Below are 57671 nucleotides of genomic sequence, written 5' to 3'. Positions count from 1 at the left end.
CGGCGGCGACGACACGGACCGGCTTCACGGGGACGAGGAGCGCGACAGCCGTGTCGAACGCGGCCGTCGCCAGCAGCGCGGCGGTGACGGCGTGGGCACCCCCGTCGGCCGCCGCCACCCACAGCAGCAGCGGCAGCTGGGCCGTGGCCAGCGCCGCCGGCAGAGGCAGCCGCAGCGGGAGCCGGACCCGGATGCCGGCCGGTCCCTCGCCGGCGCCCACGGGCTTCTCGCCCGGGGTGGTCACCGCCGAAGGTTCCGCCGGCAGGTGCAGCGTGCCCACGGCCAGACCGTACGCGGCCCACACCGCGGCCAGCACCGCCGACGTGACAGCGGCGTACCCGAGCCCGTCGGCGTCCGGGACGGCGACCTCGTACAGCGCGTAGGCGTCCAGCACCGTCAGCGCCAGACCGAGGCCCGCCACCGCCTCGGCCGTCGAGCGCAGCCCGCGCCGGAGCAGGAGCAGCGGTGCGCCGAGTGCGGTCAGGGTCAGCGCGGCGAGCACCAGCGCCCGGCCCGCGATCCCCAGGTGCCCCCAGCTGACGACCGTGAACGCGACGGCGGCCACGGTCAGCAGGACGCCGCCGAGCAGCAGGAGCACGTTCTGCACGCCGGGAGCCGTGGCCTCCGGCCGGTGCGCGGGGGCGGCGAACGGTCCGGAAGGGGCGGCCGACGGCGGTCCGGACGGCGCCGGAGCCGAACGGAGGGCGCTGATCAGCCAGGCACGGCGCGTCAGCAACAGAGCCCGGCGGGCGTCGAGTTGCCGCAGCTCGGCGTCCAGGAGCCGCAGCTCCTGTGCCGGGGGCGGGATCGAGGTCATGTCTGGGAGTGTGGTCCCGGTCACCCTTCACGGCATGAGTGCGCGTACTCACGACGTACTCAGATCCACGAGCGGGCACACTCCCCACATGGACTGGAGCCACTACCGCTTCCGCAGCGAGTGGGAGCTGCCCGCACCCCCCGCCGCCGTCTACGTCGTGCTGGAGCACGCCGAGAACTACCCGCGCTGGTGGCCCCAGGTGCGTGAGGTCACCCGCATCGACGACCGCAGCGGCGTCATCCGGGTCCGCTCGCTCCTCCCGTACGGCATGACCTTCACCGCGCGCGAGGTGCGCCGAGATCCGGCGGGCGGCGTCCTGGAGATCGCGCTGTCCGGCGACATGGAGGGCTGGGCGCGCTGGACGCTCACCGCGCACGGCACCGGCACGCTGGCCCGCTACGACCAGGAGGTCGACGTGCGCAAGCCGCTGCTGCGCCGGCTCGCGGTGCCCGGACGGCCGCTGTTCCGGGCCAACCACGCCCTGATGATGCGCGCCGGACGCCGGGGACTGACGGCTTGTCTCCAAGCGGTTTGAACCACACCCGCCGGGACCTGTATTGTTCAGTCCGTTCCCGGGCGATTAGCTCAGTGGGAGAGCGCTTCGTTCACACCGAAGAGGTCACTGGTTCGAACCCAGTATCGCCCACCGGGAGAAGGCCGGTCCGTCACAGACGGACCGGCCTTTCCGCTTCCCCGGTCCTTCTGTACCGCCTGTTCCCGGCAGGCGGTCCGTCCTCACGCCGCCGCGGGCAGCTCCGGACGCAGCGGCCACGCCGGGTCCACCGCCTCGTCCGAGCCGCTGCGAGCGAACCACGCCTGGAGCCCGCGGGCCTGTGCCGCGTGCCACACCGCCTGGAGCGTGTGCAGTTCGGTCGGCGAGAGCCGCTCCAGTCGCGCCGCGAAACGGCGCCCCACCGCCCGTACGACATCCAGCGCTGCCTGCGCGTCGGCCGCCGCGTCGTGCGCGCCCTCCAGCGCCACGCCGTAGTGCGCGCACAGATCGGTGAGGGTGCGGCGGCCCTTGCGGTAGCGGTCCAGATGCTTGTCCAGCACCCGGGGGTCGAGCACCGTCAGCGGCGTCGACCCGAACCACCGGTCCAGCGACGAGGCCCGGTGACGACGCAACTCCCGGTCCAGGAGCGTCAGATCGAACGGAGCGTTCATCACCACGAGCGGGCGACCGGCCGCGGCGTGTTCGCCCAGCTCCCGGGCTATCTCCTCCATCACCGGCGACGGCCAGCGGCCGTTGTGCTGAAGATGCTCGTCGGTGAGACCGTGCACCTCCGTCGCCCCCGCGGGCACCGGCACCCCCGGATTCACCAGCCACCGGGACACCCGCGGACGGGAACCCGGGGCGTCCTGGACCACGACGGCGGCCGACACGATCCGGTCGGTCTCGACGTCCACGCCCGTGGTCTCCGTGTCGAACGCGGCCAAAGGGCCCTCGTACCAGCACGTCATACGTACACAACTCCTCGTTCACCCACGGCAGCTGACGCACCGTCTTCTGCCCGTTTGGTGATACCCGGGCTGTTTGCGGCGTACGCCGGAAGGAGACAACAGAGGTACGGGTCTTTGCAGTTCAGCGGCCCGTCACGGGGAATCTCTTGGTCTGGAAGGCTGTTGGACTCATGGCACTCGCCCAGCCCGAACGGGGCGGGCTGCTGCCCCAGCGGACGGCACCCCATCGCGGCTCACTCGCCACCACCGCCTGCATGGAGACGTTGCAGGTCGGCTATCTGCACGCGGTCGCCGCGGCGGCGGGCTGCTCGCTGTCCCAGCCCTTCCCGGACAACGGCATCGACTGGCACGTCAGCCACAGCGCCCCCGGGCACACGGTCGACGACGAAGTCACCATCAAGGTGCAGCTCAAGTGCACCTACCAGATCGCGCCGAACCCGCCCGGGCCCGCCTTCTCCTTCACCCTCGACAACGAGCACCTGGCGAAGCTCGCCCGCACCCCGGTCTCGGTGCACAAGATCCTGGTCGTGATGCTCGTGCCGCGCTCCCAGGACGACTGGCTGCGCGCCAGCCACGACCGCCTCGACCTGCGCCACTGCTGCTACTGGATCAACCTCGCCGGGCACGCCGTCACCGGCCGCCGCAGGACCACCGTCCGCATACCGACGGCCCGCATCTTCGACGACCGGGCGCTCTGCGAGATCATGACCCGGGTCGGGACGGGAGGCAGACCATGACCCACCGCCCCCTCGACGAGTCGCTGCGACCGGTCAGGCCGCATCCCGTCGACGCCCTCTGGAACGACCCGCCGACCCCCGACCAGGTCGACCCGGCGGTCCTCAGCGCGCTGCTGCACCGGCACGGCTGGCAGCGGCGCGGCGGAGCCGCGGGACGGTACGGCCGGTGGACCCCACCCGGGCCCGGTGGCGGCGGCACCAGCCTGCTGGTGCCGGAGAGCCGGGCCTTTCCCGACAGCGACGACCTGCTCAGCGAAGCCCTGGTCGCGCTCTCCCGCAGCGGCTCCCCGTCCGCCCGTGACGTGCTGGTCGCGCTCGCCGTCCCCAGTGACGAGATCCGCTGGTGGCGCGACGTGCCGACCGGTCCCGTGGGCGCGGCGCCGTGGACCGTCGAGGAACAGCTGCGTGCCGCGGCCCGGCAGATGCTCCTCGCCGGCGCGCTCGCCACGCGCGCGCGTGCGGGCTACTACGGCGCCCGCCACCGCAGGTCCGCCGCGGCCTCCCTGGAGAACGTCCTGGTCGGTGCCGAACCGGGCGGACGCCGGCTCACCGCCTTCGTGCCCGTCACCACGGGCCGGCCGCTCGCCGTACGGCTGCACCAGGCGCTGTACGCCGCCCGCGAGGCCATCGACTACCAGCGGGCCACCGGAGGCATGGACGCCTTCGACGCCGCCGTCGAGGCGGGCGTCAGTCATGAGCTCATGGGGGCTCTGGTCGCCCTCGTCCGGGGCACCGAGGGCGCCAGGATCGCCGTCGAGTGGGCGCCCTCCGCAGGTGTCCCCGAGGGCGGTGCGGCCCCCGCCGAACCCGTCGAGTTCTCGCCCGGCGACCTGCCCGTGCTGCGTGAGGCCGGCGCGCGCTACCTGCGCGAGGAGCCGTCCGTACCGGTGCGCCTCACCGGTGCGGTGGTGCGGATGCGCCGCTCCGGACCGCGCGGGGAGGGCACCGTGCGGCTGCGCGTCCTCGCGGGCGCCGAGGTGCCGCACGTCCGTATGACGCTCGACGAGGAGGCCTATCGGATAGCGGGCCACGCCCATCTGGTGGGGCTGCCGGTGCGGGTGCACGGACGGCTGGAGAGCCGTGGCGGCTTCCGCAGGCTCACCGATGCCTCCGGGGTCGTGCCCGTGCAGGTCGACGAGGCCGAACGGGACCGGCTCATGAAGTCGCTCCAGGAGAACCTGGACTTCTTCGAGGAGGCGTGCAGCGCGGACTGACGGGGCGCGGGGGAGCGAGGACCCCGGCCGGCGCCGACACTTTCCCGGCGGCACCGACCGGAACCGTTTCGCGGAGGGCACCCCCGGCTCGGTACGATCGCCTGTATTGCGTGCGCGACCGACGATGCGCACGTCCCCTTCAGGCAGGAGAGTCCGGTGTCAGACGTCCGTGTGATCATCCAACGCGATTCCGAGCGGGAAGAGCGCGTGGTGACGACGGGCACTACGGCCGCCGACCTCTTCGCAGGCGAGCGCACCATCGTCGCGGCCCGCGTGGGCGGCGAGCTGAAGGACCTCGCGTACCAGGTGCGGGACGGCGAGGAGGTCGAGCCCGTCGAGATCTCCTCCGAGGACGGCCTCAACATCCTGCGCCACTCCACCGCGCACGTCATGGCCCAGGCCGTGCAGGAGCTCTTCCCCGAGGCCAAGCTCGGCATCGGCCCGCCGGTCAAGGACGGCTTCTACTACGACTTCGACGTGGAGCGCCCCTTCACGCCCGAGGATCTCAAGGCCGTCGAGAAGAAGATGCAGGAGATCCAGAAGCGCGGTCAGCGTTTCTCGCGCCGCGTCGTCACCGACGAGGCCGCCCGCGAGGAGCTCGCCGACGAGCCGTACAAGCTGGAGCTCATCGGCCTCAAGGGCTCCGCGTCCTCGGACGACGGCGCCGACGTCGAGGTGGGCGCGGGCGAGCTCACCATCTACGACAACCTGGACGCCAAGACCGGTGGCCTGTGCTGGAAGGACCTCTGCCGCGGTCCCCACCTGCCCACCACGCGCAACATCCCGGCGTTCAAGCTGATGCGCAACGCCGCCGCGTACTGGCGCGGCAGCGAGAAGAACCCCATGCTCCAGCGCATCTACGGCACCGCCTGGCCCTCGAAGGACGAGCTGAAGGCGCACCTCGACTTCCTCGCCGAGGCCGAGAAGCGCGACCACCGCAAGCTGGGCAACGAGCTGGACCTCTTCTCGATCCCGGACCAGATCGGCTCCGGCCTCGCCGTCTTCCACCCCAAGGGCGGCATCATCCGCCGGGTCATGGAGGACTACTCGCGGCGCCGCCACGAGGAAGAGGGCTACGAGTTCGTCTACACCCCGCACGCGACGAAGGGGAAGCTCTTCGAGACCTCGGGCCACCTGGACTGGTACGCCGACGGCATGTACCCGCCCATGCAGCTCGACGAGGGCGTGGACTACTACCTCAAGCCCATGAACTGCCCGATGCACAACCTGATCTTCGACGCGCGCGGGCGTTCCTACCGTGAGCTGCCGCTGCGCCTGTTCGAGTTCGGCACCGTGTACCGGTACGAGAAGTCCGGCGTCGTGCACGGTCTGACCCGTGCCCGCGGCTTCACCCAGGACGACGCGCACATCTACTGCACCAAGGAGCAGATGGCGGAGGAGCTCGACAAGACGCTCACCTTCGTCCTGAACCTGCTGCGCGACTACGGTCTGACCGACTTCTACCTGGAGCTGTCCACCAAGGACCCGGAGAAGTTCGTCGGCTCCGACGAGGTCTGGGAGGAGGCCACCGAGACGCTGCGGCAGGTCGCCGAGAAGCAGGGCCTCCCGCTGGTCCCGGACCCGGGCGGCGCCGCGTTCTACGGCCCGAAGATCTCCGTGCAGGCCAAGGACGCCATCGGCCGCACCTGGCAGATGTCGACGGTCCAGCTCGACTTCAACCTGCCCGAGCGCTTCGACCTGGAGTACACCGGCCCCGACGGCTCCAAGCAGCGCCCGGTCATGATCCACCGCGCCCTGTTCGGTTCCATCGAGCGCTTCTTCGCCGTGCTCCTGGAGCACTACGCGGGCGCCTTCCCGGCCTGGCTCGCCCCCGTCCAGGCGGTCGGCATCCCGATCGGCGACGCCCACGTGGACTACCTGCACACCTTCGCCGCCGAGGCGAAGAAGCGGGGCCTGCGCGTCGAGGTGGACTCCTCCTCGGACCGCATGCAGAAGAAGATCCGCAACGCCCAGAAGCAGAAGGTGCCCTTCATGGTCATCGCGGGCGACGAGGACATGGCCAACGGCGCGGTGTCCTTCCGCTACCGCGACGGCTCGCAGGAGAACGGCATCCCGGTCGACGAGGCGATCGCCAAGATCGCGAAGATCGTCGAGGAGCGGGCCCAGGTCTGATCCGGGACGCTGCGGACGCGCACGCCGCCGGGACGCTCAGCGTCCCGGCGGCTTCTCGTCGCCCTCCCGGGTGAAGGTCTGCAGCAGCCAGGACGAGAACGACCCCGTCACCGCGCCCAGCAGGGCCAGCCCGCCGGCCATCATCCCGGCCGCGATCGTCCTGCCGAGCGGGGTCACCGGGGTGATGTCGCCGTAGCCGACCGTGCTCAGGGTCGAGCAGGCCCACCAGACGGCGTCGCCGAAGGTCCGCATGGTCGCGCCGGGCGCTCCCCGTTCCTGCTGGTAGACCGCGAGGGAGCCGGCGAATCCGAGCAGCAGGGTGGACAGACCCGCGTAGGAGATCACGCGCGCGTACAGCGCCAGCCGGGGCTCGCCGCGCTTCTTCTGGAGGACCTCGTACAACGGCACCATCCGCAGCGGGCGCAGCAGGGGCAGGACGACCGAGACCGTGGTCACCACGTGGGTGAGGACGAACCGCCACCAGTGCTGTCCGCTGAGCCGCCAGCGCACCACGTAGTCCGCGGCGAACAGCAACCAGAGAGCCAGCAGCACCAGACCGCACAGGTCCCGCCAGACCGGCGGGAGACCGGTCGCCAGGACGCGCGTCGCGTACGTGGCCATGAACAGCAGCGACGCCGCGAAGAGCGCGACCTCGGTGCGTTCCGCCCAGCGGGCCTCAGGGCTGTCTTCGTGCACCGGCTCAGCTTGGCCGCTGAGCGCCCTCGTGCCGCCCCGCCGACACGCCGCGAACGGGCGAAGCCATATGCTGCACATCATGACGAGTGAGCCGGAGCAGCAGATCGGAGTGGGGACGCAGGACGCGTTCCAGCGCCTGTGGACACCCCACCGGATGGCCTACATCCAGGGCGAGAACAAGCCCACCGGTCCGGGGGCCGACGACGGCTGTCCGTTCTGCTCGATTCCGGCCAAGTCCGACGAGGACGGGCTGATCGTGAAGCGCGGCGAGCAGGTCTACGCCGTGCTCAATCTCTACCCGTACAACGGCGGCCACCTCATGGTGGTGCCCTACCGTCACGTCGCGGACTACACGGACCTGACCGGCCCGGAGACCGTCGAGCTCGGGGAGCTGACCAAGCAGGCCATGACCGCCCTGCGCGCCGCCTCGGGTGCCCACGGCTTCAACATCGGCATGAACCAGGGCACCGTCGCGGGCGCCGGCATCGCCGCCCACCTCCACCAGCACATCGTGCCCCGGTGGGGAGGCGACACGAACTTCATGCCGGTCGTGGGGCACACCAAGGTGCTGCCGCAGCTGCTCGCCGACACCCGCAAGATGCTGGCGGAGGCCTGGCCGACGGCCTGACGCCGCACGGGCCGCCCGGCTCCGCCACGGGCCGGCCCGTCGCCGTACCCCGCCCTGCCCCCACTCGGGGACCGATGCGCCGCCGGCCCGCCGGGCTCCGGAGCGGGGCCGGTCCGGGGGAGAGCGGCGCACCGCTCTCCCCGCCCTTCCGCCGCTACGCGTCGTACACATCCGCCTTCCGCGGCATCGGGTCCTGGACCGCCGTGCTGAGGAACGCCGAGCGGTTGCCGAACTTCTCCGTGTCGACGCCGTTCTCGTCGAGGACCTTGATCGCCGCCGCGTGCACCACGCGCAGCACGGGGGTCGCGGCGCGCAGGGCGTCGTCGGCCATGAACCGGTGCCGCCACGGCTGGTCGGCCCAGGCGTGCCGCAGGCCGAACGGCTCGGGCAGCGCCACGGTGCCGCCGAGCCAGTTCAGGAAGGGCGGGTACCAGGTGAAGGGGGCCCGCGCCGCGAGCCGTACGACCTCGTCCGTGGTGACCAGCGGCAGGTTCACCTTGCGGGTCTCCCAGAACTTCACCGCCTTGGCGACCTCCTTCGTGGGCGCCTCCGGCTTGGTGGTGAACAGCGGGTTCACCGGACCCAGGGCGTGCCCGGTGACCTCGATGCGCAGCGTCTCGTGCAGCACGGTCACCGTGATCAGCATCGTGATGATCAACTGGCCGTCCCAGAGCGTCCACTGGACCCCGAGGTAGTGCCGGTCACCGCTGCCGAACTGCTGCTTGTTGCAGATGTCCTGTATCGCGTGGGTCTTGATCGTGTACGCGTCCACGTCCGTCCCGGCCGGCCGGGACACCGCCTTCGCGTTCTCACCGATCGGCGTGACGATCCAGTGCTTGATCGAAGGGGCGGGGAAACCACCGGTGTTGAGCGGACCGCGCTCCAGCATGCGCAGCTGGTCGTGGATGGAGCGGATGACGTCCCAGCTGCGGAACGGGTGGATCTCCTTGTCCGCGTCGCGCGGTACCAGCTCCTCGGCGAGCTGCCAGCTGCCCCACCGGGTGCCCATGCCGAGTATGCCCTTGGGGCCCGCGTAGAAGACCGAGTTGGACTGCTGCTCGGCGCTGAGCCGGGCGAGGGACTGGCGCAGCCGCTCCGCCGCGGTCTCACCGGGGCTGCCGGGCACCGCCTCGGGGATCTTCGCGCCGATGCCGCCGCCGGACAGCAGCCCGTCCCAGCGGTCGCGCAGGTCCTTGGCCGTGCGCTCGCAGATCTGCCGGGCCCACAGCCAGCCGACGACCGGCAGGACGACCGAAGCGCGCGCGTACCAGGCCCAGAAGCCGGAGAAGGGCATACGGAGGAGGAAGAGCACCGCGAGGGCGCCGACGGCGACGAGGAGCGTGGTGCCGAGGGCGGAGGCGCGCTTGTCCTCGCGCTTGGCTATCTGGGTGCGGATCTGGAAGACGAGCAGCCAGACGACGAGTCCGGGCAGGAAGAGCAGCCCGCACAGCACCATCACGGCCGCCAGCCAGTTGTCCCGCTCGCGGCGGATGTTGTTCGCCGCCAGGCAGTGCTCCACCACGACCTGCGGCTCGGTGCCGAAGGACTGGATGAGCGGCTTGCGGCCGGCGCCCAGCATCCGGTCCACCACGGCCCGGGCGAAGGCCTCGCCCAGATTCGGCGCGAACAGCTTGACCTTGCCCGTCTTGACGGTGGACTTGTGCCATTCGTTGTCGGCCTTGAGGATCTCCTCGATGCCATTGTCCCGGTAGGCCGCGGAGGCCAGGGCGAAGGTCGCCGCCGTCTGGCCCGCGGAGCCCGTGAGCGGCACTTGCGCCCCGGGAGTGAAATCGAAACCGTCGAATGCCACTTCCGCCCCCATCGCCGCCGTCCGCTGCTGCGGCTTTTCCCGACTTCCGCCCCTCGCACACCTGTTGATCAGGTCATTGCCTTGATCAGGTTCTCAGAGTATCGGCCCCGACCGACATTCGTCGGCGGACGGCCGAAGCCGTCCGCCGACGTGTGACCCGGCGAACCCTCAGGTGTCGCGGGCCTGTTCGCGAATCCTCTCGGCGACCTGAGGCGGCATCGGCTCGTGCCGTGCGTAGCTGCGGTTGAAGCGCGCGGTGCCGTGCGACAGGGAGCGCAGATCGACGGCGTACCGCCCGATCTCGATCTCCGGGACCTCGGCCCGTACGAGGGTGCGCCCGCCGCCCGCCTGCTCGGTGCCCACGACCCGGCCGCGGCGGCCCGACAGGTCGCTCATGACGGACCCCACGTAGTCGTCGCCGACCAGGACGGTCACCTCGGCCACCGGTTCCAGCAGGTGGATCTTGGCGTCGGCCGCGGCCTCGCGCAGGGCGAGCGCGCCCGCGGTCTGGAACGCGGCGTCGGAGGAGTCCACGGAGTGCGCCTTGCCGTCGAGCAGCGTGACCCGCACGTCGATGAGCGGATAGCCGGCGGCCACACCCTTGGCGGCCTGGGCCCGCACGCCCTTCTCGACGGACGGGATGAACTGCCGCGGCACGGCGCCGCCGACGACCTTGTCCACGAACTCGATGCCCGAGCCGTTCGGCAGCGGCTCGACCTCGATCTCGCAGATCGCGTACTGGCCGTGCCCGCCGGACTGCTTCACATGGCGCCCGCGCCCGCCGGACCGGCCCGCGAACGTCTCCCGCAGCGACACCTTGTGCGGGACGACGTCGACCTGGACGCCGTACCGGCTGCGCAGCCGCTCCAGGGCGACGTCCGCGTGGGCCTCGCCCAGGCACCACAGGACGACCTGATGCGTGTGCTGGTTCTGCTCCAGGCGCATCGTGGGATCCTCGGCGACCAGCCTGGCGAGCCCCTGCGACAGCTTGTCCTCGTCGGCCTTGCTGTGCGCCTGGATGGCGAGCGGCAGCAGCGGGTCGGGCATCTGCCACGGCTCCATGAGCAGCGGATCGTCCTTGGCGGAGAGGGTGTCCCCGGTCTCCGCGCGGTTCAGTTTCGCCACACAGGCGAGATCGCCCGCGATGCAGTGCGACAGGACGCGCTGCTGCTTGCCGAACGGCGTGGACAGGGCGCCGATGCGTTCGTCGACGTCGTGGTCCTCGTGACCGCGGTCAGACAGCCCGTGCCCGGAGACGTGCACCGTCTCGTCGGGCCGCAGCGTGCCCGAGAAGACACGGACCAGGGAGACCCGGCCCACGTACGGATCGGACGCGGTCTTCACGACCTCCGCGACCAGCGGCCCGGTCGGGTCGCAGGCCGACACCTCGCGCGCCGCGCCGTCCGGTGTGGTCACCACGGGCGCCGCGCGTTCCAGCGGGGTGGGGAAGCCGCCCGTGACGAGTTCGAGCAGTTCGACCGTGCCGAGCCCCTGACGGGCGCCGTCGGCGGCCGGAGCCGCGGCCAGCACCGGGAAGAAGGTCCCACGGGCCACGGCCCGCTCCAGGTCCTCGATCAGGGTCTTGAGGTCGATCTCCTCGCCGCCGAGATAGCGGTCCATGAGGGTCTCGTCCTCGCTCTCGGCGATGATCCCCTCGATCAGCCGGTTGCGGGCCTCCTCGATCAGCGGCAGCTGCTCAGGACCGGGCTCCGCCTCCTTGCGCTCCCCGGACGCGTAGTCGAACAGCCGCTGGGTCAGCAGCCCGATCAGTCCGGTCACGGGCGCGTGCCCGTCGGGTGCCTCCGCGCCGCGCAGCGGCAGGTACAGGGGCAGGACGGCGTCGGGGTCGTCCGCGCCGAAGGCCTCCGCGCAGATCCGCGTCATCTCCTCGAAGTCGGCCCGCGCCGATTCGAGGTGGGTGACCACGATGGCCCGTGGCATCCCCACGGCCGCGCACTCCTCCCAGACCATGCGGGTCGAGCCGTCCACGCCGTCCGAGGCCGAGACGACGAAAAGGGCCGCGTCCGCAGCTCGCAGACCGGCCCGCAGCTCCCCGACGAAGTCGGCGTATCCGGGGGTGTCCAGAATGTTGATCTTGTACCCGTCCCATTCGACGGGGACCAGCGAGAGCTGCACCGAGCGTTGCTGCCGGTGCTCGATCTCGTCGTAGTCCGAGACGGTGCCGCCGTCCTCGACGCGGCCCGCCCGGTTCACTGCTCCCGCCGTCAGCGCGAGAGCTTCCACCAGAGTCGTCTTGCCCGATCCGCTGTGGCCGACCAGCACCACATTCCGTACGGACGCGGGGTGGTCGGCCGCCGTAGCCCTGCCGGCGGCTCCGGGGTGTGCATTCGCCTTGTCGCCCATGGCCTTGCCTCCCGTGCACGGTGAGGTCTCTGTGGGCGCGGGCGTGACGGATCCGCGTGCGGTGGCGGCTCCGATGACGCCCGCGGTGTCTTCGAGCTTTGCACTCGTGTCACGGTGCGTCCATACGGCGGACGCGATCCCGCCGTGCCACCGACGGCATCCCGTCATGACACAGGGCGTGCGGGTGCCCGACCGTCGCACACGCGCGCGCGTGGCTACGATGGGCCAGCCGGCGGCCAGCAGGGGCCGCCCGGCGACACCGACCCTCGGGAAGGCCATGCTGAACAAGTACGCGCGTGCATTCTTCACGCGTGTCCTCACACCGTTCGCCGCGTTTCTCATCCGCCGGGGGGTAAGCCCCGACACGGTGACCCTCCTGGGCACGGCAGGAGTCATGGCGGGCGCGCTGGTCTTCTACCCCCGCGGGGAGTTCTTCTGGGGCACGGTCGTCATCACGCTCTTCGTGTTCTCCGACCTCGTCGACGGCAACATGGCGCGCCAGCTCGGCCGCTCCAGCCGTTGGGGCGCCTTCCTGGACTCGACGCTCGACCGGGTGGCCGACGGCGCGATCTTCGGCGGCTTCGCCCTCTGGTACGCGGGCAACGGCGACGACAACATCCTGTGCGCCGTCTCGATCTTCTGCCTGGCCAGCGGCCAGGTGGTCTCGTACACCAAGGCGCGCGGCGAGTCGATCGGCCTGCCGGTGGCGGTCAACGGCCTGGTCGAGCGGGCGGAGCGGCTCGTGATCTCGCTGGTCGCGGCCGGTTTCGCGGGCCTGCACAAGTTCGGCGTGCCCGGTATCCAGGTGCTCCTGCCCGTCGCACTGTGGATCGTCGCCGTCGGCAGCCTCGTCACGCTGATCCAGCGCGTCGTCACGGTGCGCCGCGAGTCCGCCGAGGCGGACGCCGAGGCCGCGGCCCACAACAGCGAGGCCACCTCGTGACCAGGTTCCAGGACAGGCTGGTCGACGGCGCCTACGCACTCGGCTGGAGCACGGTCAAGAAGCTCCCCGAGCCGGTCGCCGAGCGGCTCGGCCGCACGATCGCCGACATCGCCTGGAAGCGCCGCGGCAAGGGCATACAGCGTCTGGAGAGCAACTACGCGCGCGTGGTGCCCGACGCGACGCCCGAGCGGCTGGCCGAGCTGTCCAAGGCCGGCATGCGCTCCTACCTGCGCTACTGGATGGAGTCCTTCCGGCTGCCCGCCTGGAGCGAGGAGCGGGTGAAGACGGGTTTCGACCCGAAGGATGTGCACCACCTCACCGACGCGCTCGCCTCCGACAAGGGCGTGATCCTCGCCCTGCCGCACATGGGCAACTGGGACCTCGCCGGAGCCTGGGTCACCACGAAGCTCCGTACGCCCTTCACGACGGTCGCCGAGCGCCTCAAGCCGGAATCGCTGTACGACCGATTCGTCGCCTACCGCGAGGGCCTGGGCATGGAGGTCCTGCCGCACAGCGGCGGCAGCGCCTTCGGCACGCTGGCCCGGCGACTCCGCGACGGCGGGCTGATCTGTCTGGTCGCCGAGCGCGACCTGTCCTCGTCCGGTGTCGAGGTGCAGTTCTTCGGCGAGGCCACCCGGATGCCCGCCGGACCTGCACTGCTCGCGCAGCAGACCGGCGCCCTGCTCCTGCCCGTGACACTCTGGTACGACGACTCGCCCGTGATGAAGGGCCGTGTGCATCCCCCCGTCGAGATTCCCGAGACAGGCACCCGCGCCGAAAAGACGTCTGTCATGACACAGGCGCTGGCCGACGCCTTCGCCTCGGGGATCGCCGACCACCCGGAGGACTGGCACATGCTGCAACGGCTGTGGCTGAAGGACCTGGATCCCGCCAAGGACCCCGCGGCGATCCGGAGCGACGGCGCAGGTCGGGATCCCGGGGAGGTGGCCCCGTGAGGATCGGCATCGTCTGCCCGTACTCCTGGGACGTCCCGGGCGGCGTCCAGTTCCACATCCGCGACCTCGCCGAGCACCTCATCGGCCTCGGGCACGAGGTCTCCGTCCTCGCCCCGGCGGACGACGAGACGCCCCTGCCGCCCTACGTCGTCTCGGCCGGCCGCGCGGTCCCGGTGCCCTACAACGGCTCCGTGGCCCGTCTGAACTTCGGCTTCCTGTCGGCGGCCCGGGTACGGCGCTGGCTGCACGACGGCACCTTCGACGTGATCCACATCCATGAGCCGGCCTCCCCGTCGCTGGGTCTGCTGGCGTGCTGGGCCGCGCAGGGCCCCATCGTCGCGACCTTCCACACCTCGAACCCGCGCTCCCGGGCGATGGTCGCCGCGTACTCCATCCTCCAGGCGGCACTGGAGAAGATCAGCGCGCGGATCGCGGTGAGCGAGTACGCGCGGCGCACCCTCGTCGAGCACCTGGGCGGCGACGCCGTCGTCATCCCGAACGGCGTCGACGTCGACTTCTTCGCACGGGCCAAGCCCAAGCCCGAGTGGCAGGGCGACACCCTCGGCTTCATCGGCCGCATCGACGAGCCCCGCAAGGGTCTGCCCGTCCTCATGAAGGCCCTCCCGAAGATCCTCGCCGAGCGTCCGCAGACCCGGTTGCTGGTCGCCGGCCGCGGCGACGAGGAGGAGGCCGTGGAGTCCCTGCCCGCCGAGATGCGCTCGCGCGTCGAGTTCCTCGGCATGGTCAGCGACGAGGACAAGGCCCGCTTCCTGCGCAGCGTCGACGTGTACGTCGCGCCCAACACCGGCGGCGAGAGCTTCGGGATCATCCTGGTCGAGGCGATGTCGGCGGGGGCACCGGTGCTCGCGTCGGACCTCGACGCGTTCGCCCAGGTCCTCGACCAGGGCGCCGCGGGCGAACTGTTCGCCAACGAGGACGCGGACGCCCTGGCCGCCACCGCGGTCCGGCTCCTGGGCGACCCCGCACGCCGCGCCGAACTGCGCGAGCGGGGGAGCAGCCACGTACGGCGCTTCGACTGGTCCACCGTCGGCGCGGACATCCTGTCCGTGTACGAGACCGTGACGGACGGGGCGGCGGCGGTGGCCGCCGACGAACGCACGGGACTCCGGGCGCGCTTCGGACTCGCCCGCGACTGAGCCGCGCCGGCCGCTTCCGGTGAGCATGCGGGACGGGTGCGTCGAGGGTGCCGCCGGTGTCCGGTGAGTGTGCCGACCGCGAGCGGTGACCTCGCTGCACCTGTCCGGTGGGCGTGCCGGACGGGAACGACGGAGTCGCCGCCGCGGGTGTCCGGTGAGCGTGCCGGACGGGACCGGTGAGCCTCTGCACCTGCCCGGTGAGCGTGCCGGACGGGACCGGTGAGCCTCTGCACCTGCCCGGTGATCCGGGACCGTCGGGAGCCGTCACCGCGCAGAGGTAGCCTTGCCGCCCGTGACCGCAACCCTGATCTGGATCGTCGTCGGCCTCGTCGCGATCGGCCTGTACCTGAGCTGGACGGCCGGCCGGCTCGACCGGCTGCACGCCCGCATCGACGCCGCCCGCGCGGCCCTCGACGCGCAGTTGCTGCGCCGCGCCTCCGTGGCCCAGGAACTGGCCACGTCCGGGGTGCTCGATCCGGCCGCCTCCATCGTGCTGTACGAGGCGGCCCACGAGGCCCGGCAGGCCGAGGAGGACCAGCGCGAGGTGGCCGAGAGCGAGCTGAGCCAGGCCCTGCGCGCCGTGTTCGGGGAGGCACAGCAGGTCGACGCGGTACGCGAGGCGCCGGGTGGCGAGGAGGCCGCCCACGAGCTGGCACAGGCGGTGCGCCGGGTGCCGATGGCCCGCCGGTTCCACAACGACGCCGTACGCGCCGCGAGGGCCCTGCGTCGTCACCGCAAGGTGCGCTGGTTCCGCCTCGCGGGCCACGCGCCGTTCCCGATGGCCTTCGAGATGGACGACGAGCCCCCGGCGGCACTGGCGGAGCGCCAGGCGGCCTGACCCGGACGGACCGCGACGGTCCGGCCACCAAGTGGCACGGGCGAAAAAAATCCACCGCCTCTCCATTGGCCCTTGCAGTGGCCTGGTCGCCTCACGTTTCCTCGGTGCAGCACAAACCCTCTTTCACCGAGTGAGGTCAACCCGTGTCCAGCACGCTCTCCAACCCCGCCCAGACCCCCGAGACCGGCACCGCCCGCGTGAAGCGCGGCATGGCCGAGCAGCTCAAGGGCGGCGTGATCATGGACGTCGTCACGCCGGAGCAGGCGAAGATCGCCGAGGACGCGGGCGCCGTCGCCGTCATGGCCCTGGAGCGGGTCCCCGCCGACATCCGCAAGGACGGCGGAGTGGCCCGCATGTCCGACCCGGACATGATCGAGGGCATCATCGACGCCGTCTCGATCCCGGTCATGGCGAAGTCCCGCATCGGCCACTTCGTCGAGGCCCAGGTGCTCCAGTCCCTCGGCGTCGACTACATCGACGAGTCCGAGGTCCTCACCCCGGCCGACGAGGTCAACCACTCCGACAAGTGGGCGTTCACCACCCCCTTCGTCTGCGGCGCCACCAACCTCGGTGAGGCCCTGCGCCGCATCGCCGAGGGTGCCGCCATGATCCGCTCCAAGGGCGAGGCCGGTACCGGCAACGTCGTCGAGGCCGTCCGCCACCTGCGCCAGATCAAGAACGAGATCGCCAAGCTGCGCGGCTTCGACAACAACGAGCTGTACGCCGCCGCCAAGGAGCTGCGCGCTCCGTACGAGCTCGTCAAGGAGGTCGCCGAGCTCGGCAAGCTCCCGGTCGTGCTGTTCTCCGCCGGTGGCGTCGCCACCCCGGCCGACGCCGCTCTGATGCGTCAGCTCGGTGCCGAGGGCGTCTTCGTCGGCTCCGGCATCTTCAAGTCGGGCGACCCGGCCAAGCGCGCCGCCGCCATCGTGAAGGCCACCACCTTCTACGACGACCCGAAGATCATCGCGGACGCGTCCCGCAACCTGGGCGAGGCCATGGTCGGCATCAACTGCGACACCCTCCCCGAGACCGAGCGCTACGCCAACCGCGGCTGGTAATCACCTCATGAACACTCCTGTCATAGGCGTCCTGGCTCTCCAGGGCGACGTACGGGAGCACCTCATCGCCCTGGCCGCGGCCGACGCCGTGGCCAGGCCGGTGCGGCGCCCCGAAGAGATCGTGGAGGTGGACGGCCTCGTCATTCCCGGCGGCGAGTCCACCACCATCTCCAAACTGGCCGTCCTCTTCGGAGTGATGGAGCCCCTCCGCGCGCGCGTGCGCGACGGCATGCCCGTCTACGGCACCTGCGCCGGCATGATCATGCTCGCCGACAAGATCCTCGACCCGCGGTCCGGTCAGGAGACCTTCGGCGGCATCGACATGATCGTGCGCCGCAACGCCTTCGGGCGTCAGAACGAGTCCTTCGAGGCGGCGGTCGACGTCCGCGGTGTCGAGGGCGATCCTGTAGAGGGCGTCTTCATCCGCGCCCCCTGGGTCGAGTCCGTGGGCGCCGAGGTCGAGGTGCTCGCCGAGCACGGCGGCCACATCGTCGCCGTACGCCAGGGCAACGCGCTCGCCACGTCGTTCCACCCGGAACTGACCGGCGACCACCGCGTGCACGGGCTGTTCGTCGACATGGTGCGCGCGAACCGGACACCGGAGTCCTTGTAGGATCTGGGGGTCCCCCCAGAGCCTTAAGGTCTGGGGGAGTTCGTACGGGATGGGTTACGCGAAGGAGACAGGCAGATGTCCGGCCACTCTAAATGGGCCACGACGAAGCACAAGAAGGCCGTGATCGACGCCAAGCGCGGCAAGCTCTTCGCGAAGCTGATCAAGAACATCGAGGTCGCGGCGCGCATGGGCGGCGTGGACCTCGAAGGAAACCCGACGCTGTACGACGCCGTGCAGAAGGCGAAGAAGTCGTCGGTTCCGAACAAGAACATCGACTCCGCGATCAAGCGCGGCGGCGGTCTCGAAGCCGGCGGCGCCGACTACGAGACGATCATGTACGAGGGCTACGGCCCGAACGGCGTCGCCGTGCTCATCGAGTGCCTCACGGACAACCGCAACCGTGCCGCCTCGGACGTCCGCGTCGCGATGACGCGCAACGGCGGCTCGATGGCCGACCCGGGCTCCGTCTCGTACCTGTTCAACCGCAAGGGCGTCGTGATCGTCCCCAAGGGCGAGCTGGCCGAGGACGACGTCCTGGGTGCCGTGCTCGACGCGGGCGCCGAAGAGGTCAACGACCTCGGCGAGTCCTTCGAGGTCATCTCCGAGGCCACCGACCTGGTCGCGGTGCGCACCGCGCTCCAGGAGGCCGGCATCGACTACGACTCCGCCGACGCCAACTTCGTCCCGACGATGCAGATCGAGCTGGACGAGGAGGGCGCCCGGAAGATCTTCAAGCTGATCGACGCCCTGGAGGACAGCGACGACGTGCAGAACGTCTTCGCCAACTTCGACGTGAGCGACGACGTCATGGAGAAGGTCGACGCCTGATCGCACCGGCTGGGCAACGGGCCGACGGGAACACACCCCGTCGGCCCGTCGCTTTGTCAGCGGCACCCGATAGCCTGCACGAACTGGGGGCGGAGGCCGGCGATTGCCGGGCCGGATCGAAGGAGGGGGCTGGGTGCGGGTACTGGGTGTCGACCCCGGATTGACCCGGTGCGGGGTGGGAGTGGTCGAAGGAGTCGCAGGCCGGCCCTTGGCCCTGCGCGGCGTCGGCGTCGTGCGCACCCCGGCCGACGCGGAACTGGGACTGCGCCTCGTCGCGATCGAGCAGGGCATCGAGCAGTGGCTCGACGAGCACGAGCCCGAATTCGTCGCCGTGGAGCGCGTCTTCAGCCAGCACAACGTACGCACGGTGATGGGCACCGCCCAGGCCAGCGCGGTCGCCATGCTGTGCGCGTCCCGCCGGGGCATCCCCGTCGCCCTGCACACCCCGAGCGAGGTCAAGGCCGCCGTCACCGGCAACGGACGGGCGGACAAGGCCCAGGTCGGCGCCATGGTCACGCGCCTGCTCCGGCTCGACGCACCCCCCAAGCCCGCCGACGCGGCCGACGCCCTCGCCCTCGCCATCTGCCACATCTGGCGCGCCCCCGCCCAGAACAGGCTCCAGCAGGCGGTCACCGAGAACAGGCTCCAGCAGGCCGCCGCACGCAACCGGCTCCAGCAGGCCGCCGCCGAGCGCCGGCAGCCCCCCGCACAGTCCCACGCATCGAAAGGCCGTACCGCATGATCGCCTTCGTCAGCGGCCCGGTGGCCGCCCTCGCCCCCGACTCCGCGGTGGTCGAAGTCGGCGGTATCGGCATCGCCGTCCAGTGCACGCCCAACACCCTCTCGACGCTGCGGACCGGCCGGGAGACCAAGCTCGCCACCTCCCTCGTCGTCCGCGAGGACTCCCTCACGCTCTACGGCTTCGCGGACGACGACGAGCGGCAGACCTTCGAGCTGCTGCAGACCGCCAGCGGCGTCGGCCCCCGGCTGGCCCAGGCGATGCTCGCCGTGCACAGCCCCGACGCCCTGCGCCGCGCGGTGTCCACCGGGGACGAGAAGGCGCTCACCGCTGTGCCCGGCATCGGGAAGAAGGGCGCCCAGAAGCTCCTCCTGGAGCTGAAGGACCGGCTCGGTGAGCCGCTCGGCACGGGCGGACCCGCCATCGGGACGGCGGTGACCACCGGGTGGCGCGACCAGCTGCACGCCGCGCTCATCGGCCTCGGGTACGCGACCCGGGAAGCCGACGAGGCGGTCAGCGCCGTCGCCCCGCAGGCCGCGGCCGCCGAGGGAGCCCCGCAGGTGGGACAGCTCCTCAAGGCCGCCCTGCAGACCCTGAACCGCGCCCGCTGAACCGCCGGCACCGCCACCACACCCCGAGGCACTTCACATGAACTGGGACGACACGACCGACGCGACCGCCGCCGAGGGGCTCGTCGGCCCCGCCGAGGAGCGGCTGGTGGACTCGGTCGCCGACCGCGAGGACCAGGCGGTCGAGGCCGCGCTGCGCCCGAAGGACCTGGGCGAGTTCATCGGCCAGGAGAAGGTCCGTGAGCAGCTCGACCTGGTCCTGCGGGCCGCACGCGCGCGTGGCGCCACCGCCGACCACGTGCTCCTCTCGGGTGCCCCCGGACTCGGCAAGACCACCCTGTCGATGATCATCGCGGCCGAGATGGGCGCCCCGATCCGCATCACCAGCGGCCCCGCCATCCAGCACGCCGGGGACCTCGCCGCGATCCTCTCCTCCCTCCAGGAGGGCGAGGTGCTCTTCCTCGACGAGATCCACCGCATGTCCAGGCCCGCCGAAGAGATGCTCTACATGGCGATGGAGGACTTCCGGGTCGACGTCATCGTCGGCAAGGGCCCCGGTGCCACGGCCATCCCGCTGGAACTGCCGCCGTTCACCCTGGTCGGCGCCACCACGCGCGCGGGCCTGCTGCCGCCCCCGCTGCGGGACCGCTTCGGCTTCACCGCCCACATGGAGTTCTACGAGCCCGCCGAGCTGGAGCGGGTCGTCCACCGTTCCGCGAGCCTCCTCGACGTCGAGATCGACCCGGACGGAGCCGCGGAGATCGCCGGACGTTCCCGGGGCACGCCCCGCATCGCCAATCGCCTGCTGCGCCGCGTGCGCGACTACGCCCAGGTCAAGGCGGACGGAGTGATCACCAGGGAGATCGCGGCGGCGGCCCTCCAGGTGTACGAGGTGGACGCCCGCGGCCTGGACCGCCTGGACCGCGGTGTCCTCGAGGCACTGCTCAAGCTCTTCGGCGGCGGCCCGGTGGGCCTGTCGACGCTCGCCGTCGCGGTGGGGGAGGAGCGTGAGACCGTGGAAGAGGTGGCCGAACCCTTCCTCGTCCGGGAAGGACTGCTCGCCCGTACGCCCCGTGGCCGGGTGGCCACACCGGCGGCATGGGCGCATCTCGGCCTCACCCCGCCCCGCCAGGCCACAGGTGGAAACGGACAACAGGACTTGTTCGGGGCGTGACGGCGCGGGGATGTGCCGGGGCAGGAACCCCGGTGCCATGCTGAGCGTTGTTCACTGAGTGCGGACTCGCTTAGACTCCGCCGATGCCGCCCTTGTCGACGGCATACATACCCCCAACCATCAGGCCGCCCTCCATTGCGGTCGTAGAAGGAAGTTCCGACCCGTGAGTCTCGTGACCCTCCTCCCGTTCATCGTGCTCATCGGGGCCATGTTCCTGATGACCCGGTCGGCCAAGAAGAAGCAGCAGCAGGCTGCGCAGATGCGCAACGACATGCAGCCCGGCTCCGGTGTCCGCACGATTGGTGGCATGTACGCAACCGTCAAGGAGGTCAACGAGGACACGGTCCTCCTTGACGCCGCCCCGGGGGTCGACCTGCTCTTCGCGAAGAACGCGATCGGCGCCGTCCTCACGGACGACGAGTACAACCGCATCGTCCACGGCATCGAGCACGACCTGAAGGCCGACGGTGCCGTCGTCCCGGACGACGCCTCCTCCCTCACCGAGACCGACGAGCCCGCCGCCGACGCCTCTTCCGACGCCTCCGACGACAAGCCCCTCGACCTCGGCAAGAAGGACGCGGCGGACGAGCCCGCCGAGGCGAAGGCCGACGACGCCGGCGCAGCGGAGCTGAAGAAGACCGACGGCGAGGCCGACGCGAAGTAGTCACGCCCCGGGAGCGCGGCGCGACCCGCTCGCGCCCCGCGCATCCGGGACGTGCTGTTCTCGCACGGAGTCCCGACACCATGTCATGGCCGCCCGCGCGCTGACCCGGCGCACGGTGGCCCGAGAGGGAGTACGAGAAGGTGGCAGCACCGAAGAAGGGCCGGAGCGCGAGCGCCCAGAGCAGGCCGGGGCGCTCGCTGGCCCTCATCCTGATCGCCATCGCGGCGCTCACCGGGGGGATGTTCCTCTCCGGGCACCCCACCCCGCGTCTCGGCATCGACCTCGCCGGCGGCACCAGCATCACGCTCGAGGCGAAGAACGAGCCCGGTCAGCCCAACGCGATCAACAAGACCAACATGGACACAGCGGTCGACATCATGAACCGCCGTGTCAATGGTCTCGGCGTGTCCGAGGCGGAGGTCCAGACGCAGGGCGACAGGAACATCATCGTCAACATTCCCAAGGGCACGAATTCCAAGCAGGCCCGGGAGCAGGTCGGCACCACCGCAAAGCTCTACTTCCGTCCGGTCCTGACCACCGAGGTCTCCGGAACCGACGCGTCGGCCAGCCCGTCGCCGAGCGGCAGCTCGTCGAACAAGGCCACCGACAAGGCCACCGACAAGGCGACGGACAAGGCGACGTCGTCGAGCTCCGCGACGCCGTCGGCCGGCGCCACCTCCCAGGGCCGCGTGGTCAGCGACGCCCTGAAGGCCGACACCACGCCGTCCGCGAGCGGCTCCGCGAGCACGTCGCCCTCCTCCAGCGCCTCGCCGTCGGCGAGCAGCAGCGTGGACCCGGGCACGGCCAAGCTCCAGGCCCAGTACGCCGCCCTCGACTGCACCGACAAGGCGGCCCGCGCCACGGCCGGTGACGGCGTCAAGCCGTCCGACCCCACCGTGGCCTGCGGTCAGAACTCGTCGGGCCAGTGGCAGAAGTACATCCTCGGCCCGGCCGAGGTGTCCGGCACGGACATCAAGAAGGCCGCCGCGGTCTACGACACGCAGAGCGCCGCGGGCTGGAAGGTCACCATGGACTTCACGTCCGGTGGCTCCAAGAAGTTCGCCAGCATCACCGGCAAGCTCGCCCAGAACCAGTCCCCGCAGAACCAGTTCGCCATCGTCCTCGACGGTGAGGTCGTCTCCGACCCGTACGTCAACCAGGCGCTGACCGGCGGCAACGCGGAGATCTCCGGAAGCTTCAGCCAGACCGAGGCCCAGGACCTGGCCAACATGCTGAAGTACGGCGCCCTGCCGCTCACCTTCAAGGAGGCGAGCGTCACCACCGTGACCGCCGCGCTCGGTGGTGAGCAGCTGCACGCCGGTCTGATCGCCGGTGCGATCGGCCTCGGCCTGGTCGTCATCTACCTGGTGGTCTACTACCGCGGCCTGTCGCTCATCGCGATCGCATCCCTGCTGGTGTCGGCCGTCCTCACCTACGTGATCATGTCGCTGCTCGGCCCGACCATCGGCTTCGCGCTGAACCTGCCGGCCGTCTGCGGTGCGATCGTCGCGATCGGTATCACGGCGGACTCGTTCATCGTGTTCTTCGAACGCATCCGTGACGAGATCCGCGAGGGCCGCACCCTGCGGCCCGCCGTCGAGCGCGCCTGGCCGCGCGCGCGGCGCACCATCCTGGTCTCCGACTTCGTGTCGTTCCTCGCCGCCGCGGTGCTCTTCATCGTCACGGTCGGCAAGGTCCAGGGCTTCGCGTTCACGCTCGGCCTGACCACCCTGCTCGACGTGGTCGTCGTCTTCTTCTTCACCAAGCCGCTGATGACGATCCTCGCCCGCAGGAAGTTCTTCTCGAGCGGCCACAGCTGGTCGGGTCTCGACCCGAAGCGACTGGGCGCCAAGCCGCCGCTGCGCCGCACCCGTCGCGCGTCCGCCCCCGTCGACACGAAGGAGGCGTGAGATGTCGAAACTCGGCACCCTCGGCGCCCGGCTCCACCGCGGCGAGATCGGCTACGACTTCGTCGGCAAGCGCAAGATCTGGTACGGCATCTCGATCCTGATCACCATCACGGCCATCCTCGGCCTGACGGTGCGCGGCCTGAACATGGGCATCGAGTTCCAGGGCGGAGCCGTCTTCACCACCGAGAAGACCAGCGTCTCGGTCACGCAGGCGGAGACGTTCGCGGAGGAGGCCTCCGGCCACGACGCGATCGTCCAGAAGCTCGGCAACGGCGGCCTGCGCATCCAGATCGCCGGCATCGACACCGACAAGTCCGACCAGATCAAGGACACGCTGGCCAAGGACCTGAACGTCAACGCCGAGAAGATCAACGCCGACCTGGTCGGCCCCAGCTGGGGTGACCAGATCGCCAACAAGGCCTGGCAGGGCCTGGCGATCTTCATGGTCCTCGTGGTGATCTACCTGGCCATCGCCTTCGAATGGCGCATGGCCGTCGCCGCGCTGGTCGCCCTGATCCACGACATCACCATCACGGTCGGCATCTACGCCCTGGTGGGCTTCGAGGTCACCCCGGGCACCGTGATCGGTCTGCTGACGATCCTCGGTTACTCGCTCTACGACACGGTCGTCGTCTTCGACAGCCTCAAGGAGCAGACGAAGGACATCACCAAGCAGACCCGCTTCACCTACAGCGACGTCGCCGACCGCTCGATCAACGGCACCCTGGTCCGGTCGATCAACACCACGGTGGTCGCGCTGCTCCCGGTCGCGGGCCTGCTGTTCATCGGTGGCGGTGTCCTCGGCGCGGGCATGCTCAACGACATCTCGCTGTCGCTGTTCGTCGGCCTCGCCGCCGGTGCGTACTCGTCGATCTTCATCGCCACGCCGCTCGTCGCCGACCTCAAGGAGCGCGAGCCGCAGATGAAGGCCCTGCGCAAGCGGGTCCTCGCCAAGCGGGCCCAGGCCGCCGCCAAGGGCGAGTCCCTGGAGCCCGAGGCCGTCGGAGTGCCGCTGGACGACGAGCCGGACGACGTCGCCCCGGCGGTCGTCGGCCCGCGCAACCAGCCCGCGTCCCGCAACCGCGGCCGCGGCCGTCCCTCGGGGAAGCGCCGATGACGGGCATCGAAGAACTGCTGCTCAGCCGCATCCGCGATGTGGCCGACTACCCGGAGCCGGGGGTGATGTTCAAGGACATCACCCCGCTCCTGGCGGACCCGGCCGCTTTCGGGGCGCTCACCGACGCCCTCGCCGACATCGCGGTGCGCAACGGCGCCACGAAGATCGTCGGCCTGGAGGCCCGGGGCTTCATCCTCGGTGCTCCGGTCGCGATCCGTGCCGGGCTCGGCTTCATCCCGGTCCGCAAGGCGGGCAAGCTGCCCGGTGCGACGCTGTCGCAGGCGTACGACCTGGAGTACGGCTCCGCCGAGATCGAGGTGCACGCCGAGGACCTGAGCGCGGGCGACCGCGTGCTCGTCGTCGACGACGTCCTGGCCACCGGCGGCACCGCCGAGGCCTCCCTCCGGCTGATCCGCCGGGCGGGCGCCGAGACCGCGGGTGTCGCCGTGCTGATGGAGCTCGGCTTCCTGGGCGGCCGGGGCCGTCTGGAGCCGGCGCTCCAGGGAGCTCCGCTGGAGGCGCTCCTCAAGGTCTGAGCGGACCCAGGACGCCGAGTCCGGCCGCCCCGTGGGAAACCCCCGGGAAAGGCCCTGGAAAGCCCTGAGACACCCGTAGGACACCGCGGAGGCGGGCCCGGAGGAATCCGGCGCCCGCCTCTTGCGTTGCTTGTGTATGAGGCCGTCCCAACGGCCGACAGCGAGTCCGACGCCCAGGATCGCTACCATGGGGTCTCCGGAGCCTGACCGGGGGACCCGGAACGCGCACGAGGAGCCCTCTTGCCAGACGAGGCCCAGCCACTCGCCCCCAGCGCCGAACGCCTGGGAGTCACCCCGTCCGCGAAGCCCGAGCGAGCCTCGGCGCCCGCGGACAGGCCCGCCAAGAACACCACCGGCGGGCCGGTCGAGCATGCCCAGGCGGCGCCCGACCGCAAGGCGGCCGAGCAGCCACGTCCCAAGCCCGTTCCTCCCGAGCGCCCCTCCGGCACGTCGGCGGTCCGCCCCGCGCCGGGGCAGCCCGCGCGCAGTGGCGGTTCCTCCAACCGCGTACGCGCCCGCCTCGCCCGTCTCGGCGTCCAGCGTTCCAACCCGTACAACCCGGTTCTGGAGCCGCTGCTGCGGATAGTGCGCAGCAACGACCCGAAGATCGAGACGGCGACCCTCCGGCAGATCGAGAAGGCCTACCAGGTCGCCGAGCGCTGGCACCGCGGCCAGAAGCGCAAGAGCGGCGACCCGTACATCACGCATCCGCTCGCCGTGACCACCATCCTCGCCGAGCTCGGCATGGACCCGGCGACGCTGATGGCGGGCCTGCTGCACGACACCGTCGAGGACACCGAGTACGGCCTGGACACCCTGCGCCGCGACTTCGGCGACCAGGTCGCCCTCCTCGTCGACGGCGTCACCAAGCTCGACAAGGTCAAGTTCGGCGAGGCCGCGCAGGCCGAGACCGTGCGCAAGATGGTCGTCGCCATGGCCAAGGACCCCCGCGTCCTGGTCATCAAGCTCGCCGACCGCCTGCACAACATGCGCACCATGCGCTACCTCAAGCGCGAGAAGCAGGAGAAGAAGGCCCGCGAGACCCTGGAGATCTACGCTCCGCTGGCGCACCGCCTGGGCATGAACACCATCAAGTGGGAGCTGGAGGACCTCGCCTTCGCGATCCTCTACCCCAAGATGTACGACGAGATCGTGCGCCTGGTCGCCGAGCGCGCCCCCAAGCGCGACGAGTACCTCGCCATAGTGACCGACGAGGTCCAGTCCGACCTGCGGGCGGCCCGGATCAAGGCGACGGTCACCGGCCGCCCGAAGCACTACTACTCCGTCTACCAGAAGATGATCGTCCGCGGCCGTGACTTCGCGGAGATCTACGACCTGGTGGGCATCCGCGTCCTGGTCGACACCGTCCGGGACTGCTACGCCGCTCTCGGCACCGTGCACGCGCGATGGAACCCGGTCCCCGGCCGGTTCAAGGACTACATCGCGATGCCCAAGTTCAACATGTACCAGTCGCTGCACACGACGGTGATCGGCCCCAACGGCAAGCCGGTCGAACTGCAGATCCGCACCTTCGACATGCACCGCCGCGCCGAGTACGGCATCGCCGCGCACTGGAAGTACAAGCAGGAGACCGTCGCCGGCACCTCCAAGATCCGCACCGACGTGCCCCGGGCCGCGAAGGGCAGCGCCGGCCAGGACACGGTCAACGACATGGCGTGGCTGCGCCAGTTGCTCGACTGGCAGAAGGAGACCGAGGACCCGAGCGAGTTCCTGGAGTCCCTGCGCTTCGACCTGTCCCGCAACGAGGTCTTCGTCTTCACTCCCAAGGGCGACGTCATAGCGCTCCCGGCGGGTGCCACACCGGTCGACTTCGCGTACGCGGTCCACACGGAGGTCGGCCACCGGACGATAGGCGCACGCGTCAACGGACGCCTGGTACCGCTCGAATCCACCCTGGACAACGGCGACTTGGTGGAGGTCTTCACCTCCAAGGCCACCGGCGCGGGTCCCTCCCGCGACTGGCTCGGCTTCGTGAAGTCGCCGCGCGCCCGCAACAAGATCCGCGCCTGGTTCTCCAAGGAGCGCCGCGACGAGGCGATCGAGCACGGCAAGGACGCCATCGCGCGTGCGATGCGCAAGCAGAACCTGCCGATCCAGCGCATCCTCACCGGCGACTCCCTGGTCACCCTCGCGCACGAGATGCGCTACCCGGACATCTCGTCCCTGTACGCGGCGATCGGCGAGGGACACGTCACCGCGCAGAGCGTCGTGCAGAAGCTGGTGCAGGCACTCGGCGGCGAGGAGGCGGCCACCGAGGAGATCGACGAGGCCGTTCCGCCGGCCCGCGGACGCGGACGCAAGCGCCGCTCCAACGCCGATCCGGGTGTGGTCGTCAAGGGCGTCGAGGACGTGTGGGTCAAGCTCGCCCGTTGTTGTACGCCGGTGCCGGGCGACCCGATCATCGGGTTCGTCACGCGCGGCAGCGGCGTCTCGGTGCACCGCAGCGACTGCGTCAACGTCGACTCGCTGTCCCGTGAGCCGGAGCGCATCCTCGACGTCGAGTGGGCGCCCACGCAGTCCTCGGTCTTCCTGGTGGCCATACAGGTCGAGGCACTGGACCGCTCGCGGCTCCTGTCGGACGTCACCCGTGTCCTGTCGGACCAGCACGTGAACATCCTGTCCGCGGCCGTGCAGACGTCCCGCGACCGGGTCGCCACCTCGCGCTTCACCTTCGAGATGGGCGACCCCAAGCACCTGGGTCACGTCCTGAAGGCGGTCAGGGGCGTCGAGGGCGTGTACGACGTCTACCGCGTGACCTCGGCCCGCAGGCCGTAACGGCGGGCCGCGCCCGGACGGCACACGAGAGGGGCTCCCGTACGCACCGTACGGGAGCCCCTCTCGTGTCGCCGACGTGTCAGCCGCCGAACTCCTGCAGACCCTTCAGGGCCTGGTCGAGCAGCGCCTGACGACCGTCGAGCTCCTTCTGGAGCTTGTCGGCCTTCGCGGTGTTGCCCGCCGAGCGTGCCGCCTCGATCTGGCCCTGGAGCTTGTCCACGGCGGCCTGGAGCTGTCCGGTCAGACCCTCGGCACGCGCGCGTGCCTCCGGGTTGGTCCGGCGCCACTCGGCCTCCTCGGACTCCTGGAGAGCCCGCTCCACCGCGTGCATCCGGCCCTCGACCTTCGGGCGGGCGTCGCGTGGCACGTGACCGATGGCCTCCCAGCGCTCGTTGATCGAGCGGAAGGCGGCGCGGGCCGCCTTCAGGTCGGTCACCGGGACGAGCTTCTCGGCCTCCTCGGCCAGCTCCTCCTTGAGCTTCAGGTTCTCCGACTGCTCCGCGTCGCGCTCGGCGAAGACCGAGCTGCGGGCCGCGAAGAACACGTCCTGGGCGCCGCGGAAGCGGTTCCACAGGTCGTCCTCGTGCTCGCGCTGCGCCCGGCCGGCGGCCTTCCAGTCCGCCATCAGCTCGCGGTAGCGGGCGGCCGTCGGACCCCAGTCCGTCGAACCGGACAGCGCCTCGGCCTCCGCGACCAGCTTCTCCTTGGTCTTGCGGGCCTCCTCGCGCTGCGCGTCCAGCGACGCGAAGTGCGCCTTGCGGCGCTTGGAGAACGCCGAGCGCGCGTGCGAGAAGCGGTGCCACAGCTCGTCGTCCGACTTGCGGTCGAGCCGCGGCAGGCCCTTCCAGGTGTCCACCAGCGCGCGCAGTCGCTCGCCGGCCGCCCGCCACTGGTCGCTCTGCGCGAGCTCCTCGGCCTCGACGACCAGCGCTTCCTTGGCGTGCCGCGCCTCGTCCGACTGCTTGGCCCGCTGGGCCTTGCGCTCCTCGCGGCGCGACTCGACCGTCTCGACGAGTTTGTCCAGCCGTCCGCGCAGCACGTCCAGATCACCGACCGCGTGGTGGGCGTCCACCTGCTCGCGGATGTGATCGATGGCGGTCTGGGCGTCCTTCGCCGACAGGTCGGTGGTCTTCACTCGCTTCTCGAGGAGGCCGATCTCGACAACCAGGCCCTCGTACTTGCGCTCGAAGTAGGCCAACGCCTCCTCGGGGGAGCCGGCCTGCCAGGAACCGACGACCTGCTCGCCGTCGGCCGTACGCACGTACACGGTCCCCGTCTCGTCGACGCGGCCCCACGGGTCGCTGCTCACAGCGCCTCCTCCACATGATGCCTGCGAGGGGCGTCGTAGCCCCCTGGCATCGTCCACAGTTTCGTCACCGCCAACATAGGCGACCAGCGGGTTGCCTGTCCGCATCCCGCGCGACCGAAGTTCCCCTGTTGACGGTCAGGATTTGGTGATGGTCGCCTTGTCGATCACCACGGTCGCGTTCGGTGCGGTGTTGCCGGTCTGAGGATCGGCGGGCTGAGCACCGGCGGCGGCGATCTTCTTGAGGACCTTCATCCCCGCCTCGGACATCGTGCCGAACGGTGTGTAGTCGGGCGGCAGCTGACTGTCCTGGTAGACCAGGAAGAACTGGCTGCCGCCGGTGTTGCGGCCCTTCTGCGTCTGGGGGTTGTACTGGTTCGCCATCGCGACGGTGCCCGCCGGATACACGTTGCCCTTCAGGCTTTTGTCCTTCAGGTTCTCGTCCGGGATGGTGTACCCGGGGCCGCCGGCGCCGGTGCCCTGCGGGTCGCCGCACTGGAGCACGTAGATGCCGTCGGTGGTGAGCCGGTGGCACTTGGTGTGGTCGAAGTAGCCCTTGCCGGCGAGGAAGTCGAACGAGTTGACCGTGTGCGGGGCCGCCGAGGCCTTCAGCGCGATGTCTATGTCACCGCAGGTCGTCGCCATCTTCATCGTGTAGTCCGCGGACTTGTCGATGGTGAGCGCCGGCTCCTTCTTCCAGCTCAGCTGCTTCACCTTGCCGTCCGGGGCCTTCTCGCACGGGTCGGGCGCCTGGCTCGGCGCCGAGGGGGTCGGCGTCACCTCCGCGCCCGCGTTGGCCTTCTTGTCGTCGTTCTTGAAGACCCCGGTCGCGTACGACACCACACTGCCCACCACGACCACGCCGAGCACCGAGGCGACGATCGCGTTGCGCGTGTGTGTCTTGCGCCGTGCGGCCGTACGCCGCTGCTGCTGTCGCAAGAACTTCTCCCGGGCGAGCTGACGCCGCCGCTGTTCCTGGCTGACCACCGGGTTTTCTCCTCATGCGTCTCGTACGTCAAGTGGGACGCGTGCGTCTTGTGAGCCGACCGCCTGCGTGTGCCCCGTACCGTATATGGGTTCGCTGAGGAATCGGCAGCGCCGGTAGGCTCTGACCACAGCCGCCCACCCCGTACGACACCAGCGCGTACGCCACCACGAAGGACGATCGTGCTCATTGCCGGGTTCCCCGCCGGGGCCTGGGGGACCAACTGTTACCTGGTCGCCCCCGCCGCGGGTGAGGAGTGCGTGATCATCGACCCGGGCCATCAGGCCGCCCAGGGAGTCGAGGACGCACTCAAGAAGCATCGGCTCAAGCCCGTCGCGGTCATCCTGACCCATGGCCACATCGACCACGTCGCCTCGGTCGTCCCGGTCTGCGGAGCTCACGACGTACCGGCCTGGATCCACCCCGAGGACCGGTACATGATGAGCGACCCGGAGAAGGCGCTCGGCCGTTCCATCGGCATGCCGCTCATGGGCGAGCTGACCGTGGGGGAGCCCGACGACGTCAAGGAGCTCTCCGACGGCGCGCGGCTGGAGCTGGCGGGCCTCGACCTCTCCGTCGCGCACGCGCCGGGCCATACCAAGGGGTCGGTGACGTTCCGGATGCCGGAGGCCGCGGACGTCCCGTCCGTGTTCTTCTCCGGGGATCTGCTCTTCGCCGGCTCCATCGGACGCACCGACCTGCCCGGCGGCGACATGGCCGACATGCTCGACTCGCTGGCCCGTGTGTGCCTTCCGCTCGACGACTCGACCGTGGTGCTGTCCGGCCACGGCCCCCAGACGACCATCGGCCAGGAGCGCGCCACCAACCCGTATCTGCGGCAGGTGGCCGCCGGCCAAGGGAGCGTGGACGCTCCCCGACGAGGAATGTGACGAGAGACTTTCCGTGAGCACCTTCAAGGCCCCCAAGGGCACGTACGACCTGATCCCGCCGGCGTCCGCGACGTATCTGGCCGTCCGCGAGGCCATCGCCGCACCGCTGCGCAACTCCGGCTACGGCTACATCGAGACGCCCGGCTTCGAGAACGTCGAACTGTTCGCGCGCGGCGTCGGTGAGTCCACCGACATCGTGACCAAGGAGATGTACGCCTTCGAGACCAAGGGCGGCGACCGGCTGGCCCTGCGTCCGGAGGGCACCGCCTCCGTACTGCGCGCGGCGCTGGAGGCGAACCTGCACAAGGCGGGCAACCTCCCCGTCAAGCTCTGGTACTCGGGCTCCTACTACCGTTACGAGCGTCCGCAGAAGGGCCGTTACAGGCACTTCTCGCAGGTCGGTGCCGAGGCGATCGGTGCCGAGGACCCGGCTCTGGACGCCGAGCTCATCATCCTGGCGGACCAGGCCTACCGGTCGCTCGGACTGCGCAACTTCCGGATCCTGCTGAACTCGCTCGGCGACAAGGAGTGCCGCCCCGTGTACCGGGCGGCCCTGCAGGACTTCCTGCGCGGCCTCGACCTGGACGAGGACACCCTGCGTCGTGCGGAGATCAACCCGCTGCGCGTCCTCGACGACAAGCGGGACGACGTGCAGAAGCAGCTGGTCGGCGCGCCGCTGCTGCGGGACTACCTGTGCGACGCGTGCAAGGCGTACCACGAGGAGGTGCGCGAGCTGATCAGCGCCGAGGGCGTCTCCTTCGAGGACGACCCGAAGCTGGTGCGCGGACTCGACTACTACACCCGGACGACCTTCGAGTTCGTCCACGACGGCCTGGGCTCCCAGTCCGCGGTCGGCGGAGGCGGGCGTTACGACGGTCTCTCCGAGATGATCGGCGGCCCCGCGCTGCCGTCGGTGGGCTGGGCGCTGGGCGTCGACCGCACGGTCCTCGCCCTGGAGGCCGAGGGCGTCTCGCTCGAACTCCCCGCGTCGACCAGTGTGTTCGCGGTGCCGCTCGGCGAGGAGGCCCGCCGGGTGCTCTTCGCCAAGGTGACGGAGCTGCGCAGGCGCGGTGTCGCCGCCGACTTCTCGTACGGCGGCAAGGGGCTGAAGGGCGCGATGAAGAACGCCAACCGGTCCGGGGCCCGTTACACGGTCGTGGCCGGTGAGCGCGATCTCGCCGAGGGCGTCGTGCAGCTCAAGGACATGGAGTCCGGCGAGCAGGTCGCGGTGGGCCTCGACGACCTCGTCGCCGAGCTGACGTCCCGGCTGGGCTGAACCGCCACCCGGGGCCGCGGCCCCGGACCCCGCTCCGCCGAACGCAGGAGGGGCCGAGTACCGGCCCCTCCGGCGTTCGGGAGCGGGCGGGAGCGCAGGACGACGGCCTCGGGACCTGCGGCGGTCGCGGCGGCGCGGTCGACGTCGAGCGCGGCCTCGTGTGCCGGGCGTCGACGCGAGGCGGAAGTCCCGGAGCCGGAACGAGCGCTCCCGGTGTGCGAACCGCGAGCCCCGCCCGGCCGTTCGTCCGGCGGGGTTCATCCGTCGCGCCGGTTCTTCCACCGGAAGGTCAGCCGGCACAGCAGCAATCCGCCGACGCACCACGCCCCGAGCACCAGGGCGATCCGCCCGAACTCCCAGTCACCCGCCTGTTCCAGGACCTTCGCCGACTCGGGCAGGAACACCCCGCGCAGTCCCTGGCACATCCACTTGAGCGGGAACGCGGCGCCGATGTTCAGCATCCAGTCCGGGATGGTGTCGATGGAGATGTACACCCCGGAGATGAACTGGAGCACCAGGAAGGGCAGGACGACGACCGAGGTGGCGCTCTTCCCGGACTTGGGCACCGAGCTGATCGCGATGCCGAGCAGGGCGCACGCGGTGAGTCCCAGCACGAAGATCCAGCCGAACTCGGCCCACTTTCCGGCATCCGAGGGCAGCTCCACGTCGTACAGCGTGGTGCCCACGGTGAGCAGTACGGCGGTCTCCAGCGCGCCGGTGACCAGGACGAGCCAGATCTTGCCGAGGAAGTAGGCGGCAGGCGGCATGGGTGTGCCGCGCAGTCGGCGCAGCACCTTCTCGTCCCTCTCGATCGCGATGGAGATGCCGAGGGACTGGAAACTCGTCGACATGATGCCGGCGGCCATCATCGCGGGGACGTAGAGCTGGGAGGCGGTGATCCCCGCGCCCCGCACGTCGTCGCTGAAGATCGACGCGAAGAGGAAGAGGAACACGACCGGGAAGGCGAAGGTGAACACGACCTGGTCGCGCTGACGGAAGAACTGCCTGATCTCCAGGGCGCCCCGGTGCAGGCCGAGTCCCCAGGCCCCGGGCAGCCGGTCCGAGCGGGTCCCACCACGTGGGCGTACGGCGGTCGTGGTCATCGCGCGTTCTCCTGTCCGGTCAGCCGCAGATAGACGTCCTCCAAGGTCGGGCGGGTCACCCGCAGCCCCGGGATCTCCCCGTCGAAGCGGTGCATGAGCTCCGCGACGGTCCGGGTCGGGGTGGCGGTGCGTTCGGTGCGCGGGGTGCCGTCCTGCTCGGTCCACGCGACCGTCGCCTCCGTGCCGAAGCGCTCCCGCAGCGCGGCCGGCTCGCCCTCGGCGACGATCCGGCCCCGTGCGACGACGGCGAGCCGGTCCGCGAGCGCCTCCGCCTCCTCCAGGTAGTGCGTCGTGAGCAGGATCGTCGTGCCTTCGTCGGCCAGCAGGCGGATCAGGTCCCAGAACTGCCGCCGCGCGGCCGGGTCGAAGCCGGTGGTGGGCTCGTCCAGGAGCAGCAGCTCGGGCCCGCCGATCACGCCGAGGGCGACGTCGAGCCGCCTGCGCTGGCCGCCCGAGAGCGACTTGATCCGGCTGTCGGCCTTCGCCTGGAGACCGACCAGCGCGATGACCTCCTCGGGATCACGGGGATTCGGGTAATACCGGGCGAAATGCTGCACGGATTCGCGCACCGTCAACTCGGCGGGCGCCGATTCGTCCTGCCAGACGATCCCGACCCGCGAGCGCCACGCGCGCGTGCCCGTCGCGGGGTCCGAACCGAGCACCGACACCTCGCCCGCGTCCCGCCCGCGGTTGCCCTGGAGGATCTCCACCGTGGTGCTCTTGCCGGCGCCGTTCGGCCCGAGCAGGCCGAACACCTCGCCCTGCCGTATGCCGAGATCGATGCCGTCGACGGCGGTCACGTCCCCGTACTGCTTGCGCAGCCCCCGTACGTCCACCGCGAGTTGCTTCGCGTGTGCTGTCATGCCGACGAGCCTCCCCCCGAACCGAGCGTTCCGGGACCTCCGTGCGTACCTCCTTATGTCCATCGAACGGTGGACACGGGGGAGGGTGCGGCACAATGACCGTGCCCGCAGGCCCCCTTCGAACTACGGAAACGGCGTGATGAGCAAGACGACAGTGAAGGACGTCTCGACCGGCCGGGAAGAGAGCGTCGCCCCCCGCACGACCGGCGGCAGTCGCGCGTTCGCCCTGATGCTGGTGATCACCGGAGCCGCCGGGCTGCTCGCCGCCTGGGTCATCACGATCGACAAGTTCAAACTGCTGGAGAACCCGAACTTCGTGCCCGGGTGCAGCCTGAACCCGGTCGTCTCCTGCGGCAACATCATGAAGAGCGACCAGGCCTCCGCCTTCGGGTTCCCCAACCCGATGCTGGGACTGGTGGCCTACGGCATCGTCGTCTGTGTCGGCATGAGCCTGCTGGCGCGCGCGACCTTCCCGCGCTGGTACTGGCTCACCTTCAACGCCGGCACGCTCTTCGGCGTCGGATTCTGCACCTGGCTGCAGTTCCAGTCGCTCTACCGCATCAACTCGCTCTGCCTGTGGTGCAGCCTCGCCTGGGTCGCCACGATCATCATGTTCTGGTACGTGACCTCGTCCAACGTGCGCAACGACTTCCTGCCCGCCCCGCGCTGGCTGAAGAGCTTCCTCGGCGAGTTCACCTGGGTCCTGCCGACCCTGCACATCGGCATCATCGGCATGCTGATCCTGACCCGCTGGTGGGACTTCTGGACCAGCTGACCCCGCCCCGGTCCCCGAGACCCGGCCCGGACGGCGTTGTCAGTGGCGTGACATAGGGTTTTCCCCGTGGAGCCCGACCTGTTCACCGCCGCAGCCGAAGAACGCCAGGAGAAGGACCCGTCCAGCAGCCCCCTGGCCGTCCGGATGCGCCCGCGCACCCTCGACGAAGTCGTGGGCCAGCAGCATCTGCTGAAGCCGGGCTCCCCCCTGCGCAGACTCGTCGGCGAGGGGAACGGCGGGCCGGCCGGTCCCTCCTCGGTGATCCTCTGGGGCCCACCCGGCACCGGCAAGACCACCCTCGCGTACGTCGTGTCCAAGGCCACGAACAAGCGCTTCGTGGAACTGTCGGCGATCACCGCGGGCGTGAAGGAGGTACGCGCCGTCATCGACGGGGCACGCCGCGCCACCGGCGGCTTCGGCAAGGAGACCGTCCTCTTCCTCGACGAGATCCACCGCTTCAGCAAGGCGCAGCAGGACTCCCTGCTGCCGGCCGTGGAGAACCGCTGGGTCACGCTGATCGCCGCCACCACCGAGAACCCGTACTTCTCGGTGATCTCCCCCCTGCTCTCCCGCTCCCTGCTCCTCACCCTCGAACCCCTCACCGACGACGACCTGCGCGGCCTGCTGCGCCGCGCCCTCGCCGACGAGCGTGGCCTCAAGGAGACCGTCACCCTCCCCGAGGACACCGAGGACCACCTGCTGCGGATCGCCGGCGGCGACGCCCGCCGCGCCCTGACCGCCCTGGAGGCCGCCGCGGGCGCGGCGCTCGACAAGGGCGAGACGGAGATCGGCCTCCAGACCCTGGAGGAGACCGTCGACCGCGCCGCCGTGAAGTACGACCGCGACGGCGACCAGCACTACGACGTGGCGAGCGCCCTGATCAAATCCATCCGCGGCTCCGACGTCGACGCCGCGCTGCACTACCTGGCCCGGATGATCGAGGCCGGTGAGGACCCCCGCTTCATCGCCCGGCGCCTGATGATCTCCGCCAGCGAGGACATCGGCCTCGCCGACCCGAACGCGCTGCCCATAGCCGTCGCCGCCGCCCAGGCGGTCGCCATGATCGGCTTCCCCGAGGCCGCGCTCACCCTCAGCCACGCCACCATCGCCCTCGCCCTGGCCCCCAAGTCCAACTCCGCGACCACGGCGATCGGCGCCGCGATGGAGGACGTGCGCAAGGGGCACGCGGGCCCGGTGCCACCGCACCTGCGCGACGGCCACTACAAGGGCGCGGCCAAGCTGGGCCACGCCCAGGGGTACGTGTATCCGCACGACCTGCCCGAAGGCATCGCGGCTCAGCAGTACGCGCCGGAGGAGCTCAAGGACCGCGAGTACTACACCCCGACCAGGCACGGTGCCGAGGCGCGGTACGCGGACGCGGTGGAGTGGACCCGCAAGCATCTCGGGCGGGGCAGACCCTGACACCGGCCCGGCGCACCCTCCGGTCGAGAGGGCGCCGGAACCCCCTGTAGGATGACCCGCAGCGCTGCGTCCCGTGTCCGACTCCGGTCGGCACCACCAGAACGGGACATCCAGCCGGAGCCCCTGCCTTGACGGGGGGATTCCAGGAGCGTCGCGCACCGTCGAAGGTGTCGCGGGCAGCCCACCACCACCCGGTCACCGGGACGGTCGGTGGGCCACTCGCGTGCTGCACGTATGTGCCCAGACCAGGGAGCGGCTGCCCGGCAGGTCCGCAAGGGCCCGCAGGGTTTCCCAGGCTGCGGATGCGACCTCCCCTAACCCTGGTGAAGCCGTATTCAGATCAGAAACATGAGGTGTTTGGTTCATGGCGAACCAGTCCCGCCCCAAGGTCAAGAAGTCGCGTGCCCTCGGCATCGCGCTGACCCCGAAGGCCGTCAAGTACTTCGAGGCCCGTCCCTACCCGCCGGGTGAGCACGGCCGCGGCCGCAAGCAGAACTCGGACTACAAGGTCCGTCTGCTCGAGAAGCAGCGTCTGCGCGCGCAGTACGACGTGTCCGAGCGCCAGCTCGTCCGCGCCTACGAGCGTGCCGCCAAGACGCAGGGCAAGACCGGTGAGGCTCTGGTCATCGAGCTCGAGCGCCGTCTCGACGCGCTGGTCCTGCGTTCGGGCATCGCCCGCACGATCTACCAGGCCCGCCAGATGGTCGTCCACGGCCACATCGAGGTCAACGGCCAGAAGGTCGACAAGCCCTCGTTCCGTGTCCGTCCCGACGACGTCGTGATGGTCCGTGAGCGCAGCCGCGAGAAGCCGCTGTTCCAGGTCGCGCGTGAGGGTGGCTTCGCCCCCGACGGCGAGACCCCGCGCTACCTCCAGGTGAACCTCCGCGCCCTGGCCTTCCGCCTGGACCGTGAGCCGAACCGCAAGGAGATCCCGGTGATCTGCGACGAGCAGCTCGTCGTCGAGTACTACGCCCGCTGATCCACCTGCGGACGTAGCACCACCTGCGCGTCAGCCCGTCGTCTCCCCGCCCTTCGAGGTGGGCGAGACGGCGGGCTCGCGCATGTCCGGGGGCAGCCGGGGCGGCGAGGGGACCGCACCGAGCGGCGGCGGCCCCGTCCGGCCCAGCGCCCGGACCACCGCCGCCTCCCGCCCGAGCAGCGCACCCTCCCGGACGCACTCCGCGTACCGCGCGTCCCCCAGGTGCTCCCGGGCCAGCGCCTCGCACCGCTCGTGCGGCGCGTTGTAGTACGTCGAGCCGAAGAGCGGCAGGCCCACCGACGGCCACATCCGCGACGCCGCGCCCTGGAGCACCGCCGCCTCGGCCGGATCGCCCTCCACCGCCGTGACCAGGGCGAGCACCTCCACCGCGAGGACGGTGCCGAGCAGATCGTGGAAGGTGTGCGCGATGGCCAGGCACTCCCGCAGCAGCTGCCGGGTCCGCGCCGCGTCGCCCTCGGTCAGCGCCTGGTACGCGAGGACGTACAGCGCATAGGCCAGGGCCCAGCGCTCCCCATGGTCCTCGCAGACCCGCCGGACGTCCTCGCACAACCTCACCGCGCCCGGCAGATCGCCCTGGAAGGCCAGCGTCATCGCGAGTTCGACCTGCCCCATCAGCACATTGCTGTTCAGCTCGCCGATCTCGTGATACCGGTCCAGCGCCGAGCGCAGCAGGGTCTCCGCGCGCGCCATGTCGTCGGTGACCAGCGCCAGACAGCCGGTGCGGTGCTCCGCGTAGGCCACAGCCGTGGCGTTCCCGGTGCGCTCCGCCTCCTCCCGGCACTCCTGGAGCGCGGACAGCGCGGGCACCGTGTCGCCCTGGAGGACCGCGATGTAGCCGAGCACCCACAGCGCCTTCAGCCGCGACTGGTCGCGGTCGCCGTCCAGGTCCACGCTGCGCTCCAGCCAGTGCCTGCCCTCCGAGAGCCGCCCGCAGCCGACCCAGTAGAACCACAGGGTGCCCGCCAGATACTGGCCCAGATGCGCGTCGCCCGGCTCGGTCAGACAGTGCTCCAGAGCGCGGCGCAGATTCGGCAGCTCCGACTCGACGCGTACTGCGACCTCGCTCTGCCGCGGCGAGAACCAGTCCAGCTCGCACCAGGTGGCCAGGCCCATGTACCAGTCGCGGTGGCGGCGGCGCAGCCGGTCGGCGTCGCCCGTCGCCTCCAGCCAGTCCGCCCCGTACACCCGGACCGTCTCCAGCATGCGATAGCGCACACCCGCCACCGTCTCCTCACGCGACAGCACGGACTGCGCGAGGAGCTCGCCCAGCACGTCGAGGACGCGGTCGGCGGCCAGCCCCTCGCCGCTGCACACGTACTCCGCGGCCTCCAGGTCGAACTGCCCGGCGAACACCGACAGCCGTGACCACAGCAGCCGCTCCTCGGGCGTGCACAGCTCGTGGCTCCAGCCGATCGCCGTGCGCAGCGTCCGGTGCCGCGCCGCGGCGTCGCGCGCACCCCCGGTCAGCAGCCGGAAGCGGTCCTCCAGCCGGGAGAGCAACTGCGCGGGCGAGAGGGCGTTCAGACGTCCCGCCGCCAGCTCGACGGCGAGCGGGATCCCGTCGAGGCGCCGGCACAGCTCCGCCACCTCCGACCGGTTGCCGTCGTGCACCGCGAAGCCGGGCAGCCGGGCCGCGGCCCGGTCCGCGAACAGCTCGGCGGCGTCCGGCCCGGGCAGCGGCGCCAGCGGGAACAGCCGCTCGCCCGCGACACCCAGCGGTCTGCGCCCCACGGCTAGCACCCGCAGTCCCGGCGCCCCGCGCAGCAGCCCGCCCACCAGCGAGGCGCTCACGTCCACCAGATGCTCGAACCCATCGAGAACCAGGAGGAGTTGGCGTTCGGCGAGGTGGTCGAGGAGCGTCTCGCGCGGCGGTCGCGACGTCTGGTCCGTCAGGCCGAGGCCCTCGACGACCGCGTACTCGACGAGGCCCGGGTCACGGATCGCGGACAGGTCCACGCGCCACACCCCGTCGCGCGGCTCGACCCGGGCCGCGGCACGTACCGCCAGTCTCGACTTGCCGACGCCTCCCATACCGGTGACGGTCACCAGCCGCGCCGCGCCCAGGGCCCCGGCCAGCCCGGCCAGTTCGGCCGAGCGCCCCACGAACGCGTCGAGTTCCAGGGGCAGATTGCCTGGCACCGGACCACCGGCGCCCCGAGGGCGGTGAGAGCGCTGCATGGGACACGGAGAGTACTGATCCGTAAGCGTTCCGTACAATCACTTCCCGCAACTCCGCACGGGGCGGGCGGTAATGCGGTACGGAGCGGCGGCCCCGGCGCGATAGGCTCGGGGGACGACTTTTCGATGTTCAGGCATGCAGTCAGGGAGCGGGTGCACAGTGTCCGGTGGAGAGGTGGCCGGGATCCTCGTGGCCGTCTTCTGGGCGATCCTGGTCTCCTTCCTCGCCGTCGCTCTGGCGAGGCTGGCCCAGACGCTCAGGGCGACGACCAAGCTCGTCGCGGACGTGACCGAACAGGCAGTCCCGCTCCTGGCCGACGCGTCCGCCGCGGTGCGGTCCGCGCAGACGCAGATCGACCGGGTCGACGCCATCGCGTCGGACGTCCAGGAGGTCACGTCGAACGCGTCGGCGCTGTCGACCACCGTCGCCTCCACCTTCGGCGGCCCCCTGGTGAAGGTCGCGGCGTTCGGCTACGGCGTGCGGCGTGCCATCGGAGGCCGTCGTGAGAATGTGCCCGAGAAGGCCCCCCGACGTACCGTGATCGTGGGCCGCACCGTCCCGTCCGCGCGACGGAGCAAGCGGAAGAAGGACTGACGCAGCGATGTTCCGCCGTACGTTCTGGTTCACCGCCGGCGCAGCCGCGGGCGTGTGGGCCACCACCAAGGTCAACCGCAAACTCAGGCAGCTGACCCCGGAGAGCCTCGCGGCGCAGGCCGCGAACAAGGCGATCGACGCGGGTCACCGGCTCAAGGAGTTCGCGCTCGACGTCCGCGACGGCATGGCCCAGCGCGAGGCCGAACTCGGCGACGCCCTCGGACTGAACCACCGCACCGACGCCGAGCTCCCCGCGCAGCGGGGCATCGCCGCCATCGGCAACGACAAGCAGATCAAGTACATCGAGAACACGACGTACTCGTACAACCGGAATGAGGACCACTGATGGAGTCGGCTGAAATCCGCCGCCGCTGGTTGAGCTTCTACGAGGAGCGCGGTCACACCGTCGTCCCTTCGGCGTCGCTCATCGCGGACGACCCGACTCTGCTCCTCGTCCCCGCCGGCATGGTGCCCTTCAAGCCGTACTTCCTCGGTGAGGTCAAGGCGCCGTGGCCGCGCGCCACCAGCGTGCAGAAGTGCGTGCGCACGCCCGACATCGAAGAGGTCGGCAAGACCACCCGGCACGGCACGTTCTTCCAGATGTGCGGCAACTTCTCCTTCGGCGACTACTTCAAGGAAGGCGCCATCACCTACGCCTGGGAGCTGCTCACCACGCCCCAGGACAAGGGTGGTTACGGACTCGACCCCGAGCGTCTGTGGATCACGGTCTACCTCGACGACGACGAGGCCGAGACCATCTGGCGCGACAAGATCGGCGTCCCGGCCGAGCGCATCCAGCGCCTGGGCAAGAAGGACAACTACTGGTCCATGGGCGTCCCGGGCCCCTGCGGCCCGTGCTCCGAGATCAACTACGACCGAGGCCCCGAGTTCGGCGTCGAGGGCGGCCCGGCCGTCAACGACGAGCGGTACGTGGAGATCTGGAACCTGGTCTTCATGCAGTACGAGCGCGGCGAGGGCACCTCGAAGGAGGACTTCGAGATCCTCGGCGAGCTGCCCAGCAAGAACATCGACACCGGTCTCGGCATGGAACGCCTCGCCATGATTCTGCAGGGCGTGCAGAACATGTACGAGATCGACACCTCCATGGCCGTCATCAAGAAGGCCACCGAGCTGACCGGCGTCGAGTACGGCGCCGCCCACGACTCCGACGTCTCCCTGCGCGTGGTCACCGACCACATGCGGACGTCCGTGATGCTCATCGGCGACGGCGTGACCCCGGGCAACGAGGGCCGCGGCTACGTGCTGCGCCGCATCATGCGTCGCGCCATCCGCAACATGCGCCTGCTCGGTGCCACCGGTCCGGTCGTCAAGGACCTGATCGACACCGTGATCGCGATGATGGGCCAGCAGTACCCCGAGCTCATCACCGACCGCGAGCGCATCGAGAAGGTCGCCCTCGCCGAGGAGGCCGCCTTCCTCAAGACCCTGAAGGCCGGCACCAACATCCTCGACACCGCCGTCACCGAGACCAAGCAGTCCGGTGGCACGGTCCTCGCCGGCGACAAGGCGTTCCTGCTCCACGACACCTGGGGCTTCCCGATCGACCTCACTCTGGAGATGGCCGCCGAGCAGGGCCTCTCCGTGGACGAGGACGGCTTCCGCCGTCTGATGAAGGAGCAGCGGGAGCGCGCCAAGGCCGACGCCCAGGCCAAGAAGACGGGCCACGCCGACCTCGGTGCCTACCGGCAGATCGCCGACGCCGCCGGCGAGACCGACTTCATCGGCTACGACCGCACCGAGGGCGAGTCGACGATCGTCGGCATCCTCGTCGACGGCGCCTCCTCACCGGCCGCCACGGAGGGCGACGAGGTCGAGATCGTCCTCGACCGCACCCCGTTCTACGCCGAGGGCGGCGGCCAGATCGGCGACATGGGCCGCATCAAGGTCGACACCGGCGCCATCATCGAGATCCGCGACTGCCAGAAGCCCGTCCCGGGCGTGTACGTCCACAAGGGCGTCGTCCAGGTGGGCGAGGTCACCGTCGGCGCCAAGGCCCAGGCCTCGATCGACGTCCGCCGCCGCAAGGCCATCGCCCGCGCCCACTCGGCCACGCACCTCACGCACCAGGCGCTGCGCGACGCCCTCGGCCCGACGGCCGCCCAGGCCGGTTCGGAGAACCAGCCGGGTCGTTTCCGCTTCGACTTCGGCTCCCCGTCCGCCGTACCGACGGCCGTGATGACCGACGTCGAGCAGCAGATCAACGAGGTGCTCGCCCGCGACCTGGACGTCCAGGCCGAGATCATGAGCATCGACGAGGCCAAGAAGCAGGGTGCCATCGCCGAGTTCGGCGAGAAGTACGGCGAGCGCGTCCGCGTCGTCACCATCGGTGACTTCTCCAAGGAGCTGTGCGGCGGCACGCACGTCCACAACACCGCCCAGCTCGGCCTGGTCAAGCTGCTCGGCGAGTCGTCGATCGGCTCCGGCGTGCGCCGCATCGAGGCCCTGGTCGGCGTCGACGCCTACAACTTCCTCGCTCGCGAGCACACGGTCGTCGCCCAGCTCCAGGAGCTGATCAAGGGCCGTTCCGAGGAGCTCCCGGAGAAGGTCTCCGCCATGCTCGGCAAGCTGAAGGACGCCGAGAAGGAGATCGAGAAGTTCCGCGCGGAGAAGGTCCTCCAGGCCGCCGGCGGCCTCGTCGACTCCGCCAAGGACGTGCACGGCGTCGCCCTCGTCACCGGCCAGGTGCCGGACGGCACGACCGCCGACGACCTGCGCAAGCTGGTCCTCGACGTGCGAGGCCGCATCCAGGGCGGACGGGCCGCGGTGGTCGCCCTCTTCACCACGGTCAACGGCAAGCCGCTGACGGTCATCGCCACCAACGAGGCCGCCCGCGAGCGCGGCCTCAAGGCCGGTGACCTCGTCCGCACGGCCGCCAAGACCCTCGGCGGCGGCGGTGGCGGCAAGCCGGACGTCGCCCAGGGCGGCGGCCAGAACCCGGCCGCGATCGGTGAGGCCATCGACTCGGTCGAGCGCCTCGTCGCCGAGACCGCCAAGTAGAGAGCGGTCAGGACCATGCGCAGAGGACGTCGACTCGCGATCGACGTCGGGGACGCCCGCATCGGGGTCGCCTCGTGCGACCCCGACGGGATCCTCGCCACTCCGGTGGAGACGGTCCCGGGGCGTGACATCCCCGCGGCCCACCGCCGGCTGAAGCAGCTCGTCGAGGAGTACGAGCCGATCGAGGTCGTCGTGGGGCTGCCTCGCTCCCTCAAGGGGGGCGAGGGCCCGGCCGCGGTGAAGGTCCGCGCCTTCGCCCAGGAACTCGCCCGGGGGATCGCACCCGTCCCGGTGCGCCTCGTGGACGAGCGGATGACCACGGTGACGGCGAGTCAGGGCCTGCGCGCCTCGGGCGTGAAATCCAAGAAGGGCCGGTCGGTCATCGACCAGGCGGCAGCGGTCATCATCCTGCAGCAGGCCTTGGAATCCGAACGGGTGTCAGGTAAATCTCCCGGCGAGGGCGTCGAAGTGGTCATCTGATCGCGATACGGTAACGTTCCGCGCGATGCGGTGGTCTTCGAACAGCCGCCGCACAGCAAAGAGGCGGACGGGAGCCGGGCTCACCGCACCAGCAGCCGCCGTCTCGCGGCTCGTAGGGGATCGATGACTGAGTATGGCCGGGGCGCAGGCTCCGAACCGTGGCATCCGGAGGACCCGTTGTACGGGGACGGCGGATGGGGAGGACAGGCCGCCGACGGCCAGTCCCCCTACGGCGGCCAGCCACAGCACTACCCGCAGGAGCCGCAGCAGCACGCGCAGTACGGCGGCTGGGGCACAGGTCAGCAGGACGCGTACGGCCAGGGTCAGCAGCAGTATCCGCACCAGGGCCAGCAGCAGTTCTCCGGCCAGGGCCAGCAGCAGTACTCGGACCAGCAGTACCCGGACCAGCAGTACGTGGGCCAGGGTCAGCAGTACGTCGACCACGGTCAGCAGCAGTACGCCGGTCAGGGGCAGCAGCAGTACAACGACGGCAGCTGGAACACCGGGTCGCACACCCAGGTCCCGTACGCCGCCGATCCGGCCGACCCGTACGGCGGCCAGTACAGCGGTGGGCAGCCCGACTACTACAACACTCCGGACGCCTATCCGCCGCCGGAGCCCCCGGCCCGCCGACGCGCCGAACCCGAGCCGCAGACGGACTGGGACCCCGGTCCCGACCAGGGAGAACACGCCTTCTTCGCCGGTGGCGGAGACGATGACGACGACGACTTCGACGACGACCCGCAGGGCCGCCGGGGCCGCGGCGACCGCCGTGGCAAGGGCGGGAGCAAGGGGAAGAAACGTCGCAGCGGCTGCGCCTGCCTCGTTGTCGTACTGGTCTTCGGAGGAGGACTCGGCGGAGTCGGATATTACGGGTACCAGTTCTACCAGAATCGTTTTGGCCCGGCGCCGGACTATGCGGGAGAAGGCACCGGCGAGAGCGTGAACGTCCAGGTGCCCAAGGGTGCGGGCGGCGCGGAGATCGGGCGCCTCATGCGGGACGCCGGCGTCGTCAAGAGCGTCGACGCGTTCGTGTCGGCGTTCACCCAGAACTCCGAATCGGGCTCCATCCAGGCCGGCGCGTACACCATGAAGAAAGAGATGTCCGCCGCGAGCGCCGTGAAATGGATGCTCGACCCCAAGAGTCAGAACAACCTGACCATCGCCGAGGGGCAGCGGAACTCCGCGGTCTACGAGGCCATCGACAAGAAGCTCGCCCTCCCTGGCGGTACCACCGGCAAGGTGGCCCAGAAGCAGTACAAGAATCTCGGTCTGCCGGACTGGGCGAAGGCCGGCAAGGACGTCAAGGACCCGCTGGAAGGGTTCCTCTACCCGGCCACCTATCCGGCCGCCAAGGGCATGAAGCCCGAGGACGTCCTGAAGAAGATGGTCGCCCAGGCCAACCAGAGGTACAACGAGCTCGACCTCAAGGGGAAGGCCAAGAGTCTCGGCCTGGAGAGTCCGTACCAGCTCGTCACGGTCGCGAGCCTGGTCCAGGCGGAGGGCAAGACGCACGACGACTTCCGCAAGATGGCCGAAGTCGTCTACAACCGCCTCAAGCCGACCAACACCGAGACCAACCAGCTGCTGCAGTTCGACTCGACCTTCAACTACCTGAAGAAGCAGAGCAACATCGACATCAGCGAGTCGGAGATCAACAGCAACCAGGACCCGTACAACACGTACACGCGCAAGGGGCTGCCGCCCGGTCCGATCGGAAACCCGGGTGACGAGGCGCTGCGGGCCGCGCTCAACCCGACGGACGACGGCTGGATCTACTTCGTGGCGACGGACGGCCAGAGCAACACCGAGTTCGCCAAGACCTACGCCGACTTCCAGAAGCTCAAGGAAAAGTTCAATGACAGCTCGGGCAAGAACTGACGCCCGTCGGGCCGCCGTCCTCGGTTCCCCCATCGCGCACTCGCTGTCCCCGGTGCTCCACCGGGCCGCGTACACGGAACTGGGGCTCGGCGACTGGTCGTACGACCGCTTCGAGGTCGACGAGGAGGCGTTGCCCGGGTTCTTCGCGGAGCTCGGCCCGGAGTGGGCCGGGCTGTCGCTGACCATGCCGCTCAAGCGGGCCGTCATGCCGCTGCTCGACGAGATCAGCGAGACGGCGGCCTCCGTCGAGGCCGTCAACACGGTGGTGTTCACCGGGGACGGGCGCAGCGTCGGCGACAACACGGACATCCCCGGCATGGTCGCGGCCCTGCGCGAGCGGGGCATCGAGGAGGTGGACTCCGCCGCCGTCCTCGGCGCGGGCGCCACCGCGTCCTCCGCACTGGCCGCGCTCGCCCGGATCTGCACCGGTGAGGTCGTCGCCTATGTCCGCAGCGAGGGACGCGCCGCTCAGATGCGGCAGTGGGGCGAGCGGCTCGACGTCGAGGTGCGGACCGCGGACTGGGCGGACGCCGAGCAGGCGCTGCGCGCGCCGCTGGTGATCGCCACGACTCCGGCCGGGACCACCGACGCACTGGCCGCCGCGGTCCCGGAACGGCCCGCGACCCTCTTCGACGTGCTCTACGACCCGTGGCCCACGGACCTCGCGGCGCGCTGGTCCGGCTACGGCGGGGCCGTGGTCAGCGGACTCGACCTGCTGCTGCACCAGGCGGTCCTTCAGGTGGAGCAGATGACCGGGCGGTCGCCCGCTCCGCTCGACGCGATGCGCAAGGCGGGCGAGCACGCGCTTGCCGCCCGCCAGGTGTCTTGACCTGAAGGGTTGTCGACCTCTCCGGGGTTTTCCCGAACGCGCGCACCGGCTGGCGGCATTGCGCCAGTGCCCGTGATCGCAGAACCGTCACCGCGACGGCCTCCTACTGTTCCCAGCGGATGTTGCATGGACCATCCGTTTCCCGCGTGACCCGCGGGCCGACAGGGAGCAGGACGGCTGACAGGTGAAACTCCGAACGGCAAGAAAGAGATGGGCCGTCGTACTGACGTCGGCCCTGACCGTGGGCATGCTGCCCTCGGCGTACGCCCTCGCCGCACCCCAGGCGCCGGGCGACGGCGGGGCCTCGGTGGGCAAGGCGCCGAACACGGCCGCCCGGACGGCCGGGGCGGAGGCTGATCCGTCGGGTCCGTCCAAGGTCGCCGATCCGGACCGTACGCTGCCGAAGGGCTGGCGGACGTCGGACGACCGGGCCGTCACCGTGGCCGGCGACGCGCGCGGACTGCACGTCCTGGTCGCGGACAGCGCCGACGCCTACCGGTGGCAGGAGGCGGCCACGCTGCGGGAGGACGGGTTCGACGCGGACGCGTGGATCGGCAACGTGTGCGTCACGGGCTCCGGCAAGCGGGCCGTGGTGGCCTACGCGCCGCGGACCTTCACCAACACTCCCGCGCTGTTCGACCGCGGCGCCTTCGCCGCGGTGGTCGACCTCCGCACCCACAAGGTGACCAAGCTGCCGCAGCAGGTCTCGCTCGCCTACTTCAACCCGGGCTGCGGCACGGGCGAGACGGCGGTGCTGACCCAGTCCGCCGACGAGGAGGTCGGCAAGACGCGGCTGCTGCGGCTGAACACCGTCACCGGCAAGGTCAGCGGCACGGTCACCGTGCGCGGCGAGGCGACGTCCGCCATCCCGGTCGGGGACGCGACGGTCGCGGCCCTCGGCAACAGGCTGACCCGCATCACGGGCAGCGGTTCCACCGAGCTGATCGGCCGGACGTCGGGTCCCGCGTTCCGTCTGCACCCCGACGCGGACGGCGGCGTCGGCTTCCTCGACCGGCGCGGCAACGATGTCGCGGTCCGCCGGGCCGCGGGCGGCAAGGTCACGGAGCTCGCGCACGGAACCCTCGGCAAGGTGGGGCTGTCCGCCGGCACCGGCGGTCGGCTGTTCCTCACCGGGAAGCCGCAGGGCGTCGCCCAACTGCCCAGCGGAATAAGGCGACTGGAGGCCGACGCCGGTACGGAGGTCTCCTCGCACGGCCGTCTGGTCATCGAGCGGGCCGTCTCCAAGGGCCTGCGCTCCCATGTGACCAGCCCGCTCGCGGCCACCGGTGACGACGGCCCGCTGCCGTTCACCGTCGAGGCACGGGTGCCCGCCACCGGCAAGAAGGTGGACTTCACCGTCCCGCCGGACACCACCACCGGGGCCGGGCAGCACTCGCCCGCGCTGCGGACCGCCACCGCGGGCGGCAGCAGCAAGCAGGCCCTCGCCGCCACCGCCGCGGCCTCGTCCAACACGACGTCCGACCCCGAGCGGACCTGCTCCGTCCCGCGCAACGACGAGTCGCAGCAGGCCCTCCAGCCCACCCCGAACCAGGTCGAGTGGGCCGTGGACATGGCGATCCGCGGAAACCTCACCAGCGGCTACATCACCCAGGGCGGCTGGCGTTCGGCCGACGGCCTCGGTTCCTCGGTCTCGCCGTCGACGATGTTCCCGGTGCCCGCGTTGAAGGGGGCCGCCTCGGGTTCGCGGATTCCGGCGCAGGTGCTGCTGGGCATCCTGGCGCAGGAGTCCAACCTGTGGCAGGCGTCGTACCACGCGCTGCCGGGCCAGACGGGCAACGCGCTGATCGGCAACTTCTACGGCACGAACATCTACCCGGGCACCACTGGTTACGACCCGACCAAGATCTGGTCGATCGACTGGGCCAAGGCCGACTGCGGTTACGGCATCGGCCAGCAGACCGACGGCATGAGCGTCGCCACCCGTCAGCAGCCCGGCAAGCCGGGCGCCCTCCCCGCGGACCAGCAGCGAGCCATCGCGCTCGACTACGCCGCGAACATCGCCGTCGCCGCGCAGACGCTCGCGAACAAGTGGAACGAGCTGCACACCGACGGCCAGACGATCAAGATCAACGACGACGACCCCAAGTACATCGAGAACTGGTTCGCCGCCGCCTGGAACTACAACCTCGGCTACAACACGCCCGACTCCAGCGGCAAATGGGGCCTCGGCTGGCTGAACAACCCGGCCAACCCCAAGTACCCGGCCGACCGGTTCGCCTTCCTCGACAACAACCACTACGCGGACGCCGCGCAGCCGCAGAAGTGGCCCTACCCGGAGAAGGTGATGGGCTGGGCCGCCTTCCCGATCGACACCGGCCGCTCCTACAGCGACGCGGGCGTGCAGGACAGCGGCAACACCCACGGCTTCCAGGCGGCGTGGTGGGGCAACGCCGGGGCCCGCACGCGGGTCAAGCCGTCCCTGGACACCTTCTGCAACGGCAGCAACGGCTGTGACTCGGGCAACCCGCCGCAGTGCACCACGGAGGACTGCTACAAGCAGTACTGGTACCACGCCAACGCCAGCTGGAAGACGACCTGTTCCCTTGAGTGCGGCAACGAGACACTCACCTACAAGACGCTGCGTGCCGAGCTCGGCCGCGGCAACAGCGGCCAGCCCAACTGCTCCACGAGCGGACTTCCGTCGGGCGCCCGGATCGTCGACGACGTGGCCGCCGGGGTGCCGACCATGCGCACCGACTGCTCCAAGACCTGGAGCAACGCCGGAACCATGTCCTGGGACTTCGCCGACACCCCGGGGACCGTCACCACGTACGAGGGCAAGGAGGACTTCCACCAGATCGGCGGCGGCTTCGGCGCCCACTTCTGGTTCGCGCACACCCGCAACAGCGCCAACCGGATCACGCAGATGAAGGTCACCGGCACCTGGACGCTGAACCAGCGGCTCGACCAGTGGGCACGGGTCATGGTGCACCTCCCGTCCACCGGATCCGAGTCGCAACAGGCCAGGTACGACATCACCCTCGGGGACGGCACGACGCGGCACCGCACGATCAACCAGGTCACGTCGAAGAACGAGTGGTACCCACTCGGCACGTACCACTTCGTCAACGGTTCCAAGCCGCAGAGCGTCTCGCTGAGCAACGCCGCGGGCGACGGCACGGCCGACGACGACGTGGCCTGGGACGCGGTGGCGTTCGTGCCGCTCTCCGCGAAGCCGACGGACTTCGTCGTCGCGATGGGCGACTCGTTCTCGTCCGGTGAGGGCGCGGGGTCGTACGCCCCCGAGTCGGACATGGACTACGGCAAGCGGACGTGGAACGCCTGTCACCGCAGCGCCAACGCCTGGAGCCGCAAGGCCGTCCTGCCCGGCCGCTCGTCCTCCATCGGTGCGCTCGCCGACGCGAACGACCCGACCCTGGACTACCAGTTCATCGCCTGCTCGGGCGCGTACACGGACAACGCGCTCGGCAAGTACTCGGGGGGCCGCGACGACCAGACGGCCCCCTGGGGCTGGGGGAACGACGGAGAGTTCGGGGAGATCCCACAGTTGGGCTCCGGAGTGCTCAGCGCGGACACGACCCTGGTCACGATCTCCATCGGCGGCAACGACGCGCGGTTCTCGCCCCTGGCGGCGGCCTGCGCGGCCACGGACTGCTCCGACAGCGGATACACGTACAAGAGCGACCCCAAGCCGCTCACGGAGTACGAGCCGGAGTTCATCGCCAACAGCGTCGGACCCTGGGTCTCGGAGACCTTGACCGAGATCCGCTCGCAGGCGCCGAACGCCAAGATCGTGCTCATGGGGTACCCCCGGCTGTTCAGCCCCACGGCGTGCGCCGTCGAGTACAACGACCGTGAGGTCGCGATCTTCAACTCGTGGGCGGACAAACTCGCCGCGGTGATGAAGCAGTCGGCGACGAGTTTCGGCGACCCGAAGATCGTCTACACGAACCCGCAGTACAAGTTCGAGGGCCACGCCTTCTGTGACGGGCCCCACTACATCAATCCCATTCAGATGAGTCCGAACGGTCCGGGAGATTTCCAGGAGGCCGCGATGCCCAGTCGTGGATCCATTCATCCCAATGATCTCGGCACCACCGCTTATGCGCAGGTGCTGGAGGACGCCCTGAACGGCACCCTGCACTGACGGCAGGCGGCCGGGGTGTCGCCCGCACCATGGGCGACACCCCGGCCGCGCAGGTCAGAAGACGAACCAGCCGCCCCCGAAGGCGCTTTTGAGCAGGTACGAGACTCCGGCTCCGACCAGCAGGAAGAGAAGCAGCATCGCCAGCGTCGCGAGGAGGAACTGGCCGCCGGTCGATCTCAGGAAACGTCTCGCATTCACGCCCCACAGACTAAGCCCGGAGGGTCTCGCGGTACGGCGGACCGCCGCCCTCGACGAGCGACCCTCATTCTCCTCCCGGGCCGGAGTCGAGAATCCTTTCGCGTGCATCTGACCGTCTTTTCCGTCATGGGAATGCGGGAGAAAAGGCGCGGGTTTCCCGGAATATGGCCGGAATTCATCGGTCGCGCACAGGTGACGTCCGGTCGTGCCCACGTGACGATGTGCGTCCGCCTGATGGACCTGCGACCGGATCCGAGCCCCGGACGTGGGAGGATCGGAGATGGCGGGCCAGGGCCGCGCACCCGGTCGCGCCGTCGCCGTACGCGAGGACGCGCGTACGCAGCAGCAGTACCAGGGCGCGAGCATGAGGAGCACCGTTGAGCAGGTTGCGCTGGCTGACCGCGGGGGAGTCCCACGGTCCCGCACTTGTCGCCACGCTGGAGGGCCTTCCCGCCGGCGTGCCGATCACCACGGAGATGGTGGCCGACCACCTCGCCCGGCGGCGCCTGGGCTATGGACGCGGTGCCCGCATGAAGTTCGAGCGCGACGAGGTCACCTTCCTGGGCGGCGTGCGCCACGGCCTCACGCTCGGCTCGCCGGTGGCCGTCATGGTCGGCAACACCGAGTGGCCCAAGTGGGAACAGGTCATGGCCGCCGACCCGGTCGACCCCGAGGTCCTCGCCGAACTGGCCCGCAACGCCCCGCTGACCCGGCCGCGCCCCGGTCACGCCGACCTCGCCGGCATGCAGAAGTACGGCTTCGACGAGGCCCGGCCGATCCTGGAGCGCGCCTCCGCCCGCGAGACCGCGGCCCGCGTGGCACTCGGCGCGGTGGCCCGCTCGTACCTGAAGGAGACGGCCGGGATCGAGATCGTCTCGCACGTCGTCGAGCTGGCCCAGGCGAAGGCCCCCTACGGCGTCTACCCGAAGCCCTCGGACGTCGAGCGCCTCGACGCCGACCCGGTGCGCTGCCTCGACGCCGACACGTCGAAGGCGATGGTCGCGGAGATCGACCAGGCCCACAAGGACGGCGACACCCTCGGCGGCGTCGTCGAGGTCCTGGCGTACGGCGTGCCCGTCGGCCTCGGTTCCCACGTCCACTGGGACCGACGCCTCGACGCCCGGCTCGCCGCCGCGCTCATGGGCATCCAGGCCATCAAGGGCGTCGAGGTCGGCGACGGCTTCGAGCTCGCCCGTGTGCCCGGCTCGAAGGCCCACGACGAGATCGTCCACACCGAGGACGGCATCCGGCGCAGCTCCGGCCGCTCCGGCGGCACCGAGGGCGGTCTCACCACCGGCGAGCTGCTGCGCGTCCGCGCCGCGATGAAGCCGATCGCCACCGTGCCCCGCGCGCTCGCCACCATCGACGTCGCCACCGGCGAGGCCGCCAAGGCCCACCACCAGCGCTCCGACGTCTGCGCGGTCCCGGCCGCCGGCATCGTCGCCGAGGCGATGGTCGCGCTCGTCCTGGCCGACGCGGTCGCCGAGAAGTTCGGCGGCGACAGCGTCCCGGAGACCCGCCGGAACGTGCAGTCGTACCTTGAGAACCTGGCCATCCGGTGACCGCCCCGCGCGTTGTCCTCGTCGGGCCCATGGGCGTCGGCAAGTCCACGGTGGGCGCGCTCGTCGCCGAGCGGCTCGGCTGCGTCTACCGTGACACGGACGACGACATCGTGGCCGCGCAGGGCCGCACCATCGCCGACATCTTCGTCGACGAGGGCGAGCCGGCCTTCCGCGCGATCGAGAAGCAGGCCGTGCACAAGGCCCTCGCCGAGCACGAGGGAGTCCTCGCGCTCGGCGGCGGCGCGATCCTCGACGAGGACACCCGCACGCTGCTCGCCGCGCACCTGGTCGTCTATCTCTCGATGGACGTCGAGGAGGCGGTCAAGCGCACCGGCCTCAACACCGCCCGGCCGCTGCTCGCCGTCAACCCGCGCCGCCAGTGGCGCGAGTTGATGGACGCACGCCGCCACCTGTACACCGAGGTCGCCGGAGCCGTCGTGGCCACCGACGGCCGCACCCCCGAAGAGGTCGCCCAAGCGGTCCTCGACGCACTGGAGTTGAAGGAAGCATGAGCGAGGCAGTGACCCGTATCCAGGTCGGCGGCACGGCGGGCACCGACCCCTACGAGGTCCTGGTCGGACGTCAGCTCCTCGGTGAACTGGGCGCACTGATCGGCGACCGTGCCAAGCGCGTCGCGGTCATCCACCCCGAGGCGCTCGCCGAGACCGGTGAGGCGCTCCGCGCGGATCTGGCCGAGCAGGGCTTCGAAGCGGTCGCCATCCAGGTGCCCAACGCGGAGGAGGCCAAGACCGCGGAGGTCGCCGCGTACTGCTGGAAGGCCCTCGGCCAGTCCGGCTTCACCCGCACCGACGTCATCGTCGGCGTCGGCGGCGGCGCCACCACCGACCTGGCGGGCTTCGTCGCGGCGACCTGGCTGCGCGGCGTGCGCTGGATCGCCGTTCCGACCACCGTGCTCGGCATGGTGGACGCGGCGGTGGGCGGCAAGACCGGCATCAACACGGCCGAGGGCAAGAACCTCGTCGGCTCCTTCCACCCGCCGGCCGGCGTGCTGTGCGACCTGGCCGCGCTCGACTCCCTGCCCGTCAACGACTTCGTCTCCGGGCTCGCGGAGATCATCAAGGCCGGCTTCATCGCCGACCCGGTGATCCTGGAGCTCATCGAGGCCGACCCGCAGGCGGCGCGCACCCCCGCGGGCCCGCACACCGCCGAGCTCATCGAACGCTCCATCAAGGTCAAGGCCGAGGTCGTCTCCGGAGACCTCAAGGAGTCGGGGCTGCGCGAGATCCTCAACTACGGGCACACGCTCGCGCACGCCATCGAGAAGAACGAGCGCTACAAGTGGCGGCACGGCGCGGCCGTCTCCGTCGGCATGCACTTCGCCGCCGAACTCGGCCGCCTGGCGGGCCGTCTGGACGACGCGACCGCCGACCGCCACCGCAGCATCCTGGAGTCCGTCGGCCTCCCGCTGAGCTACCGCTACGACCAGTGGCCCAAGCTCCTGGAGAACATGAAGGTCGACAAGAAGTCCCGCGGCGACCTGCTGCGCTTCATCGTCCTCGACGGGCTGGCCAAGCCCACCGTCATGGAGGGACCGGACCCCGCCGTGCTGCTCGCCGCGTACGGCGAAGTGGGCGAGTAAGTCCCTCCGAGGCACCGTCCGTCCGATTCGCCTTGCGGCACGGGCACTTCGGGCCGACCCCGGCCGTTCACCAAACGACGGCCGGGGACGGTACCGTTCGGTAGCGAAGCGGGGTTCGCGCCCCGCTGCCAGCGCGCATTGCCTGCGGCGAGTGAGCCGAAGGGTCGCGCCGGTGCGGAGAGGACGAGCGTGCGAGGGCCCGTGGGGTCGCGCACGGCCGGACTTTCGACACCGGCTCCGGCGCCCGGACGTGAACCGAGCCCGAGAAGAACGAGACGGAGTGGCACCGGATGCAGGACGCAGTGGGGGCTCCGCTGCCGCCGCCCCACCAGCCGGGGCACGGACCGGCCGCCGGCTGGTCGTCGGCCGGACACCACCCGGGACACCCGGGTCCCGCACCAGCCCCAGGTTTCGCCGGAGCGCCCGTGCCTCCCGGGGTGCCGCCCGCCCCGGTTCCGCAGCACGCGCCCCCGCACCACGCTCACGCGCAGCCGCCCCACCAGGGCGCGCCGCAGCATGCGCACCACGCACCGGTCCCGCCGACGCCGGACACCACCGGGCATGTGCAGCTGCCGCCCGGTGCTCCGGTGCCGGTTCCCGCGCCGTCGCCCGCCGCGGAAGCGCCCGACCCCGCGGCCACCACGCTCGCGGTCCTGCTCATCGGCCCCGCGGGCGCCGGCAAGACCAGCGTCGCCAAGTACTGGGCGGACCACCGCCGGGTCCCCACCGCGCACATCAGCCTCGACGACGTACGCGAATGGGTGCGCTCGGGCTTCGCCGACCCGCAGTCCGGGTGGAACGACAGCTCGGAGGCGCAGTACCGTCTCGCCCGCCGCACCTGCGGTTTCGCCGCACGGAACTTCCTGGCCAACGGCATCTCCTGCATCCTGGACGACGCCGTCTTCCCGGACCGCCCGGTCGTCGGCCTCGGCGGCTGGAAGCGGCACGTGGGGCCCGGCCTGTTGCCGGTCGTCCTGCTGCCCGGCCTGGAGATAGTCCTGGAGCGCAATGCCGAGCGCTCCGGAAACCGCCGTCTGTCCGACGAGGAGGTCGCCCGCATCCACGGCCGCATGGCCGGGTGGTACGGCTCCGGGCTGCCCATCATCGACAACTCCCAGCTCGACGTGCCGACCACGGCCCGCGTCCTGGACGACGTGCTCGCCCGATCGATCGCCAGCCCGCCGCAGTGGTGACGCGCACCTCCCCGCACCCCGGGTGAGCCGTGCGGGTCCGCCGCGGCGGCCGGGCCGTGAAGACCCCCGGCCCGCCGATGCCGGGCGGCGACCCGCGTCCACGGCGGTGCCGGACAGTCGCCGCGACGGCTCCGGCGGGCCCCGGCCGGCCGCGCCCACCAGGCCCGCGGCGGCGAGGTGTCCGGCCCCTGCGCACTCCCGCCGGCCGGTCCCTGCGCACTCCCGCCGGCTCACCGGAACGGCCCTTCTGGACCCGTCCGGCCTCTCTGGACCGGCGGCATCCGGCCACCGCTCGTACGCTCAATTCATGCCAGAGGTGTACGCGGCCCGCAGAGAGCGGCTCCGGGAGCGCTGTGCGGCCGGCGGGAGCGAGACGGCGCTCGTCACCCGCCCGGCCAATGTGAGGTACCTCGCCGGCGCGGCCCCGGCCGGTGCCGTGCTCCTGCTCGGAGTGGCCGAGGACCTCCTGCTGTGCGGCAGTCCGCCGAGCGGCGAGGCCGGGGAAGGACGCCCCGACGAGAGCCTGCTCGTACGGGTGCTGCCGCGCGCCGGCGGTGATGCCGCCGTCGCCGCCGCCGACGTCGCCGCGGCCCAGGGCGCCGAGTCCGTCGCCGTCGAGGAGCACCATCTGACCGTGGCACGGCACCGCGCCATCCTCTCCGTGGCGCCGCAGCTGCGCCTCGGAGACCTGGGCGGAGCGGTCGAGCAGCTACGGGTGATCAAGGACGAGGAGGAGATCTCCTCGCTGCGGATCGGCGCCGAGATCGTCGACCAGGCGCTGGGGGAGCTCCTGGAGTCCATCCTCGTCGGCCGTACGGAGCGGCACCTCGCCCTGGAACTGGAGCGCCGCCTCGTCGACCACGGTGCCGACGGCCCGGCCTTCCCGACCGCCGTCGGTACCGGCCCGAACTCCGGGCGCCGCGGCCACCGGCCCACCGACCGGCGTGTCGAGGAGGGCGATTTCCTCTCCGTCTGCCTCGGCGCGACCTACCGCGGCTACCGCTGCGAGATCGGCCGCACCTTCGTCATCGGCACCTCGCCGGCGGACTGGCAGATCGAGCTCTACGACCTGGTCTTTGCCGCCCAGCGAGCCGGACGGGAAGCGCTGACACCCGGCGCCGCCTTCCGTGACGTGGACCGGGCCGCCCGTCAGGTACTGGACTCCGCGGGGTACGCGGAGGCACTTCCTCCGCTGACCGGGCACGGTGTCGGGCTCGAAATCGACGAGGACCCGCAGCTGGCCCCCGCGGCCATGGGTAAACTGGACGCTTGTGTGCCGGTCACCGTCGAACCGGGGGTCCACCTCCCGGGCCGGGGCGGTGTCCGGATCGATGACACGCTCGTCGTCCGCCCCGAGGCGGACGGCGGACCCGAGCTACTCACCATCACGACCAAGGAGCTGCTCGCGCTCTAGCTTCGAGCTGTGCGCGTGTCCCGGGGTCGTCCACGTCAGTCCAGGAGATTCCGCAACCGTGGCTTCCACGAACGACCTCAAGAACGGCATGGTGCTCAAGCTCGAAGGCGGCCAGCTCTGGTCCGTCGTCGAGTTCCAGCACGTCAAGCCCGGCAAGGGCCCGGCCTTCGTGCGCACCAAGCTCAAGAACGTGCTCTCCGGCAAGGTCGTCGACAAGACGTTCAACGCCGGTGTCAAGGTCGAGACGGCCACTGTCGACAAGCGCGACATGCAGTTCTCGTACATGGACGGCGAGTACTTCGTCTTCATGGACATGGAGACCTACGACCAGCTGCACATCGACAAGAAGGCCGTCGGTGACGCCGCGAACTTCCTGATCGAGGGCTTCACCGCCACCGTCGCGCAGCACGAGGGCGAGGTGCTCTTCGTCGAGCTGCCGGCCGCTGTCGAGCTCGTCATCCAGGAGACCGAGCCGGGCGTCCAGGGCGACCGCTCCACCGGTGGCACCAAGCCCGCCATCCTGGAGACCGGCCACCAGATCAACGTGCCGCTGTTCATCACCACCGGCGAGAAGATCAAGGTCGACACCCGCACGAGCGACTACCTCGGCCGGGTGAACAGCTAACCGTGGCTGCCCGCAACACGGCACGCAAGCGCGCCTTCCAGATCCTCTTCGAGGGCGACCAGCGCGGCGTGGACGTCCTGACGGTCCTCGCGGACTGGATCCGGCACTCCCGGACCGACACCCGGCAGCCTCCGGTGAGCGAGTACACGATGGAGCTGGTCGAGGGCTACGCCGAGAAGGCGTCGCGGATCGACGAGCTCATCGCGCAGTACGCCGTCGGCTGGACGCTGGACAGGATGCCGGTCGTCGACCGCAACATCCTCCGCCTCGGCGCCTACGAGCTGATCTGGGTCGACGAGACCCCGGACGCCGTGGTGCTCGACGAGGCGGTGCAGCTGGCCAAGGAGTTCTCCACGGACGACTCGCCCTCGTTCGTGAACGGCCTGCTGGGCCGGCTGAAGGACCTGAAGCCGTCGCTCCGCCGCGACGAGGCCTAGTCGCACGACACGTACCCGGGCATGCGCCCGCAAGGGCCGTGTGCCCGCGGGCGTGCGCCACGGATGCGTGGCGCACGCCCGCGGGCGCGCTACCACGCACGCCACCCGTGCAGAGGTACGAAACGCCGAAGGGCCCGCAGCAGATCATGCTGCG

At 70.6% G+C, this 57671-nt stretch carries 50 protein-coding genes and 1 tRNA gene (1 of these 51 running past the window's edge); 40 read left to right on the top strand and 11 right to left on the bottom strand.

Annotated elements, in window-relative coordinates; translation table 11 throughout:
• On the bottom strand, positions 1–817 hold the beginning of the coding sequence (locus tag ABEB03_RS14340; RefSeq protein ID WP_345647442.1) for an SCO7613 C-terminal domain-containing membrane protein. 1655 nt of this gene lie to the left of the window's left edge; only the first 817 of its 2472 coding nucleotides appear in the window; the start codon lies at positions 815–817; the stop codon falls past the left edge of the window.
• Positions 818–905: 88 nt separating this feature from the next.
• Here ABEB03_RS14340 and ABEB03_RS14335 point away from each other — a divergent pair, with 88 nt between their 5' ends.
• Together ABEB03_RS14335 and ABEB03_RS14330 are read left to right on the top strand one after the other, a co-directional pair.
• Positions 906–1352: an SRPBCC family protein gene (locus ABEB03_RS14335; protein WP_345648287.1), complete on the top strand. Its 447-nt coding sequence runs from the start codon at positions 906–908 to the stop codon at positions 1350–1352.
• Positions 1353–1391: 39 nt separating this feature from the next.
• Positions 1392–1463, top strand: a tRNA-Val gene (locus tag ABEB03_RS14330).
• A gap of 89 nt (positions 1464–1552) precedes the next feature.
• On the opposite strand, the gene ABEB03_RS14325 is transcribed toward ABEB03_RS14330, so the two are convergent.
• The gene (locus tag ABEB03_RS14325) at positions 1553–2278 is read right to left on the bottom strand and encodes a 3'-5' exonuclease (RefSeq protein ID WP_345647439.1); all 726 of its coding nucleotides are present in this window, start codon (positions 2276–2278) and stop codon (positions 1553–1555) included.
• Between the two features lie 170 nt (positions 2279–2448).
• Here ABEB03_RS14325 and ABEB03_RS14320 point away from each other — a divergent pair, with 170 nt between their 5' ends.
• From ABEB03_RS14320 to thrS, 3 genes are all read left to right on the top strand, one after another.
• A complete protein-coding gene (locus ABEB03_RS14320; RefSeq protein WP_345647436.1) occupies positions 2449–3015 on the top strand; it encodes a DUF4365 domain-containing protein in 567 nt (188 codons plus the stop codon).
• A complete protein-coding gene (locus ABEB03_RS14315) occupies positions 3012–4229 on the top strand; it encodes a hypothetical protein (RefSeq protein ID WP_345647433.1) in 1218 nt (405 codons plus the stop codon). The genes ABEB03_RS14320 and ABEB03_RS14315 overlap by 4 nt, the downstream gene beginning before the upstream one ends.
• Positions 4230–4385: 156 nt before the next feature.
• A complete protein-coding gene (gene thrS, locus ABEB03_RS14310) occupies positions 4386–6362 on the top strand; it encodes a threonine--tRNA ligase (protein WP_345647430.1) in 1977 nt (658 codons plus the stop codon).
• A 36-nt stretch (positions 6363–6398) separates the two neighbouring features.
• Here thrS and ABEB03_RS14305 read toward each other — a convergent pair whose 3' ends face one another.
• Positions 6399–7058 carry a potassium channel family protein gene (locus tag ABEB03_RS14305; RefSeq protein WP_345647427.1) on the bottom strand — a complete coding sequence of 220 codons (660 nt, stop codon included), beginning with the start codon at positions 7056–7058 and terminating at the stop codon, positions 6399–6401.
• Positions 7059–7125: 67 nt separating this feature from the next.
• Between ABEB03_RS14305 and ABEB03_RS14300 the strand changes: the two genes are divergently transcribed.
• A complete protein-coding gene (locus tag ABEB03_RS14300) occupies positions 7126–7686 on the top strand; it encodes an HIT family protein (RefSeq protein WP_345647424.1) in 561 nt (186 codons plus the stop codon).
• A 154-nt stretch (positions 7687–7840) separates the two neighbouring features.
• Here ABEB03_RS14300 and ABEB03_RS14295 read toward each other — a convergent pair whose 3' ends face one another.
• Positions 7841–9508, bottom strand: a complete 1668-nt coding sequence (locus ABEB03_RS14295; RefSeq protein ID WP_345647421.1) for a hypothetical protein — start codon at positions 9506–9508, stop codon at positions 7841–7843.
• A 156-nt stretch (positions 9509–9664) separates the two neighbouring features.
• Positions 9665–11860 carry an elongation factor G-like protein EF-G2 gene (locus tag ABEB03_RS14290; RefSeq protein WP_345647418.1) on the bottom strand — a complete coding sequence of 732 codons (2196 nt, stop codon included), beginning with the start codon at positions 11858–11860 and terminating at the stop codon, positions 9665–9667.
• Positions 11861–12080: 220 nt separating this feature from the next.
• On the opposite strand from ABEB03_RS14290, the gene pgsA reads away from it, so the two are divergent.
• From pgsA to ABEB03_RS14215, 15 genes are all read left to right on the top strand, one after another.
• The gene (gene pgsA / locus ABEB03_RS14285) at positions 12081–12803 is read left to right on the top strand and encodes a phosphatidylinositol phosphate synthase (protein WP_345648284.1); all 723 of its coding nucleotides are present in this window, start codon (positions 12081–12083) and stop codon (positions 12801–12803) included.
• Positions 12800–13759: a phosphatidylinositol mannoside acyltransferase gene (locus ABEB03_RS14280; RefSeq protein WP_345647415.1), complete on the top strand. Its 960-nt coding sequence runs from the start codon at positions 12800–12802 to the stop codon at positions 13757–13759. The genes pgsA and ABEB03_RS14280 overlap by 4 nt, the downstream gene beginning before the upstream one ends.
• Positions 13756–14916 (top strand): glycosyltransferase family 4 protein, encoded by a 1161-nt coding sequence (locus ABEB03_RS14275; RefSeq protein ID WP_345647412.1) that lies wholly within the window; start codon positions 13756–13758, stop codon positions 14914–14916. The genes ABEB03_RS14280 and ABEB03_RS14275 overlap by 4 nt, the downstream gene beginning before the upstream one ends.
• Positions 14917–15208: 292 nt before the next feature.
• Positions 15209–15754, top strand: a complete 546-nt coding sequence (locus ABEB03_RS14270) for a LemA family protein (RefSeq protein ID WP_095933058.1) — start codon at positions 15209–15211, stop codon at positions 15752–15754.
• 143 nt (positions 15755–15897) lie between these two features.
• The gene (gene pdxS / locus ABEB03_RS14265) at positions 15898–16812 is read left to right on the top strand and encodes a pyridoxal 5'-phosphate synthase lyase subunit PdxS (RefSeq protein ID WP_028801490.1); all 915 of its coding nucleotides are present in this window, start codon (positions 15898–15900) and stop codon (positions 16810–16812) included.
• A gap of 7 nt (positions 16813–16819) precedes the next feature.
• Positions 16820–17425: a pyridoxal 5'-phosphate synthase glutaminase subunit PdxT gene (gene pdxT, locus ABEB03_RS14260; protein WP_345647408.1), complete on the top strand. Its 606-nt coding sequence runs from the start codon at positions 16820–16822 to the stop codon at positions 17423–17425.
• A gap of 75 nt (positions 17426–17500) precedes the next feature.
• Positions 17501–18253 carry a YebC/PmpR family DNA-binding transcriptional regulator gene (locus ABEB03_RS14255; RefSeq protein ID WP_345647405.1) on the top strand — a complete coding sequence of 251 codons (753 nt, stop codon included), beginning with the start codon at positions 17501–17503 and terminating at the stop codon, positions 18251–18253.
• Positions 18254–18386: 133 nt separating this feature from the next.
• The gene (gene ruvC / locus ABEB03_RS14250; RefSeq protein ID WP_345647402.1) at positions 18387–18995 is read left to right on the top strand and encodes a crossover junction endodeoxyribonuclease RuvC; all 609 of its coding nucleotides are present in this window, start codon (positions 18387–18389) and stop codon (positions 18993–18995) included.
• Positions 18992–19603 carry a Holliday junction branch migration protein RuvA gene (ruvA, locus tag ABEB03_RS14245; RefSeq protein ID WP_345647399.1) on the top strand — a complete coding sequence of 204 codons (612 nt, stop codon included), beginning with the start codon at positions 18992–18994 and terminating at the stop codon, positions 19601–19603. Before ruvC ends, ruvA begins: the two co-directional genes overlap by 4 nt.
• 37 nt (positions 19604–19640) lie before the next feature.
• Positions 19641–20735, top strand: coding sequence for a Holliday junction branch migration DNA helicase RuvB (gene ruvB / locus ABEB03_RS14240; protein ID WP_345647396.1), 1095 nt, complete (start codon positions 19641–19643; stop codon positions 20733–20735).
• A gap of 163 nt (positions 20736–20898) precedes the next feature.
• A complete protein-coding gene (gene yajC / locus ABEB03_RS14235; RefSeq protein ID WP_345647393.1) occupies positions 20899–21399 on the top strand; it encodes a preprotein translocase subunit YajC in 501 nt (166 codons plus the stop codon).
• Positions 21400–21539: 140 nt separating this feature from the next.
• On the top strand, positions 21540–23309 hold the full coding sequence (gene secD / locus ABEB03_RS14230) for a protein translocase subunit SecD (RefSeq protein WP_345647390.1): 1770 nt from the start codon (positions 21540–21542) through the stop codon (positions 23307–23309).
• Position 23310: 1 nt separating this feature from the next.
• Positions 23311–24426 (top strand): protein translocase subunit SecF, encoded by a 1116-nt coding sequence (gene secF, locus ABEB03_RS14225; RefSeq protein ID WP_345647387.1) that lies wholly within the window; start codon positions 23311–23313, stop codon positions 24424–24426.
• On the top strand, positions 24423–24962 hold the full coding sequence (locus tag ABEB03_RS14220; RefSeq protein ID WP_345647384.1) for an adenine phosphoribosyltransferase: 540 nt from the start codon (positions 24423–24425) through the stop codon (positions 24960–24962). Before secF ends, ABEB03_RS14220 begins: the two co-directional genes overlap by 4 nt.
• Positions 24963–25202: 240 nt before the next feature.
• Complete coding sequence (locus tag ABEB03_RS14215; RefSeq protein WP_425589233.1) at positions 25203–27758, top strand: RelA/SpoT family protein; 2556 nt, start codon at positions 25203–25205, stop codon at positions 27756–27758.
• Positions 27759–27837: 79 nt separating this feature from the next.
• Here ABEB03_RS14215 and ABEB03_RS14210 read toward each other — a convergent pair whose 3' ends face one another.
• Together ABEB03_RS14210 and ABEB03_RS14205 are read right to left on the bottom strand one after the other, a co-directional pair.
• Positions 27838–29067: a DUF349 domain-containing protein gene (locus ABEB03_RS14210; RefSeq protein ID WP_345647382.1), complete on the bottom strand. Its 1230-nt coding sequence runs from the start codon at positions 29065–29067 to the stop codon at positions 27838–27840.
• A 135-nt stretch (positions 29068–29202) separates the two neighbouring features.
• On the bottom strand, positions 29203–30051 hold the full coding sequence (locus tag ABEB03_RS14205; protein WP_345647379.1) for a peptidylprolyl isomerase: 849 nt from the start codon (positions 30049–30051) through the stop codon (positions 29203–29205).
• 180 nt (positions 30052–30231) lie between these two features.
• On the opposite strand from ABEB03_RS14205, the gene ABEB03_RS14200 reads away from it, so the two are divergent.
• Together ABEB03_RS14200 and hisS are read left to right on the top strand one after the other, a co-directional pair.
• Entirely contained in the window at positions 30232–30939 is a 708-nt protein-coding gene (locus tag ABEB03_RS14200; protein ID WP_345647376.1) for an MBL fold metallo-hydrolase, read from the top strand.
• Between the two features lie 13 nt (positions 30940–30952).
• On the top strand, positions 30953–32215 hold the full coding sequence (gene hisS, locus ABEB03_RS14195) for a histidine--tRNA ligase (RefSeq protein WP_345647373.1): 1263 nt from the start codon (positions 30953–30955) through the stop codon (positions 32213–32215).
• A gap of 257 nt (positions 32216–32472) precedes the next feature.
• Here the strand turns inward: hisS and ABEB03_RS14190 are convergent, their stop codons facing one another.
• Positions 32473–33318, bottom strand: a complete 846-nt coding sequence (locus ABEB03_RS14190) for an ABC transporter permease (protein WP_345647370.1) — start codon at positions 33316–33318, stop codon at positions 32473–32475.
• Positions 33315–34181, bottom strand: a complete 867-nt coding sequence (locus tag ABEB03_RS14185) for an ABC transporter ATP-binding protein (RefSeq protein ID WP_345647367.1) — start codon at positions 34179–34181, stop codon at positions 33315–33317. Before ABEB03_RS14185 ends, ABEB03_RS14190 begins: the two co-directional genes overlap by 4 nt.
• A gap of 139 nt (positions 34182–34320) precedes the next feature.
• On the opposite strand from ABEB03_RS14185, the gene ABEB03_RS14180 reads away from it, so the two are divergent.
• From ABEB03_RS14180 to rpsD, 3 genes are all read left to right on the top strand, one after another.
• Positions 34321–34956 carry a vitamin K epoxide reductase family protein gene (locus ABEB03_RS14180; protein WP_345647364.1) on the top strand — a complete coding sequence of 212 codons (636 nt, stop codon included), beginning with the start codon at positions 34321–34323 and terminating at the stop codon, positions 34954–34956.
• Positions 34957–35022: 66 nt separating this feature from the next.
• Positions 35023–36378 (top strand): replication-associated recombination protein A, encoded by a 1356-nt coding sequence (locus ABEB03_RS14175; RefSeq protein ID WP_345647361.1) that lies wholly within the window; start codon positions 35023–35025, stop codon positions 36376–36378.
• Between the two features lie 364 nt (positions 36379–36742).
• Positions 36743–37357 (top strand): 30S ribosomal protein S4, encoded by a 615-nt coding sequence (gene rpsD, locus ABEB03_RS14170; RefSeq protein ID WP_028803708.1) that lies wholly within the window; start codon positions 36743–36745, stop codon positions 37355–37357.
• A gap of 30 nt (positions 37358–37387) precedes the next feature.
• On the opposite strand, the gene ABEB03_RS14165 is transcribed toward rpsD, so the two are convergent.
• Positions 37388–39556 carry an ATP-binding protein gene (locus ABEB03_RS14165; protein WP_345647357.1) on the bottom strand — a complete coding sequence of 723 codons (2169 nt, stop codon included), beginning with the start codon at positions 39554–39556 and terminating at the stop codon, positions 37388–37390.
• 136 nt (positions 39557–39692) lie between these two features.
• On the opposite strand from ABEB03_RS14165, the gene ABEB03_RS14160 reads away from it, so the two are divergent.
• The 7 genes from ABEB03_RS14160 to ABEB03_RS14130 all read left to right on the top strand — a co-directional run bounded on the left by ABEB03_RS14160 (position 39693) and on the right by ABEB03_RS14130 (position 50488).
• Complete coding sequence (locus ABEB03_RS14160; protein ID WP_095933040.1) at positions 39693–40151, top strand: DUF948 domain-containing protein; 459 nt, start codon at positions 39693–39695, stop codon at positions 40149–40151.
• Between the two features lie 7 nt (positions 40152–40158).
• On the top strand, positions 40159–40497 hold the full coding sequence (locus ABEB03_RS14155; RefSeq protein WP_345647352.1) for a DUF6167 family protein: 339 nt from the start codon (positions 40159–40161) through the stop codon (positions 40495–40497).
• Positions 40497–43169: an alanine--tRNA ligase gene (alaS, locus tag ABEB03_RS14150; protein ID WP_345647349.1), complete on the top strand. Its 2673-nt coding sequence runs from the start codon at positions 40497–40499 to the stop codon at positions 43167–43169. Before ABEB03_RS14155 ends, alaS begins: the two co-directional genes overlap by 1 nt.
• 15 nt (positions 43170–43184) lie before the next feature.
• Positions 43185–43649, top strand: coding sequence for a Holliday junction resolvase RuvX (ruvX, locus tag ABEB03_RS14145; protein ID WP_028803703.1), 465 nt, complete (start codon positions 43185–43187; stop codon positions 43647–43649).
• A gap of 123 nt (positions 43650–43772) precedes the next feature.
• A complete protein-coding gene (mltG, locus tag ABEB03_RS14140) occupies positions 43773–45530 on the top strand; it encodes an endolytic transglycosylase MltG (RefSeq protein ID WP_345647345.1) in 1758 nt (585 codons plus the stop codon).
• Positions 45508–46359, top strand: coding sequence for a shikimate dehydrogenase (locus ABEB03_RS14135; RefSeq protein WP_345647342.1), 852 nt, complete (start codon positions 45508–45510; stop codon positions 46357–46359). The genes mltG and ABEB03_RS14135 overlap by 23 nt, the downstream gene beginning before the upstream one ends.
• Before the next feature lie 184 nt (positions 46360–46543).
• The gene (locus tag ABEB03_RS14130; protein ID WP_345647339.1) at positions 46544–50488 is read left to right on the top strand and encodes a golvesin C-terminal-like domain-containing protein; all 3945 of its coding nucleotides are present in this window, start codon (positions 46544–46546) and stop codon (positions 50486–50488) included.
• A 54-nt stretch (positions 50489–50542) separates the two neighbouring features.
• Here the strand turns inward: ABEB03_RS14130 and ABEB03_RS14125 are convergent, their stop codons facing one another.
• A complete protein-coding gene (locus tag ABEB03_RS14125; RefSeq protein WP_345647335.1) occupies positions 50543–50686 on the bottom strand; it encodes a hypothetical protein in 144 nt (47 codons plus the stop codon).
• 377 nt (positions 50687–51063) lie between these two features.
• On the opposite strand from ABEB03_RS14125, the gene aroC reads away from it, so the two are divergent.
• The 7 genes from aroC to nusB all read left to right on the top strand — a co-directional run bounded on the left by aroC (position 51064) and on the right by nusB (position 57517).
• The gene (gene aroC / locus ABEB03_RS14120; protein ID WP_095933036.1) at positions 51064–52248 is read left to right on the top strand and encodes a chorismate synthase; all 1185 of its coding nucleotides are present in this window, start codon (positions 51064–51066) and stop codon (positions 52246–52248) included.
• Positions 52245–52760, top strand: a complete 516-nt coding sequence (locus ABEB03_RS14115) for a shikimate kinase (protein WP_095933035.1) — start codon at positions 52245–52247, stop codon at positions 52758–52760. The genes aroC and ABEB03_RS14115 overlap by 4 nt, the downstream gene beginning before the upstream one ends.
• Positions 52757–53848 (top strand): 3-dehydroquinate synthase, encoded by a 1092-nt coding sequence (gene aroB, locus ABEB03_RS14110; protein ID WP_345647327.1) that lies wholly within the window; start codon positions 52757–52759, stop codon positions 53846–53848. The genes ABEB03_RS14115 and aroB overlap by 4 nt, the downstream gene beginning before the upstream one ends.
• Positions 53849–54138: 290 nt before the next feature.
• On the top strand, positions 54139–55041 hold the full coding sequence (locus tag ABEB03_RS14105) for a Pro-rich N-terminal domain-containing protein (RefSeq protein WP_345647324.1): 903 nt from the start codon (positions 54139–54141) through the stop codon (positions 55039–55041).
• 307 nt (positions 55042–55348) lie between these two features.
• Positions 55349–56455: an aminopeptidase P family protein gene (locus tag ABEB03_RS14100; RefSeq protein WP_345647321.1), complete on the top strand. Its 1107-nt coding sequence runs from the start codon at positions 55349–55351 to the stop codon at positions 56453–56455.
• A gap of 58 nt (positions 56456–56513) precedes the next feature.
• Complete coding sequence (gene efp / locus ABEB03_RS14095; protein WP_345647318.1) at positions 56514–57080, top strand: elongation factor P; 567 nt, start codon at positions 56514–56516, stop codon at positions 57078–57080.
• A gap of 2 nt (positions 57081–57082) precedes the next feature.
• Positions 57083–57517 carry a transcription antitermination factor NusB gene (gene nusB, locus ABEB03_RS14090; protein ID WP_345647315.1) on the top strand — a complete coding sequence of 145 codons (435 nt, stop codon included), beginning with the start codon at positions 57083–57085 and terminating at the stop codon, positions 57515–57517.
• Positions 57518–57671: the final 154 nt, after the last annotated feature.

It is taken from the genome of Streptomyces siamensis (genome assembly GCF_039543605.1).
Taxonomy (GTDB): Bacteria; Actinomycetota; Actinomycetes; order Streptomycetales; family Streptomycetaceae; genus Streptomyces; species Streptomyces siamensis.
This window is presented reverse-complemented; position numbering and strand designations above follow the sequence as displayed.

Bases quoted from the DNA above. Each gene is read 5' to 3' on its own strand.
- ABEB03_RS14160 (WP_095933040.1), top strand. From the start codon at position 39,693: ATGCAGTCAGGGAGCGGGTGCACAGTGTCCGGTGGAGAGGTGGCCGGG.
- ABEB03_RS14255 (WP_345647405.1), top strand. From the start codon at position 17,501: ATGTCCGGCCACTCTAAATGGGCCACGACGAAGCACAAGAAGGCCGTG.
- ABEB03_RS14300 (WP_345647424.1), top strand. From the start codon at position 7,126: ATGCTGCACATCATGACGAGTGAGCCGGAGCAGCAGATCGGAGTGGGG.
- mltG (WP_345647345.1), top strand. From the start codon at position 43,773: ATGACTGAGTATGGCCGGGGCGCAGGCTCCGAACCGTGGCATCCGGAG.
- ABEB03_RS14185 (WP_345647367.1), bottom strand. From the start codon at position 34,181: ATGACAGCACACGCGAAGCAACTCGCGGTGGACGTACGGGGGCTGCGC.
- ABEB03_RS14180 (WP_345647364.1), top strand. From the start codon at position 34,321: ATGAGCAAGACGACAGTGAAGGACGTCTCGACCGGCCGGGAAGAGAGC.
- ABEB03_RS14325 (WP_345647439.1), bottom strand. From the start codon at position 2,278: ATGACGTGCTGGTACGAGGGCCCTTTGGCCGCGTTCGACACGGAGACC.
- ABEB03_RS14100 (WP_345647321.1), top strand. From the start codon at position 55,349: ATGCCAGAGGTGTACGCGGCCCGCAGAGAGCGGCTCCGGGAGCGCTGT.
- ABEB03_RS14165 (WP_345647357.1), bottom strand. From the start codon at position 39,556: ATGCAGCGCTCTCACCGCCCTCGGGGCGCCGGTGGTCCGGTGCCAGGC.
- ABEB03_RS14220 (WP_345647384.1), top strand. From the start codon at position 24,423: ATGACGGGCATCGAAGAACTGCTGCTCAGCCGCATCCGCGATGTGGCC.
- ruvX (WP_028803703.1), top strand. From the start codon at position 43,185: ATGCGCAGAGGACGTCGACTCGCGATCGACGTCGGGGACGCCCGCATC.
- ABEB03_RS14315 (WP_345647433.1), top strand. From the start codon at position 3,012: ATGACCCACCGCCCCCTCGACGAGTCGCTGCGACCGGTCAGGCCGCAT.
- ABEB03_RS14105 (WP_345647324.1), top strand. From the start codon at position 54,139: ATGCAGGACGCAGTGGGGGCTCCGCTGCCGCCGCCCCACCAGCCGGGG.
- ABEB03_RS14135 (WP_345647342.1), top strand. From the start codon at position 45,508: ATGACAGCTCGGGCAAGAACTGACGCCCGTCGGGCCGCCGTCCTCGGT.
- secF (WP_345647387.1), top strand. From the start codon at position 23,311: ATGTCGAAACTCGGCACCCTCGGCGCCCGGCTCCACCGCGGCGAGATC.
- ABEB03_RS14155 (WP_345647352.1), top strand. From the start codon at position 40,159: ATGTTCCGCCGTACGTTCTGGTTCACCGCCGGCGCAGCCGCGGGCGTG.
- ABEB03_RS14295 (WP_345647421.1), bottom strand. From the start codon at position 9,508: ATGGGGGCGGAAGTGGCATTCGACGGTTTCGATTTCACTCCCGGGGCG.
- ABEB03_RS14320 (WP_345647436.1), top strand. From the start codon at position 2,449: ATGGCACTCGCCCAGCCCGAACGGGGCGGGCTGCTGCCCCAGCGGACG.
- ABEB03_RS14190 (WP_345647370.1), bottom strand. From the start codon at position 33,318: ATGACCACGACCGCCGTACGCCCACGTGGTGGGACCCGCTCGGACCGG.
- aroB (WP_345647327.1), top strand. From the start codon at position 52,757: ATGAGCGAGGCAGTGACCCGTATCCAGGTCGGCGGCACGGCGGGCACC.
- rpsD (WP_028803708.1), top strand. From the start codon at position 36,743: ATGGCGAACCAGTCCCGCCCCAAGGTCAAGAAGTCGCGTGCCCTCGGC.
- ruvB (WP_345647396.1), top strand. From the start codon at position 19,641: ATGAACTGGGACGACACGACCGACGCGACCGCCGCCGAGGGGCTCGTC.
- alaS (WP_345647349.1), top strand. From the start codon at position 40,497: ATGGAGTCGGCTGAAATCCGCCGCCGCTGGTTGAGCTTCTACGAGGAG.
- ABEB03_RS14335 (WP_345648287.1), top strand. From the start codon at position 906: ATGGACTGGAGCCACTACCGCTTCCGCAGCGAGTGGGAGCTGCCCGCA.
- pdxT (WP_345647408.1), top strand. From the start codon at position 16,820: ATGAACACTCCTGTCATAGGCGTCCTGGCTCTCCAGGGCGACGTACGG.
- ruvA (WP_345647399.1), top strand. From the start codon at position 18,992: ATGATCGCCTTCGTCAGCGGCCCGGTGGCCGCCCTCGCCCCCGACTCC.
- pgsA (WP_345648284.1), top strand. From the start codon at position 12,081: ATGGGCCAGCCGGCGGCCAGCAGGGGCCGCCCGGCGACACCGACCCTC.
- ABEB03_RS14290 (WP_345647418.1), bottom strand. From the start codon at position 11,860: ATGGGCGACAAGGCGAATGCACACCCCGGAGCCGCCGGCAGGGCTACG.